Annotated in this window: 52 protein-coding genes and 1 tRNA gene (1 of these 53 only partly in view); 24 read left to right on the top strand and 29 right to left on the bottom strand. The window is 65.1% G+C overall.

Annotation, left to right across the window (positions count from 1 at the left end; genetic code table 11):
- Positions 1-92 precede the first annotated feature (92 nt).
- Positions 93-245 (bottom strand): hypothetical protein, encoded by a 153-nt coding sequence (locus ACFSX5_RS18465; protein ID WP_386835415.1) that lies wholly within the window; start codon positions 243-245, stop codon positions 93-95.
- A 217-nt stretch (positions 246-462) separates the two neighbouring features.
- Positions 463-3357 (bottom strand): excinuclease ABC subunit UvrA, encoded by a 2895-nt coding sequence (gene uvrA / locus ACFSX5_RS18460; protein WP_386835414.1) that lies wholly within the window; start codon positions 3355-3357, stop codon positions 463-465.
- Between the two features lie 455 nt (positions 3358-3812).
- Between uvrA and ssb the strand changes: the two genes are divergently transcribed.
- Complete coding sequence (gene ssb / locus ACFSX5_RS18455) at positions 3813-4316, top strand: single-stranded DNA-binding protein (protein ID WP_386835413.1); 504 nt, start codon at positions 3813-3815, stop codon at positions 4314-4316.
- Positions 4317-4508: 192 nt separating this feature from the next.
- On the opposite strand, the gene ACFSX5_RS18450 is transcribed toward ssb, so the two are convergent.
- From ACFSX5_RS18450 to ACFSX5_RS18430, 5 genes are all read right to left on the bottom strand, one after another.
- The gene (locus tag ACFSX5_RS18450; protein ID WP_386835412.1) at positions 4509-5447 is read right to left on the bottom strand and encodes an IS110 family transposase; all 939 of its coding nucleotides are present in this window, start codon (positions 5445-5447) and stop codon (positions 4509-4511) included.
- A gap of 240 nt (positions 5448-5687) precedes the next feature.
- Positions 5688-6164, bottom strand: a complete 477-nt coding sequence (locus tag ACFSX5_RS18445) for a YccF domain-containing protein (RefSeq protein ID WP_386835411.1) — start codon at positions 6162-6164, stop codon at positions 5688-5690.
- A 134-nt stretch (positions 6165-6298) separates the two neighbouring features.
- Positions 6299-6823, bottom strand: coding sequence for a hypothetical protein (locus tag ACFSX5_RS18440; protein ID WP_386835409.1), 525 nt, complete (start codon positions 6821-6823; stop codon positions 6299-6301).
- 182 nt (positions 6824-7005) lie between these two features.
- Positions 7006-9399 carry an efflux RND transporter permease subunit gene (locus tag ACFSX5_RS18435; RefSeq protein ID WP_386835408.1) on the bottom strand — a complete coding sequence of 798 codons (2394 nt, stop codon included), beginning with the start codon at positions 9397-9399 and terminating at the stop codon, positions 7006-7008.
- A 116-nt stretch (positions 9400-9515) separates the two neighbouring features.
- Positions 9516-10391: an NAD(P)H-binding protein gene (locus ACFSX5_RS18430; protein ID WP_386835407.1), complete on the bottom strand. Its 876-nt coding sequence runs from the start codon at positions 10389-10391 to the stop codon at positions 9516-9518.
- 136 nt (positions 10392-10527) lie between these two features.
- Here ACFSX5_RS18430 and ACFSX5_RS18425 point away from each other — a divergent pair, with 136 nt between their 5' ends.
- Positions 10528-10932 carry a winged helix-turn-helix transcriptional regulator gene (locus ACFSX5_RS18425; protein ID WP_386835406.1) on the top strand — a complete coding sequence of 135 codons (405 nt, stop codon included), beginning with the start codon at positions 10528-10530 and terminating at the stop codon, positions 10930-10932.
- A 9-nt stretch (positions 10933-10941) separates the two neighbouring features.
- Here ACFSX5_RS18425 and ACFSX5_RS18420 read toward each other — a convergent pair whose 3' ends face one another.
- Positions 10942-11505: a TetR/AcrR family transcriptional regulator gene (locus ACFSX5_RS18420; RefSeq protein WP_386835405.1), complete on the bottom strand. Its 564-nt coding sequence runs from the start codon at positions 11503-11505 to the stop codon at positions 10942-10944.
- A 145-nt stretch (positions 11506-11650) separates the two neighbouring features.
- Between ACFSX5_RS18420 and ACFSX5_RS18415 the strand changes: the two genes are divergently transcribed.
- From ACFSX5_RS18415 to ACFSX5_RS18380, 8 genes are all read left to right on the top strand, one after another.
- Complete coding sequence (locus ACFSX5_RS18415; RefSeq protein WP_386835404.1) at positions 11651-12025, top strand: hypothetical protein; 375 nt, start codon at positions 11651-11653, stop codon at positions 12023-12025.
- Between the two features lie 3 nt (positions 12026-12028).
- The gene (locus ACFSX5_RS18410; protein ID WP_386835403.1) at positions 12029-14140 is read left to right on the top strand and encodes a pyrroloquinoline quinone-dependent dehydrogenase; all 2112 of its coding nucleotides are present in this window, start codon (positions 12029-12031) and stop codon (positions 14138-14140) included.
- Between the two features lie 183 nt (positions 14141-14323).
- The gene (locus ACFSX5_RS18405) at positions 14324-15289 is read left to right on the top strand and encodes a phosphotransferase family protein (RefSeq protein ID WP_386835402.1); all 966 of its coding nucleotides are present in this window, start codon (positions 14324-14326) and stop codon (positions 15287-15289) included.
- Between the two features lie 202 nt (positions 15290-15491).
- Positions 15492-18251, top strand: a complete 2760-nt coding sequence (gyrA, locus tag ACFSX5_RS18400; protein ID WP_386835401.1) for a DNA gyrase subunit A — start codon at positions 15492-15494, stop codon at positions 18249-18251.
- A 77-nt stretch (positions 18252-18328) separates the two neighbouring features.
- Positions 18329-18715, top strand: coding sequence for a tautomerase family protein (locus tag ACFSX5_RS18395; RefSeq protein WP_386835400.1), 387 nt, complete (start codon positions 18329-18331; stop codon positions 18713-18715).
- A gap of 62 nt (positions 18716-18777) precedes the next feature.
- The gene (coaD, locus tag ACFSX5_RS18390) at positions 18778-19275 is read left to right on the top strand and encodes a pantetheine-phosphate adenylyltransferase (RefSeq protein ID WP_386835399.1); all 498 of its coding nucleotides are present in this window, start codon (positions 18778-18780) and stop codon (positions 19273-19275) included.
- A complete protein-coding gene (locus ACFSX5_RS18385; RefSeq protein WP_386835398.1) occupies positions 19272-19865 on the top strand; it encodes a peptidylprolyl isomerase in 594 nt (197 codons plus the stop codon). Before coaD ends, ACFSX5_RS18385 begins: the two co-directional genes overlap by 4 nt.
- An 86-nt stretch (positions 19866-19951) precedes the next feature.
- Positions 19952-20464 carry a peptidylprolyl isomerase gene (locus ACFSX5_RS18380; protein ID WP_386835396.1) on the top strand — a complete coding sequence of 171 codons (513 nt, stop codon included), beginning with the start codon at positions 19952-19954 and terminating at the stop codon, positions 20462-20464.
- A gap of 148 nt (positions 20465-20612) precedes the next feature.
- Here the strand turns inward: ACFSX5_RS18380 and uvsE are convergent, their stop codons facing one another.
- A complete protein-coding gene (gene uvsE, locus ACFSX5_RS18375) occupies positions 20613-21644 on the bottom strand; it encodes a UV DNA damage repair endonuclease UvsE (RefSeq protein WP_386835394.1) in 1032 nt (343 codons plus the stop codon).
- Between the two features lie 107 nt (positions 21645-21751).
- On the opposite strand from uvsE, the gene queA reads away from it, so the two are divergent.
- Genes queA through map form a run of 4 tightly spaced genes read left to right on the top strand, consistent with a single transcriptional unit; the run spans position 21752 to position 26417 of the window.
- Positions 21752-22819, top strand: coding sequence for a tRNA preQ1(34) S-adenosylmethionine ribosyltransferase-isomerase QueA (gene queA / locus ACFSX5_RS18370; protein ID WP_386835392.1), 1068 nt, complete (start codon positions 21752-21754; stop codon positions 22817-22819).
- 52 nt (positions 22820-22871) lie between these two features.
- Positions 22872-23999 carry a tRNA guanosine(34) transglycosylase Tgt gene (tgt, locus tag ACFSX5_RS18365; RefSeq protein WP_386835391.1) on the top strand — a complete coding sequence of 376 codons (1128 nt, stop codon included), beginning with the start codon at positions 22872-22874 and terminating at the stop codon, positions 23997-23999.
- 13 nt (positions 24000-24012) lie between these two features.
- Complete coding sequence (gene pgi, locus ACFSX5_RS18360; protein WP_386835389.1) at positions 24013-25662, top strand: glucose-6-phosphate isomerase; 1650 nt, start codon at positions 24013-24015, stop codon at positions 25660-25662.
- Positions 25659-26417, top strand: coding sequence for a type I methionyl aminopeptidase (gene map, locus ACFSX5_RS18355; RefSeq protein ID WP_386835388.1), 759 nt, complete (start codon positions 25659-25661; stop codon positions 26415-26417). The genes pgi and map overlap by 4 nt, the downstream gene beginning before the upstream one ends.
- Here map and ACFSX5_RS18350 read toward each other — a convergent pair.
- The 4 genes from ACFSX5_RS18350 to ACFSX5_RS18335 all read right to left on the bottom strand — a co-directional run bounded on the left by ACFSX5_RS18350 (position 26414) and on the right by ACFSX5_RS18335 (position 28212).
- Positions 26414-26941, bottom strand: a complete 528-nt coding sequence (locus tag ACFSX5_RS18350) for a hypothetical protein (RefSeq protein ID WP_386835387.1) — start codon at positions 26939-26941, stop codon at positions 26414-26416. The two genes, map and ACFSX5_RS18350, sit on opposite strands and share 4 nt — an antisense overlap.
- Positions 26942-27002: 61 nt before the next feature.
- Positions 27003-27161, bottom strand: a complete 159-nt coding sequence (locus ACFSX5_RS18345; protein ID WP_386835385.1) for a hypothetical protein — start codon at positions 27159-27161, stop codon at positions 27003-27005.
- A gap of 117 nt (positions 27162-27278) precedes the next feature.
- Positions 27279-27353 (bottom strand) — tRNA-Lys (locus ACFSX5_RS18340).
- Positions 27354-27429: 76 nt separating this feature from the next.
- Entirely contained in the window at positions 27430-28212 is a 783-nt protein-coding gene (locus ACFSX5_RS18335; RefSeq protein ID WP_386835384.1) for an SPOR domain-containing protein, read from the bottom strand.
- A 134-nt stretch (positions 28213-28346) separates the two neighbouring features.
- On the opposite strand from ACFSX5_RS18335, the gene glmU reads away from it, so the two are divergent.
- Together glmU and glmS are read left to right on the top strand one after the other, a co-directional pair.
- Entirely contained in the window at positions 28347-29699 is a 1353-nt protein-coding gene (gene glmU / locus ACFSX5_RS18330; protein WP_386835382.1) for a bifunctional UDP-N-acetylglucosamine diphosphorylase/glucosamine-1-phosphate N-acetyltransferase GlmU, read from the top strand.
- Position 29700: 1 nt separating this feature from the next.
- The gene (glmS, locus tag ACFSX5_RS18325) at positions 29701-31527 is read left to right on the top strand and encodes a glutamine--fructose-6-phosphate transaminase (isomerizing) (RefSeq protein WP_386835381.1); all 1827 of its coding nucleotides are present in this window, start codon (positions 29701-29703) and stop codon (positions 31525-31527) included.
- 127 nt (positions 31528-31654) lie between these two features.
- Here glmS and ACFSX5_RS18320 read toward each other — a convergent pair whose 3' ends face one another.
- From ACFSX5_RS18320 to metH, 4 genes are all read right to left on the bottom strand, one after another.
- On the bottom strand, positions 31655-32050 hold the full coding sequence (locus tag ACFSX5_RS18320; RefSeq protein WP_386835380.1) for a DUF983 domain-containing protein: 396 nt from the start codon (positions 32048-32050) through the stop codon (positions 31655-31657).
- A 2-nt stretch (positions 32051-32052) separates the two neighbouring features.
- Positions 32053-34338 carry a ribonuclease R gene (gene rnr / locus ACFSX5_RS18315; RefSeq protein WP_386835379.1) on the bottom strand — a complete coding sequence of 762 codons (2286 nt, stop codon included), beginning with the start codon at positions 34336-34338 and terminating at the stop codon, positions 32053-32055.
- Between the two features lie 144 nt (positions 34339-34482).
- On the bottom strand, positions 34483-34833 hold the full coding sequence (locus ACFSX5_RS18310) for a hypothetical protein (protein WP_386835378.1): 351 nt from the start codon (positions 34831-34833) through the stop codon (positions 34483-34485).
- 245 nt (positions 34834-35078) lie between these two features.
- Complete coding sequence (metH, locus tag ACFSX5_RS18305; RefSeq protein ID WP_386835377.1) at positions 35079-38831, bottom strand: methionine synthase; 3753 nt, start codon at positions 38829-38831, stop codon at positions 35079-35081.
- Between the two features lie 247 nt (positions 38832-39078).
- Here metH and ACFSX5_RS18300 point away from each other — a divergent pair, with 247 nt between their 5' ends.
- The 7 genes from ACFSX5_RS18300 to ACFSX5_RS18270 are packed head-to-tail and all read left to right on the top strand — an operon-like array spanning position 39079 to position 46184.
- Positions 39079-40077, top strand: a complete 999-nt coding sequence (locus ACFSX5_RS18300; RefSeq protein WP_386835376.1) for a septal ring lytic transglycosylase RlpA family protein — start codon at positions 39079-39081, stop codon at positions 40075-40077.
- A gap of 27 nt (positions 40078-40104) precedes the next feature.
- Positions 40105-41253: a D-alanyl-D-alanine carboxypeptidase family protein gene (locus ACFSX5_RS18295; RefSeq protein WP_386835374.1), complete on the top strand. Its 1149-nt coding sequence runs from the start codon at positions 40105-40107 to the stop codon at positions 41251-41253.
- Between the two features lie 50 nt (positions 41254-41303).
- Positions 41304-41993 (top strand): dTMP kinase, encoded by a 690-nt coding sequence (tmk, locus tag ACFSX5_RS18290; RefSeq protein ID WP_386835373.1) that lies wholly within the window; start codon positions 41304-41306, stop codon positions 41991-41993.
- A complete protein-coding gene (locus ACFSX5_RS18285; RefSeq protein WP_386835372.1) occupies positions 41990-43015 on the top strand; it encodes an AAA family ATPase in 1026 nt (341 codons plus the stop codon). The genes tmk and ACFSX5_RS18285 overlap by 4 nt, the downstream gene beginning before the upstream one ends.
- Complete coding sequence (gene metG, locus ACFSX5_RS18280) at positions 43012-44562, top strand: methionine--tRNA ligase (protein WP_386835370.1); 1551 nt, start codon at positions 43012-43014, stop codon at positions 44560-44562. Before ACFSX5_RS18285 ends, metG begins: the two co-directional genes overlap by 4 nt.
- A gap of 2 nt (positions 44563-44564) precedes the next feature.
- The gene (locus ACFSX5_RS18275) at positions 44565-45344 is read left to right on the top strand and encodes a TatD family hydrolase (protein WP_386835369.1); all 780 of its coding nucleotides are present in this window, start codon (positions 44565-44567) and stop codon (positions 45342-45344) included.
- Between the two features lie 9 nt (positions 45345-45353).
- Positions 45354-46184 (top strand): MBL fold metallo-hydrolase, encoded by an 831-nt coding sequence (locus ACFSX5_RS18270; protein WP_386835367.1) that lies wholly within the window; start codon positions 45354-45356, stop codon positions 46182-46184.
- 4 nt (positions 46185-46188) lie between these two features.
- Here ACFSX5_RS18270 and ACFSX5_RS18265 read toward each other — a convergent pair whose 3' ends face one another.
- From ACFSX5_RS18265 to fgd, 6 genes are all read right to left on the bottom strand, one after another.
- A complete protein-coding gene (locus ACFSX5_RS18265) occupies positions 46189-47190 on the bottom strand; it encodes a TIGR03842 family LLM class F420-dependent oxidoreductase (protein WP_386835366.1) in 1002 nt (333 codons plus the stop codon).
- Between the two features lie 89 nt (positions 47191-47279).
- Positions 47280-48050 (bottom strand): ABC transporter ATP-binding protein, encoded by a 771-nt coding sequence (locus ACFSX5_RS18260; RefSeq protein WP_386835364.1) that lies wholly within the window; start codon positions 48048-48050, stop codon positions 47280-47282.
- Positions 48047-49066 carry a putative F420-0 ABC transporter permease subunit gene (locus tag ACFSX5_RS18255; protein ID WP_386835362.1) on the bottom strand — a complete coding sequence of 340 codons (1020 nt, stop codon included), beginning with the start codon at positions 49064-49066 and terminating at the stop codon, positions 48047-48049. The genes ACFSX5_RS18260 and ACFSX5_RS18255 overlap by 4 nt, the downstream gene beginning before the upstream one ends.
- Positions 49063-49974 (bottom strand): putative F420-0 ABC transporter substrate-binding protein, encoded by a 912-nt coding sequence (locus ACFSX5_RS18250; RefSeq protein WP_386835686.1) that lies wholly within the window; start codon positions 49972-49974, stop codon positions 49063-49065. Before ACFSX5_RS18250 ends, ACFSX5_RS18255 begins: the two co-directional genes overlap by 4 nt.
- A gap of 26 nt (positions 49975-50000) precedes the next feature.
- Positions 50001-50831 (bottom strand): coenzyme F420-0:L-glutamate ligase, encoded by an 831-nt coding sequence (locus tag ACFSX5_RS18245; RefSeq protein WP_386835361.1) that lies wholly within the window; start codon positions 50829-50831, stop codon positions 50001-50003.
- On the bottom strand, positions 50828-51844 hold the full coding sequence (gene fgd / locus ACFSX5_RS18240) for a glucose-6-phosphate dehydrogenase (coenzyme-F420) (protein WP_386835359.1): 1017 nt from the start codon (positions 51842-51844) through the stop codon (positions 50828-50830). The genes ACFSX5_RS18245 and fgd overlap by 4 nt, the downstream gene beginning before the upstream one ends.
- Before the next feature lie 131 nt (positions 51845-51975).
- On the opposite strand from fgd, the gene ACFSX5_RS18235 reads away from it, so the two are divergent.
- Positions 51976-52188 (top strand): DUF2188 domain-containing protein, encoded by a 213-nt coding sequence (locus ACFSX5_RS18235; protein WP_386835357.1) that lies wholly within the window; start codon positions 51976-51978, stop codon positions 52186-52188.
- Positions 52189-52191: 3 nt separating this feature from the next.
- Here the strand turns inward: ACFSX5_RS18235 and ACFSX5_RS18230 are convergent, their stop codons facing one another.
- The 6 genes in view from ACFSX5_RS18230 to ACFSX5_RS18205 are tightly spaced (at most 48 nt apart) and all read right to left on the bottom strand, a layout consistent with a single transcriptional unit that may run on beyond the window.
- Positions 52192-53007: an inositol monophosphatase family protein gene (locus tag ACFSX5_RS18230; RefSeq protein ID WP_386835355.1), complete on the bottom strand. Its 816-nt coding sequence runs from the start codon at positions 53005-53007 to the stop codon at positions 52192-52194.
- Positions 53004-53831: a glycerophosphodiester phosphodiesterase gene (locus ACFSX5_RS18225; RefSeq protein ID WP_386835353.1), complete on the bottom strand. Its 828-nt coding sequence runs from the start codon at positions 53829-53831 to the stop codon at positions 53004-53006. The genes ACFSX5_RS18230 and ACFSX5_RS18225 overlap by 4 nt, the downstream gene beginning before the upstream one ends.
- A gap of 1 nt (position 53832) precedes the next feature.
- Positions 53833-54867, bottom strand: a complete 1035-nt coding sequence (locus ACFSX5_RS18220) for an ABC transporter ATP-binding protein (RefSeq protein WP_386835351.1) — start codon at positions 54865-54867, stop codon at positions 53833-53835.
- A 48-nt stretch (positions 54868-54915) separates the two neighbouring features.
- The gene (locus tag ACFSX5_RS18215) at positions 54916-55740 is read right to left on the bottom strand and encodes an ABC transporter permease (protein ID WP_386835349.1); all 825 of its coding nucleotides are present in this window, start codon (positions 55738-55740) and stop codon (positions 54916-54918) included.
- A gap of 1 nt (position 55741) precedes the next feature.
- Positions 55742-56593, bottom strand: coding sequence for an ABC transporter permease (locus ACFSX5_RS18210; protein ID WP_386835348.1), 852 nt, complete (start codon positions 56591-56593; stop codon positions 55742-55744).
- Positions 56594-56625: 32 nt separating this feature from the next.
- Positions 56626-56834, bottom strand: the 3' end of a protein-coding gene (locus tag ACFSX5_RS18205) for an extracellular solute-binding protein (protein WP_386835346.1). The gene runs 943 nt beyond the window's last position; 209 of the gene's 1152 nt are visible here — the last part of the coding sequence; the start codon falls outside the window, past its right edge; it ends in the stop codon at positions 56626-56628.

The raw sequence follows: 56834 nt of genomic DNA, 5'->3' as shown, positions 1-56834 counted from the left end.
GCGCCCGTTCAGCTTCGGTTAAGGCGTGCGGCAAAACGAAAGCCGCCGGATGGCGATCCGGCGGCCAGAGGCTCTGCAGACGGAGAGGTAGCTCAGCGGTCGAACAGCGACCGCGTCATCTTGGAAAAGTCGGGGCCGGTAATCCCCAGCATATCGGCCTCACGCGTCGACGGGACGTCCATTTCCCGCAGCGTCTGCTTGACGTCGATCAGGCGCTTGAGGCGCCATACGGCACGCACGAACATGGCTCGGTTTCCCTGGTGCTGGTGACGACGTCGAGACCATGGTCCGATTTGAACCAAGGCGCCATGCCCGCCGCTTCAACAGCATCATGCATGGAGCGCATGGCTATTTCACGGAACCGACACGAATGCGGTTTCTGCGCGGCTGCTGCCGCAGCAGAAATCGCGTTGCGTTCCGTTACCGCCGAGAGCCGAACTGCAGAGATCTGCAGACGATTTGCTACTCGGCGGCACGCGGTGCGTAGTGCGGTCGGCGCTCCATCACTTCCTTGAGGAAGTGACCGGTATGGGAGCGCGCGTTCTCCGCCACCTCTTCCGGCGTGCCGATGGCGACGATCTCGCCGCCGCCGTCACCACCCTCGGGCCCGAGGTCGATGACCCAGTCGGCTGTCTTGATGACTTCGAGGTTGTGCTCGATCACCACCACCGTGTTGCCGCCCTCCACCAGCTCGTGCAGCACCTCGAGGAGCTTCGCCACGTCATGGAAGTGCAGGCCGGTGGTCGGCTCGTCCAGCATGTAGAGCGTGCGACCGGTGGCGCGCTTGGAGAGCTCCTTGGAGAGCTTGACTCGCTGCGCCTCGCCGCCCGAGAGGGTGGTACCCGGCTGGCCGACCTTGATGTAGCCGAGACCCACGCGCTGCAGGGTCAGGAACTTGTCGCGGATGGTCGGCACGGCGGAGAAGAAGTCCACCGCCTCGTCGATGGTCATGTCGAGGATGTCGGAGATCGACTTGCCCTTGAACTGCACTTCCAGGGTTTCGCGGTTGTAGCGCTTGCCCTTGCACACATCGCAGGTGACGTAGACGTCGGGCAGGAAGTGCATCTCAATCTTGAGCACGCCGTCGCCTTCGCACTTCTCGCAGCGGCCGCCCTTGACGTTGAAGCTGAAGCGGCCGGGCCCGTAGCCCCGGGCCTTGGCTTCGGGCAGGCCGGCGAACCACTCGCGCAGCGGCGTGAAGGCACCCGTATAGGTGGCGGGATTCGATCGGGGCGTGCGGCCGATCGGCGACTGGTCGATGTCGATGACCTTGTCGAGAAATTCGAGACCGGTCAGCGCCTCATGCGGGGCAGGGACCACGCGGGCGCCGTTCAGGCGGCGGGCGATCGCCTGATACATGGTGTCGATCATCAGCGTCGACTTGCCGCCGCCGGACACGCCGGTGATGGCAACGAACAGGCCGAGTGGCACGTCGACCGAGACGTTCTTGAGGTTATTGCCGGTGGCGCCCTTCACCGTGAGCGCCTTGCCTTTCTTGGGCTGGCGGCGCTCGGCCGGAACGGGAATGCCCATGCGGCCGGACAGATACTTGCCGGTCAGTGAATCCGGGTGCTCGAGGATCTGCTGCGGGGTGCCCTCGGCGACGATGTGGCCACCATGGACCCCGGCGCCCGGGCCGATATCGACCACGTAGTCGGCGGTGAGGATGGCGTCCTCGTCATGCTCGACCACGATCACGGTGTTGCCGAGGTCGCGCAGCCGGCGCAGTGTGTCGAGCAGGCGGGCATTGTCTCGCTGGTGCAAGCCGATGGACGGCTCGTCCAGCACGTAGAGCACGCCGGTGAGGCCGGAGCCGATCTGCGAGGCGAGGCGGATGCGCTGGGACTCGCCGCCCGATAGCGTGCCGGAGTTGCGCGCCATGGTGAGATAGTCGAGGCCGACGTCGATCAGGAACATCAGGCGCTCGCGGATCTCCTTGAGGATGCGCTCGCCGATCAGCTTCTGGTTCTCGGTAAAGGTCTTCGGCAGCTCCTCGAACCACTGGTAGGCGGCCCGGATGGACTTCTCGGTGACCTGGCCGACATGGAGGCCATCGAGCTTCACGGCCAGCGCTTCGGGCTTCAGCCGGTAGCCGCCACAGGCGACGCAAGGCTTGGCCGACATATAGCGCTCGATCTCCTCGCGCATGCCGGCGCTCTCGGTTTCCCGGTAGCGGCGCTCGAGGTTGCCGATCACGCCCTCGAAGGGCTTGGAGGTCTTGTACTGGCGCAAACCGTCGTCATAGACGAAGTTGATCGCGGTTTTCCCGGTGCCGAAGAGGACCGCGTGCTGCACTTCGAAGGGCAGTTCGTTCCAGGCAGTGCCGGTCGAGGCGCCGAAGTGCTTCGCCACGGCGCTGAGGGTCTGCTGGTAGTAGGGCGCGCTGGTCTTGCTCCAGGGCAGGATGGCGCCGTCGCGGAGCGACATGGTCGGATCGGGCACGACCTGGTCCGGGTCGATCTTCTGCTCGGTGCCGATGCCGTCACACACAGGGCAGGCGCCGAAGGGATTGTTGAACGAGAACAGCCGCGGCTCGATCTCGGGAATGGTGAAGCCCGAAACCGGGCAGGCGAACTTTTCCGAGAAAGTGATCTGGCGGGCGGTCCCGTCCTCGTTCTTCTCGTCGGCGAACTCGATGATGGCGATGCCTTCGGCGAGCTTCAGCGCCGTCTCGAAGCTCTCGGCGAGGCGGCCGGAGATGTCGGGTCCGACCACGACGCGGTCGACCACCACTTCGATGTCGTGCTTGAACTTCTTGTCGAGGGCAGGGGCGTCCTCGATCTCGTGGTACTCGCCGTCGATCTTCACGCGCTGGAAGCCCTTGCGCATGAGGTCGTTGAGCTCGCGCTTGTACTCGCCCTTGCGGCCGCGGGCGATGGGCGCGAGCAGGTAGAGGCGCGTGCCTTCGGGCAGGTCCACGGTCCGGTCGACCATCTGCGACACCGTCTGCGACTCGATCGGCAGGCCGGTGGCGGGAGAATAGGGCACGCCGACGCGGGCGTAGAGCAGGCGCAGATAATCGTAGATCTCGGTGACGGTGCCGACGGTCGAACGCGGATTGCGCGAGGTGGTCTTCTGCTCGATGGAGATGGCCGGCGAGAGGCCCTCGATGTGCTCGACATCGGGCTTCTGCATCATCTCGAGGAACTGGCGCGCATAGGCGGAGAGCGACTCCACATAGCGGCGCTGCCCTTCGGCATAGATGGTGTCGAAGGCGAGGGACGACTTGCCGGAGCCGGATAGGCCCGTCATGACGATCAGCGAGTCACGGGGCAGCTTGAGATCGATGCCTTTGAGATTGTGCTCGCGGGCGCCGCGGACGACGATTTCACGGTTCAAGCTGGACTGGGCAGGCATCATCGGGTCCGCAATTGGCTCTTCGCTCCGATGCCGAGTGAGAAGCACCGCGCGACAGGCGTGTCGTATCGAGTAGGGAAACGCAGAGATAAGCTCCGCGGTCTCCCGGCGCAAGCATGGTACCGGTGCGAACGCGGTTCGTTCCGGTCACAGCCGCGTGCCTGGAACATAGTGCGAACAGACCGGAGTCGGTCAAGAGCCAAGCGGACCGCCATCGCTCTGTCCAAGCACTCGTGCCGAGGACGGCTTCTCACTGCGGCAGTGCTGCTGACAATGCCTGTCAGCAGGGGCAGGACTTGACTGGGCTTGCGTGAGAACATAATGTGAACAAAGGCAAGCGTTGGACCTGTTCAAAAGCCCAGTTTGGCCGCGCCACGGCCAGAAAGACGCTGTAGAACGGATCTGACGGAAGCGCCCCGCCAGATGGCGCGGGCTGAATTGCGAGAGGTGAAGCCATGGCAGGCAGCGTCAACAAGGTGATTTTGGTCGGCAATCTCGGCAACGACCCGGAAGTGCGCAACCTGCCGAGCGGCGGCAAGGTGGTGAACCTGTCGGTTGCCACCTCCGAGCGCTGGAAGGACCGCAACACCGGCGAGCAGCGCGAGAAGACCGAGTGGCACCGTGTGGTGATCTTCTCGGAAGGCCTGGCGCGGGTCGCCGAGCAGTATCTGCGCAAGGGTTCCAAGGTGTATATCGAGGGCCAGTTGCAGACGCGGAAGTGGCAGGACCAGTCCGGTCAGGACAAGTACTCCACCGAAGTGGTGCTGCAGAACTTCAACTCCTCCATGGTGCTGCTCGACGGACGCGGCGAGGGCGCCGGTGAAGGCGGCGGCTATGGTGGTGGCGGCGACGGCGGTTTCCGCGGCGTGCGCGACCAGGGTGGTGGCGGCGGTCGCCGCCCGGCCGCCAATGCCCCGGCCTTCGAGCCCGGCGGCATGGACGACGACATCCCGTTCTGAGGGTTGTTGGAAAGGGCCGCGTTGCGGCCCTTTTCTTTTGGTTCCCCGCCAGGCCTTTGGCGATAGGTGCGGGGTGGGGCTTCGCGCACTCCTCATCCCATCGACCTCATGGTGAGCTTGTCGAACCAAGAGGTCGCGGCCACGGTGCTAACGACCTCGTCCTTCGACAGGCTCAGGATGAGCAACCATTAGCTATGGGGTCCAGGGTTGGCCTCGTTGCAGAACGGTGTTGGCGAAGATGACGAGTTTTCGAGCGCAGGCGACGAGGGCGAGCTTGTGGGGTTTGCCAGCGGCAGTAAGGCGGGCATAGAGCGCCATGAGTTGGCGGTTCCATCGATAGGCGGCAGGCAGGGCCGCGGCGTAGAGAGCCTGCCGGGGGCGGGCACGGCCGCCGGCGATGTGGCGCCGCCCGTGATGCTTGCCGCTGTCGTGGTCGAACGGTGCCAACCCGATCAGGGCAGCGGCCTGTTCACGGCTGATGCTGCCCAGTTCCGGCATGGCGATCAGCAAGGCCAAGGCGGTCGGTATGCCGATGCCGGGGACGGAGAGCAGCAGATCGAGCCGCCGCCCGAGAGCCTTGTCGGCCCGCACCGCCCGTTCCAGCCGGCGCCGTTCGTCGCGCAGGCGGGCCTTGAGTGCGGCAATGTCAGCGGCAACCAGGCTGGCAAGACGGGTATCGTGCAGATGCTCGAGCCGGGTCTTGAGCCGGGCGATGTCCTGGACCAGCTGGTCGATGAAGACCAGATGCTCGTTCAAGGCCGACAGGGCCGGATCAACTGCGGCCCGATTCGTCTCGAACAGGGCGGTGAAGGCGGCGATGACCCGGGCATCCAGCCGGTCGTTCTTGGCGCGCTGCAACCGCATGCGGGCAAACAGGCGTACCTGCAGCGGCTGGTGCAGGATCACCTTGAACCCGGCCTCCCGCAAAGCCGCGACCACGCCACGTTCGTAGCCGCCGCTGGCTTCGATGCCGACCCGATCGACACCGGCCTTGAGCAACCACTCCGCCGCCGCTTGCCATCCGGCCGCGTCATTGTTCACCCGCAGCCATCCCTCGCCGGGCGTCACCGCCAGATCAAGAGCTGCCTTGCCGGTATCGATCCCGGCCACAAATGTGCTAGAATGGCTCATCTTCCTCGTCCCGTCCTTGCAATGCGAACCCTGGGTTCAATCAACCATGCGGGCCCGATGAAGACTGACGGCAACGATCCCGCTCATCCTCAGACAAAGGTGCACACCACCAGTCTGGGTCTACCTCGATCCGATGCCGCCGCCGCGGCCTGGTGTCGAACAGGCCGCGGCACCCCCACATTCGCACATCCCGCTAATACAAGGTCTACGAGATTGCAGCGAACATAGCCCTGGACGCGCTCAGGCGGCAACGCCGCGGTACTTGGCGAACTTCTCCTTAGCTGCTTCCTGACGCGCCAATGTCGCCAGTTCAGCCGTCACGACCCGGCGACCGACCGGCCAGAAAGAAATCCCCGCGAGCTTGAACGCCTGCAGACCAAAGGGGATGCCGATCAAGGTGAGGCAACACAAGACTCCGCCAAGCAGATAGGCCAGGAACAACACCCAGCCGAAGGTGCAAGCCCAGACGACATTGACGATAAAACCGATCGTTCCGGTAACTGCGGTCGTTGCCGATACGCTTTTGCCATCAAGGTCCCGGATATGTACGACTTCACGACCAAATGGCCATGCGGACAACGAGGCCATCTGGAGAGCTGCAATGGTCAAGGGTATGCCGACGATTGACAGTGCGAACACTGCTGCCCCGAGCAGCCAAATCAGGGCGATATACCAACCACCCAAGACAAACCAGATCACATTTCCAGCAAAGCGCATTTCACCCCCTCATTTGCCCTGCTGCGATACTGATCCTGAACTTTGAACAATTGCCAAGATAGTAGTAGTAGTGAGTGCAAAAACGCAAAAGGGCGGCCGCGGCCGCCCTTTGTCTTCGTCGCTCGAGGTGAACCTCAGCGGCTGAACGGGACTTCGGCGTGGAGGCTGTCGCCGCTTTCGACGTAGACGACGTCGAAGGTGACGTCGATCGCGTTGCCGTTGAGATTGATTTGGGCGCTGATGTTGAGGTCCTTGCCTTCTTCATCCTGGTCGCGCTCGCGCAGGTTGAAGATCAGCCCGTTGCCGCGCTTCTGGCCGACGGCGATGCCGGTGAAGGTGGCGTTGGAGGTCATGGCAGCCTCGTAGCGGCGCGAGGCCTCGACATAGGCGATGGTACCGGCGATCGAGAGCTGCGTCCCGGCAAGGGTGCAGCGGCCGTTGTAGTTGACCTTGTCCTGATTGCCCTGGGTCAGGTTGAGGCGGCAGACCACCGTCTCACGGTTGGCGCCGACCAGGACGCCGCGGCCGCGCCACTCGCCGATATAGGATTGAATCAGCGCCACCTCGGCGGGGCCGGCAAAAGCGGGCGCCGCAGAGCCGCCAGCCAACATCAGACCGACAAGCGCGGCAGCCCGCGTCAGGCGTCGGAAAAGGGTCATCGGAAAAGGCCTCCAGTCCAAATCATGCCCCCCGGCAGATCCGTGCCGGAAACCGGTAGCAGAAACCGCGTGTAGCGCCGCCTTCTTCGCCACAATGTGAATGGCAGCAGTGCCTTGCGTCTCTGCAGAATCACTCGCTTCATCTTGTAAGGGGCGGCGATGTTGCGCCGCAAGCAGCAGCCTCACGTGGGAAGCTCCCGCGCGCCATCGGTGCCGCCCTCGCCGGTGGCGGTGTCGCCCGTGGGATCGTCCGGTGTCGGGGCGTGGTCGGCGGTGCGTACGCGGATCTTGCCCAGCGGCGCGAAGAACTTGCCGCCGGCAGCCAGGAGCGCCGGCAGGATGAACAGGTCGCCGATGACCGCGAAGCCCAGGGTGGAGACGAACAGGGTTCCGAACAGCGCCACCTGCGGGAGTTCGGAGAAGGTGACGATGATCACCCCCGAGCACAGGATGATGGTGGTGGCGACGATGGCGCCGCCGATGCGCTCGAGCGTGTGCTTCACCGCCTCGAGATGCGGGCGGCCTTCCTCGCGGCGCGAATGCAGGTAGTGGGAGAGGAAATGAACCGTGTCGTCGACGGCGATGCCAAAGGCGATGGTGAGCGCGATAACGGTGGTCAGTTGCAGTCCGGCACCGGTGAACCAGAGCCAGCCGATGGTGCCGAGCACCGGGAACAGGTTGGGAATGGCCGAGGCCACCGCCACCCGGTAGGACTGGAAGGCGAAGCCGATCAGCGCGATGTTGACCAGCACCGACAGGGTGAGGTCCATCTGCAGCCCCCAGACGATGTCGTCGGTGGCGAAGGTGGTGAGGATGCGGAAACCGCCCACTTCGGCATCGGGGATGCCGGCGGCCGCGAGGTCGGCTTCCAGGTCGCTCACCAGGCGCTTGAGCGCGTCGGACTCGACGATTGTCGGCATGAAGCCGGTGATCAGGGCCTGCGAGCCGTCATCGGTGACGAAGCGCTTGCGCATGAACGGCCCGACAGCCTCGAACACCTCCTCGCGGGTGAACCCGGCATCGGTGTAGTTGGTCATGCTGGCGGCGGAGATGACCTTGTTCTCGCCGAGATAGGATTCGAGCACCTCGTGGACGGTGCGGATCTTCTCGAAGTCCTGCGGGCCGACATTGGGATCCATCTCGACGAGCGGCACCCGGACATAGAGCGGGGCCACCCCGCCGACGCCGCTGTCGATCTGCTCGGCGGCGGTGAGGGCGGTGGAGTCCTTGGCGACGAAATCCTCGAAGGAGAAGTGCGGCTTGATCAGCCCATAGGGGATGAACAGCAGGATGGTGACGACGATGGCCGCGATCGACAGCGGCCGGCCGAAGCGGCTGGCGAGGAACCAGCTCAGCGGCAGGGGCGCGGTCAGCACCAGGCTCGAGCGCTTCGGCGCCTTGAAGCCCATGCGCACTGCGAATTTCAGCAGCAGCGGCAGGAAGGTCATCAGGCAGACGAACAGGAGGAAGGTGCCGATGGCGCCGGCAGCCGAGAACTCGCGCACGCCCTGGCCGGGGGTCAGCGCCAGCGAGGCGAAGCTGACGAAGGTGGTGAGCATGGTCAGCGCCGCGGCGGGGCCGACGAGCTTCACGGTGGCGTCGACGGCCTTGTTGGGCTCCATGCCGTCGCGCCAATAGGCGAGCCAGTTGAAGACGAAGAACATCGACTCCGCGAAGGAGATCACCAGCACCAGGGTGGTGACGATGATGGTGAGGAAGCTGAACGAGCCGAACAGCAGCAGGATCATGCCCATCGACCACATCACGGCGAGGAACGGCGTGGCGGCGACGATCAGTGCGCCCCAGAAGGAGCGAAGGGCGAAGAGGGCGATGATGGCGCCGAGCCCGAAACCCCAGACGGTGAATTTCACCTGGTCGTCGACGGCGGCGTTGAGCATCTCCGAGGTCCAGACCGGCGGGCCGGTGATCTCGATGGAGACGTCGTCGGTCTGGAACGGGGCGATGGTGTCGCGCAGGCTGGCGATCATCGCCTTGGCGCCCTGTTCGCGCACGATTTCCTGATTGGGGAACATGATCAGCACCACGCCGGTGAGGTCCGGGGTGATGAGATTGCGCATCATCGGGTCGTTCTGCTGCAGATCGGTGAGCGCCAGCGCCACCTCGGCGAAGTCCTGCATGCCCTCGGGAACGGCGGGCACGGAGCCGCCGTCTTCGGTCGGCTTGCGCAGGGTGAAGGGCGACATGGTGCCGACGGCGAACTCGTTGAGCTCGAGCTCGAAGGCGAGTTCGCGGATCTGCTCCAGCACCACCGGGTCGGTCAGGCGCGGGGAGCTGACGAGGACGTAGATGTCGTTCTCGAAGGTGCCGAAGGTTTCCGACAGGTGCTCGTAGGCGTCGTAATACTGGCCGGAATGGGCATAGACGCGCAGCAGGTCGCCATCGACATTGGCGCGCGGGATCTGCGTAAAGCAGAGGATGCTGAACAGGAGAACGAGGATCGCCACCAGGCGCGGGAAGCGCAAGGTGGTGAGGCCGATATGTTCGAGGCCGAAGCCGATCGAGCGGTCATGGAGGAAGTGCGCCCACAGGCGCTTGACGATAGACCCCTCAGCCACTCTGCCCCGACTCCCCCGGCGTGCCGACAAATGCCGCGGGTTCTACGGGTTTGTGGGACCTGCGTCCAGTGGTCGCAGGTGCGAAGCCGCCGGACGCGTGGTCGGAGGTGGAGCCCTCAGCCCCTGAGGCGTTCGGCGTTGGCGCGGAGGAAGTCGGCGAGGGACTCGGGTTTGCGGCCGGTGAAGCGCTCGACGGTGTCGGTGACGATGTCGTGGTGACCGGCGGCGGCGTCGAGATCGAAGGCGACCAGCAGTTGCGCCATGAAGGGCGGCAGGCCGGCGGCCTTCATGCCTTCGAGCAGTTGGTCGCCACTGAGCCCAATGCGCTGGATCGGTTTGCCAGAGATCCCGGAGAGGAGCCGGGCGACGTCCTCCAAGGCCACAGGGGCAGGGCCGGTGACGTCGAGGATTTCCTTGGCGGAGGCGGTGAGCAGGGCACCGGCGGCGGTGCGGGCTGCATCGGCGCGGGTGACGTAGTTGCGGCCGCGGCCGCCGGTGGCGTCGAACATCTGGCCGGTGGCGAGGGCAGGGGCGGCGGCGTCGAGGGTGACGTCGGCGTAGATGTGGTTGCGCAGGAAGGTGAAGTCGAGGCCGGAGGCGGCGATGGCGACCTCGGTCCAGTAGTGGTCGGCAATGCCGCCGGCGCTCTCGTTGGGCCGCGGATTGGGGGCGGAAGTATAGACGATGTGCTGGACGCCGGCTTCCTTCGCTGCCGCCACGGCGCGGGCCTGGTGCTCGCGGCGGTTGGGCGCAACGGTGCTGACCAGCAGCATGCGGTCGACGCCAGCCAGGGAAGCGGCGAGATCGGGGGCGTCGAAATCGACACGGCGGACTTCGGCACCCCTGGCAGCGAGCTCAGACAGGGCAGCTGTGTCGCGGGTGCCGGCGATGACGCGGGTGGCGCCGCGGGCGAGCAGCTCCTCGACGGCAATGCGCCCGAGATGCCCACCGGCGCCGGTTACCAGCAGGGTCTGGTTGCTGAAGTCAGTCATGATGTTCTCCTGTCGTGCCACTCTTGCTGCACATGCCGCGAGAGAGTAGGTCTCCAATGGAGAGTGCTACTAGCGACCACCAAGCGGGCGCGAAAGGAGGCACTTTCTCTCTCTCAGGTCACCCGGAGGTAACCCGATGTTCGGACCGAATGATCAGGCCGCAGAGTTCGTGGAGCGCTGGAATGCGGCACCAACCGACACCACCGAAGTCTGCCCGGTCCGCCAGGTGCTCGACAAGGTTGGCGAGAAGTGGAGCGTGCTGCTGGTGATGACGCTGGCGAGCGGCCCCCGTCGCTTCAACGAGTTGCGCCGCCAGGTACCGGACATTTCGCAGAAGATGCTGACCCAGACCCTGCGGGACCTGCAGCGCTTCGGCCTCGTCAGCCGCACGGTGTTCGACACCAACCCGCCATCGGTGGAATACCGGCTAACCGAACTCGGCCAGTCGATGATCGTCCCGCTGGGGCACCTGATCCGCTGGGCGAGCGAGAACTATGGCGAGATCGCCACTGCGCGGGCGGCGTTCGACCGAGCTGCCTGAGCTCGGAGGTCAGCGCGACTCCCTCGTTCTGAGGTCCAGAGCGGCGAGACAAAGGTCGAAAACGGTGGCAGCGGCGGCACGACGTTCGGCGAAGGCCAGGCCGTTCAGGGCACCCGACATCATACGGACGACGATTTCGACCATCTCCACGGTGGCATCACTGCGGATGACTCCGGCGGAGCGTGCCGTCGTGGTCAGTTGTTCGAGGTGGGCGAGGTAGCGGCTGGATAGATTGCGATCGAGATCGGGGTCGCGGCGGATAAGGAAGACGAGTGCGCCCGTCTTGATGAGCTGGTCCAGTATTTCGGCGAGATAGGCTTCGAGCCCGTGGGGGTCACCACCGACGTCGTCGACCAGCGCATCCAGCTTGTCGAGGTTGTTGCGCATGATCGCATGGACCAGGGCGATCCGATTCTCGAAGTTCCGATACAATGTGGCCCGGCCAACACCTGCGGCGACGCAGATTTCCTCGAGCGGGACATCGAGGCCCTTCTCGGCGAAGGCGAGTTCCGCCGCCGCAAGAATGCTCTGGCGCCGTATGGCTGCATCGCGACGCTGAATCCGTTCCTGCAAGAACCATCCGCCTCTTGACTGTAAGCGGACACGAGTGTCCACTTAGTTGTCCGCGTCCAGCGGACTATCCGCCACCTGCCATAGCAGAACCGGGGTCACCCGGCCACGCAGGGACGGATGGAGGTCAAATTGGAGTTCAATAACCATGTCCAGTTCAGCAGCGGGCGGATGGCGCCGCCTGCTTGCACCGCGCATTCTCGCGGTGTTCATCGCCCTTGTGGGCCTCGTCCTCACGGCGGGCGGCATACAACTCGTTACGCTTGGCGGCTCGTTCTACTATGTCGTCACCGGGCTGGCCTGCCTCGCCAGCGCCTGGTTCCTCTTTGTCGGCAGCCGTCTCGGGGTGTGGATCTTTGCGGCCATGCTGGCATGGACGCTGGTCTGGTCCATCTGGGAGGTCGGTTTCGATGGCTGGTCGCTGATGCCGCGGCTCGTCGGCCCCCTGGTGATCGGCCTCTACATGGCCCTGCCGTTCAACTGGCGCCCGTTGCGGGCTGCCTTCGCCCCTAAGGCTGCATAAACGATGAAACTCAAGACACTTAGCGCCGCCCTTGCGGCGACCGTCCTCATGCTGCCGATGGCAAGCATGGCGCAGGAAACCGCACCCGGGCCGACGGACGAACAACTGGCCCCGCCCAATTCCTTGCCGACCAATCCGGAGCTGCAGCCGGGCTCGCCCATCGACGGTCCGGACCAACCCGTCGTGGCGGAAGAACCAGTCGAGACCGAGCCGCCCGCGCGGATCATGAACGTGCCCGGGCCTGCCGACGAATGGCGCTATGCCAGCCAGATCGACGGCAGCAAGTTCGCGCCGTTCGACCAGATCACGCCGGACAATGTCGGCGGCCTTGAGCTGGCCTGGCAGGTGTCGTTCTCTCCGGACGAAACGATCCGTTCGGGCGTGACCGCAGCCCCGATCCAGGTCGGTGACACGCTCTACAGCTGCACCAACAACAACATCATTTTTGCGCTCGACGCCGAGACCGGCGCCGAGAAGTGGCGTTTCAATCCGGAAGCCAATCCCAAGGGCGTGCTGGCCAAGAAGTGCCGCAGCGTCTCCTTCTATGAGGCGTCCGAACCGATCGACGAGTGCCAGACCCGCATCATGGCGGCGACAATCGATGCGCGCCTGTTTGCCGTGAATGCCGAAACCGGCGAGATCTGCAGCAGCTTCGGCGAAGGCGGTTATGTGAACCTCCTGACCGATCTCGGTCCGGTGAAGCCGGGCTTTGCGCTGTCGACCTCGGGACCCATCGTTGCGGGCGGCGTGGTCGTGATCGGCGGCTGGATCTCGGACGGCCAGGAAGTCGGCGAGCCCTCGGGTGTGGTCCGTGCCTTCGATGCGGTCACCGGCGCCTTCGTCTGGGCCTTCGATCCGGGCAATCCCGGCTATACCGGCCGTCCGCCCGAGGGCGAGATCTACGAACGCGGTAGCCCCAATGCCTGGGGCCTGTTCAGCGCGGACGAAGAGAACAATCTGGTGTTCATCCCGACCGGCAACGCTACCCCCGACTACTGGGGCGCACACCGGACGGAGAACTTCGAGGAGTTCACCGATTCTGTCGTGGCGATCGACCTGACCACGGGCGAGATCAAGTGGCACTTCCGCACCGTCAACCACGACATCTGGGACTACGACGTCGGCGCCCAGCCGGTGCTCACCGAGATCGCGAGTGAGGATGGGGAACTTATCCCCGTGGTGCTGCAGGCCACCAAGCGCGGCCAGGTGTTCACGCTGAACCGCCTCACCGGCGAGCCCGTCGACCCCGTGGAACAGCGGCCGGTGCCGCAGGGTGCCGCCGAAGGCGACTACACCGCCGAAACCCAGCCCTATCCGACCCGCATGCCGGCCTTCACCGGTCCGGACCTGACGGAAGCCGACATGTGGGGCATCACGCCTCTCGACCAGCTCTGGTGCCGGATCGAGTTCCGCAAGCTCCGCTACGAAGGCCAGTTCACGCCTCCGTCCGAAGGCGGCAGCCTGCAGTTCCCCGGCTATATCGGTGGGATCAACTGGGGCGCCGTATCGGTGCACCACGACGAGCGGATCATGATTGCCAACTGGACCCGCATGGCCAATCGCGTGGAGCTGATCCCGCGCGAGGAGGCGGACCGTCGCGGCTGGGATGCTGCCGACTGGGAAGGCAACTACACCGTCTCGATGGCGCTGGCCGCCCCGCAGATGGGCACGCCCTTCGCCGTGACCAACCAGCCCTTCATGTCGCCACTCGGTGTGCCGTGTCAGCGTCCACCCTATGGCATGCTGACTGCAGTCGATCTCGACACCTTCGAAGTGCTGTGGGAGCAGCCGGTCGGCACCGCCGCCAATTCCGGTCCGCTCGGCATCAAGTCGGGCCTGACCTGGCAGCTCGGCGCGCCGATGACCGGCGGCACCCTGGTGACCAAAACCGGCGTGGTGTTCTTTGGTGGCTCGCAGGACGGCTATATCCGCGCCGTCGACATGCGGACCGGCGAGGAACTCTGGTCGCATCAGATGCCGAACGGCGCCTCGGCGACGCCGATGAGTTATGTGAGCCCTTCGGGCAAGCAGTACATCGTCATCGCCGCCTCGGGCGCCACCGGCATCTACGGCAATCCGGGCGCCTACCTGCTGGCCTACGCACTGCCCGACTAATCGCCTGATCGACACGGGCGGGGCCGGCGACCACCGGCCCCGCTCCACCGACGGACTTTGCCAGTCACCTGCACCCTGACAAAATCAGGAGCAAGGTTGAGCCGTCGAGCCAGGCCCCCCACAAGTTGCGGTATGAAATCTCATACACGGAACCAATGGGCAGCCCGGGCCACGATATCCGAGATGCTTGGAGAGCCGATCGCGGCGGAGGCAAACCTGCAGGCGCAGCCGTTGACCGGGGGCACCGAGGCCAACGAAGCGGTTCTCTACACCGTTCGCTATCGGGATCCAGCTCAGCGAACACTGCGCGTCGTCGTCAAGAGCCTTAGCGGCCGTCCCGCCCGAGAGGCACAGGTCTACGCCCACTTGGTGCAACCCTATGCCGCCGCGCTGGCTCCGCGGCTACTCGCCGTCAAGCGAGACGGGGACCAATTGTTTCTGGTCATGGAGGCTGTCCGGCCCAACCGGGCCTGGCCCTGGCGGGACAACGCGGCGACCGTCAGGCTTCTGCACGAGCTAGGCCGTTTCCACGCCCGTGTCGAAGGGCGGTCGGTGTCGATGCCTGGTTGGGACTACGATGGTGAGTTGGCGGAGAGCGGGCAGGCCGCCGTTCATTTGCTGGATCAGTGCCGCGCGGCCGAGGAACTCCGGCCGCTGGTTCGGCATCTGACGGTGCTGCGGCGCTTCGCCGAAAATGCCGCTCGCCTGCGGCGGCAACTGCTGGTTGAGGCGCCGTTTCATGGCAGGCCAATCCATGGGGATGTTCACTCCGGCAACGCACTGTTTCGCGGCTCGCTGCCAGGCCGCCCGGTCCTGTTCGACTGGGGGCGCGCGCGCCATGGTTCACCGCTGGAGGACGTCAGTTCAGTGCTGCAGTCCCTGCGGCAATGGGAACCCGAGGCCATGTCGGCCCACGATACGCTCCTGAGGCGCTATCTCTCCGCTTTGGGATTGGACGCTCGGCTGGCGGATGGTGTGCGGAGTGCCTATTGGGTGGCTGCAGCATGCAACCTCCTCAGCGGCGCCCTGACTGTGCATCTCTGGCACGCGTTGGAACACGGCGGCAACGAACAGCAGAAAGCTCAGGCGATTGCGATGGCCCACAACTGCCTCCGCGTCGTACGCCGTGCCCATGCGTGGGCATTCTAGCGCACTATCTTGGTCACGAGGGCGCGCCAGAGGATGATCATCGACCCGCTGCTCGAGGTGACGGAACTCCGTATCGCCAGCAGGACGGTGCCTCGCCAACGAGCCGGCCGCGGCTCTCCACAGCCGAAGCACCCGAAATCCTCGCAATTCGGGGCCGGATCACCTATCTAGGTGGTAGTCAGAACAACGCAGAATCACCCCAGTGACCGATACGCCAGACAATACGGACGGCGGCGCTCTGCCTTCCGATATCGCGCCGATTTCCATCACCGACGAAATGCGCAAGAGCTATCTCGATTACGCCATGAGCGTGATCGTCAGCCGCGCGTTGCCGGATGTGCGCGATGGCCTCAAGCCGGTGCACCGGCGCATCCTCTTCTCGATGAGCGAGAACGGCTATGAGTGGAACCGCCCGTTCCGCAAGTCGGCTCGCGTCGTCGGCGACGTAATCGGTAAGTACCACCCGCATGGCGACGGCGCCGTCTACATGGCCCTGGTGCGCATGGCCCAGGATTTCTCCATGGGGCAGATGCTCGTGGAAGGGCAGGGCAATTTCGGCTCGGTCGACGGCGATATGCCGGCGGCCATGCGCTACACCGAAGTGCGCATGCAGAAGATCACCAACTCCATGTTGGACGATCTCGACAAGGACACGGTCGACTTCAAGCCGAACTATGACGGTTCGGAACGCGAGCCCAGCGTGCTGCCGGCGCGCTTCCCCAACATGCTGGTCAATGGCGGCGGCGGCATCGCCGTGGGCATGGCCACCAACGTGCCGACCCACAACCTCGCCGAGACCATCGACGCCGCGGTGCTGCTGCTCGACAACCCGGATGCGCTGACCGAAGAGCTGATGGAAGTGCTGCCGGGGCCGGATTTCCCCACCGGTGGCATCATCCTGGGCCGTGCCGGCATCCGCTCGGCCTACGAGACCGGCCGCGGCTCGGTGCTGGTGCGCGGCCGCGTCAGCATCGAGGAGGTGCGCAAGGAGCGCGAGGCGATCATCATCACCGAGCTGCCCTACCAGGTGAACAAGGCGGTGCTGGTCGAAAAGATCGCCGAGCTGGTGCGCGACAAGCGCATCGAGGGCATCGCCGACATGCGCGATGAATCCTCGCGCGAGGGCATGCGCGTGGTAATCGAGGTCAAGCGCGACGCGCTGCCCGACGTGGTGCTCAACCAGCTATACCGGTTCACCGCGCTGCAGTCCTCGTTCGGCTGTAACTTCGTGGCGCTCAACGGCGGCAAGCCGGAGCTGATGAGCCTCAAGCAGATCCTCGGTGCCTTCATCGACTTCCGCCAGGAAGTGGTGACCCGCCGCGCCCGGTTCCTGCTCAACAAGGCGCGCGACCGCGCCCATATCCTGGTCGGCCTTGCCGTGGCCGTGGCCAATATCGACGAAGTCATCGCCCTGATCCGCACCGCGCCCGATCCGGCGACGGCGCGCGAGCAGTTGATGACCCGGCGCTGGCCGGCGGCCGACGTCGAGCCGCTGATCAAGCTGATCGACGATCCGCGTCACCGCATCAACGACGACGGCACCTTCAACCTGTCGGACGAGCAGGCGCGCGCCATTCTGGAGCTGCGCCTCGCCCGCCTGACGGCGCTCGGCCGCGACGAAATCGGCGATGAACTCAACGGCCTGGGTGCGGAGATCGAGGACTATCTCGACATCCTGCGCAGCCGCGAGCGCGTCATCGACATCGTCCGCAGCGAGCTCATCGAGATCAAGGAGCAGTTCGGCTCGCCGCGCCGCACCGAGATCAGCGACTCTGCTGCCGACTTCGAGGACGAGGACCTGATCGCCCGCGAGGACATGGTGGTGACCGTGTCGCACGAGGGCTACATCAAGCGCGTGCCGCTCTCGACCTACCGGGCACAGAACCGTGGCGGCAAGGGCCGCTCCGGCATGGCGACGCGCGAGGAAGATTTCGTCTCGCGCCTGTTCGTCGCCAACACCCACACGCCGGTGCTGTTCTTCACCGATCGCGGCATCGCCTACAAGCTGAAGGTATGGCGCCTGCCGCTGGCGGCGGCCAATGCTCGTGGCAAGGCGCTGATCAACATCCTGCCGCTGGAGCAGGGCGAGCGGATCACCACGATCATGCCGCTGCCCGAGGACGAGGCCAGCTGGAGCAATCTCGACATCATGTTCGCGACGACGCGCGGCACCGTGCGCCGCAACTCGCTCGCGGATTTCGTCGAGGTGCGCCAGAACGGCAAGATCGCCATGAAGCTCGACGAGGGTGACCAGATCGTCGGCGTCGAGACCTGCACGACCAACGACGACGTGCTGCTGACCACCGCGCTCGGCCAGGCCATCCGCTTCCCGGTGGAGGACGTGCGCCGCTTCAAGGGTCGCGACTCCATGGGCGTGCGCGGCATCAGCCTGGGCGAGGGCGACAAGGTCATCTCGATGGCGGTGATCAACCACTCCGATGCCACGGCCGAGGAGCGCGCGGCCTACCTCAAGATGAGCCGTGCGGTTCGTGGCGAGGGCGAAGGCGAGGACAACGGTTCGGACGAGGCCGATGTGGTCGCCGGCGAGCTCAGCCAGGAGCGCTACGCCACCATGAGCGCCACCGAGCAGTTCATCCTGACGATCTCGGAGAACGGCTACGGCAAGCGCACCTCGAGCCACGAATACCGGATCACCGGCCGTGGCGGTAAGGGCATCGTCGCCATGGCGGTGAACAAGCGCAATGGCAATCTCGTCGCCAGCTTCCCGGTGGCCGAGGACGACCAGATCATGCTGATCAGCAATGGCGGCCAGACCATCCGGCTGCCGGTGGGCGGCGACAAGCCGATCCGCATCGTCTCACGCGGCTCGCAGGGCGTGATCGTCTTCGACACCGCCGAGGACGAGAAGGTCGTCTCGGTCGAGCACATCAGCGAGCCGGAGGGCGAGGAGCCGCCGGAGATGGACGAAAGCGGCCCGATCACCTCGGGCGGCGGAGAATAAGAAAAGGGGCGCTGCGGCGCCCCTTGTCATTTCCGGCAGGCGGTGGCTTGGTCGCTGTGTCGGGACGGGGGGACATCATGCCATCCACACGCATCGAAACGCGAAGCAGCTGGCTCGGGGAGCGGCGCCGGGACTTCGTCGAGGCCGTCCAGCGGGCGCTGGTGCGCGGCATCCTCATTCCGGAGGATGATCGTTGCGTGCGGTTGATCGAGTTCGATGAAGACGCGATCATCACCCCGCCGCATGCGGGGCCGCGCTATACGGTGATCGAGATCACGCTGTTCACCGGCCGCAGCATCGAGGCCAAGCGCCGGCTCTATGCCGCGCTGGTGGAGGAACTGGCGCCGTTCGGGCTTGAGGCTCGTGACATCAAGATCATCCTGGTAGAGGTGGATCGCGAGAACTGGGGGCTGCGTGGGCTGCCGGGGAGCGAGATCGAGCTGGGGTTCAAGGTCGACGTCTAGCCGGGTTGCGCCGTCCCCATTGGCGTGACAAGAACGTCGGCAAGAATAATGGGGAGTGAGGCATGACGCGGCTCGTCGGCTTTTATCCGGGGTCGTTCGACCCGCTCACCAACGGCCATCTCGATGTCATCGAGCGCGCCTGCAAGCTGGTGGATACGCTGGTGGTGGCGGTGGGAATCAGCGCTACCAAGAAGAACCCGTTGTTCAGCCACGAGGATCGGGTCGCAATCCTGGGACAGGTGCTGCCGGCCATCGGCAAGCGCACCGATACCGAGTTTCGCATCGTCGATTTCTCCGGTCTGATGGTGGCGGCGGCGCGCGAGCATGGCGCCAAGCTGATCATCCGCGGCCTCAGGGACACCACCGACTACAATTACGAGATGCAGATGGTGGGCATGAACGCCCAGATGGCACCGGACCTGCAGACGGTGTTTCTGCCCTCGAGCCCGCCGGTCCGGCATATCTCGGCCACATTGGTGCGGCAGATCGCGGAAATGGGCGGTGACATCTCCGCCTTTGTCCCACCGATCGTGCTCAAGGCTCTCAGCTCCGGAAAATGACCGTGATTACCCGCCGTCTGTTCAACACCCTCGTCGTGGGCGCTGCCGCGCTTGCCGCTTCATCCACCATGGCTAGTGCCCAGGAGGGTAAGCCGCATCTGATCCTGACCCTGCCGCAAGGCGAGGTCGTCATCGAACTGCTGCCGGAAATCGCGCCGCAGCATGTCGAGCGCGTCGTAACCCTGACGGAGCAGGGGGCCTATGATGGCGTGGTGTTCCACCGCGTGATCGAGGGCTTTATGGCGCAGACTGGCGACGTGGCCTTCGGCAAGAGCGGATCGCCCGACTTCAACCTGGCGCGCGCGGGCACCGGTGGCTCCGACCTGCCGGACGTCGAGGCCGAGTTCAACAGCGAGAGCTTCCAGCGCGGTGTGCTCGGCGCGGCTCGCTCGCAGAACCCCAACAGCTTCAACTCCCAGTTCTTCATCACCACCGCCGACGCCAGCTTCCTTGACGGCCAGTACACCGTGTTCGGCAAGGTGCTCTCGGGCATGGAAGCGGTGGACGCGCTGCCCAAGGGCTCGCAGGCCAATAACGGCGCGGTGGAAAATCCCGACGCCATTCAGTCGGCCCGGATAGAGTACCGCTGACTTCCCGCACGGCGGCGCGTTGACTTGCGCCGCCTCACCGATCCCCTTACATCCGCCCGATCTTCCTCAAGCGAAAGACCTCAGCCATGGCCTATGCCGATCCCGAGAACACCCTCGTCATCGAGACCACAAAGGGCCGCGTCGTCATCGAGATGCGCCCGGACCTGGCGCCGAACCATGTCGCGCACATCAAGAAGCTGGCGCGCGAAGGCGCCTATGATGGCGTGGTGTTCCATCGCGTGATCGACGGCTTCATGGCCCAGACGGGCGACGTGAAGTTCGGCAATTCCAACCTGCCGGAGTTCAACCCGGGTCGCGCCGGCACCGGCGGTTCCAAGTACGCCGATCTTGCCCAGGAATTCAGCGCTGAGCCGCATGTCCGCGGCACTGCCTCGATGGCCCGCGCGCAGAACCCGAACAGCGCCAACTCGCAGTTCTTCATCTGCTTCGAAGACGCGCGCTTCCTCGACCGCCAGTACACGGTCTGGGGTAAGGTGATCGAAGGGATGGAGAATGTCGACCAGATCAAGCGCGGCGAGCCCGTGGTCAATCCTGACAAGATGGTGTCGGTGAAGGTCGCGGCGGACATCGCCGAGTAGGTTCAAAGGCCGGCGGTGACGCCGGCCTTTTTTCTTGTCTGTCGCGCAGACCTCATGGTGAGCTTGTCGAACCACGAGGTCGGTAACGCGGTGGCCGCGACCTCCTACTTCGACAGGCTCAGGACGAGGTCTAGCGCAATGCAGCGCTCTACTCTGCCGCCAGCAACCCGGCTTCCTCGGCCTCGAGTTGTGCCTGCGCCGCCACCCCGAGTCCGAAGCGCGCCGCGATGTCGGGGGCATAGCGCACGAGATCGGGCCTCAGCTTGATCAGCGCTAGGTCCTTGACCTTGGCTTCCAGCATCACATCGAAAACCAGACCTTCCGCCTGACGCATGAAGCCGATGAACTCGAAGGGCTGCACGAAGTCGGCGTGGCCGGTCCAGACCGGGGCGGCATTCACGGTCACCGCCTTGCCGGTCTTGCGATCCTTGCGCACCAGCTGGCGGAGTTCGGTTCGCGGCGAGGAGAAGTGCATCTTGGGCCGAACATCGTCCGGCCAGGTGGCGAGGATCGCCTGAAGGGTGGGGCGCAGTTCGGCCTGCTCGGGATTGAAGCACCAGAAATGCTGGTGATCGAAGATCAGCCGCACGCCGGTGTGCTGGTGAATCCACAACACGTCGGCCGCCGAGAAGCGCAGATCGTCATGTTCCAACACCAGCCGGCGCCGCACGGGCTCCGGCAGCGTTGCCCAGGTCTCGACCCAGCGCCGGCGCGCGGCGTCGCGATCGTCGTAGACTCCGCCCACATGGGTGACCACGACAGCTTCCGGACCCAGCCCCATCAGGTCGAGCATCTCGGACTGCGAGGTCAGGTCCCAGATGCTCTTTTTCACCAGCACCGGATCGGGGCTGTTGAGGACGATGAATTGGCTGGGGTGGAAGGAGAGCCGCAAGCCCTGCTCCCGCGCGCGCACGCCGATGGATGCAAGTTCCGCGGCGCTCTCCTGCACCATGCCGTGGAATTCCGGCATGTCCGGGTGGGTGGCGTAGGGTGCCAGGTCCGAGGACATGCGGTACATGGTGATGCGATGCGCGGCCAGGTAGTCGAAGATAGCTTCGAGATAGCCGAGCGACACCTTGAGGTGCGGCTTGCTGGTGGCGCGGCGGGCGTCGTTGCTCTTGAGGTCGGGATTGCCGAGGATCTTGACCGGCACCCCGAGCCGAAGCGGCGAGTTGTCCATGATTGTCTCCGTCGGGCAGGAATGCCGCCGCGCCTTGGGCGTTCCCGCATGGCCGGGTACCGCAGGAGCCAGTTCCTGCCGGGCAGGGGAAGTGCTAACCAGCCGCCATGCGTGTTTCCGAATTCGACTTCGAGCTCCCCGAGAGCCTGATCGCCCTCCACCCGGCCGAGCCGCGTGATTCCGCACGTCTGCTGGTGGTCGATCCGGTCAATGGCCTCTCCGACCGGCATATCCCTGATCTCAAGACACTGCTGCGTCCCGGTGACGTGCTGGTGGTCAACGATACCCGCGTGCTGCCGGCGGAACTGAGCGGCACCCGCGTCCGCGGCGACATCCGCGCCGGTGTGTCGTTCAACCTCCACAAGCGGGTGGACGCCCATACCTGGCGTGCTTTCGCCCGTCCGGCCAAGAAGCTGCACGTTCTGGACGAACTGGAACTCGGTGGCACCCACGGCGAACCGCTCAAGGCGCGTGTCGCCGGCAAGGGCGAGACTGGCGAGGTCACACTCGAATTCGAACTCGGCGGTGCCAAGCTCGATGAGGCCATCAAAGCTCATGGTGCCATGCCGCTGCCGCCCTATATCGGCGCCAAGCGCGGCACCGAAGAGCGCGACAAGACCGACTACCAGACCGTCTATGCCGCCGAGGATGGCGCCGTCGCCGCCCCGACCGCAGGCCTGCACTTCACCGAGCGGCTGCTGCAGGACCTCAGGGACATGGACGTCGCCATCGAGCGGGTGACGCTGCATGTCGGGGCAGGGACATTCCTGCCGATGAAGGTCGACGACACCGAAGACCACGTCATGCACTCGGAATGGGGCGAGATCGACCGGGCGACAGTGGACCGGATCAACGCCCGCCGCGGTGCCGGCGGGCGCGTTGTTGCCGTGGGCACCACCAGCCTGCGGCTGCTCGAAACCGCCTCCCGCGCCACTGGTACGCTCCAGCCCTTCGTCGGGGACACCGACATCTTCATCACCCCGGGCTTTCGCTTCCGCACCGTCGACCTGCTGATGACGAACTTCCACCTGCCCAAGTCGACGCTGTTCATGCTGGTCAGCGCCTTTTCCGGGCTGGAGGTCATGAAGAACGCCTACGCGCATGCGATACGCGAGGGTTACCGGTTCTATTCGTATGGCGACTCCTCGCTGCTGACGCGGGCGGAGCAGGACTAGGGGCGACGGCAGCCCTTGCGCTGCCGGCAGCCGACCCACTACAACCCCGGCCATGAAACAAGTCGCCTTCACCCTTTCCGCCACCGACGGCATGGCGCGTCGTGGACGCATCGACACGCCGCGTGGCGAGATCAACACGCCGGCTTTCATGCCCGTCGGCACCGCCGGCACGGTCAAGGCGATGTATCCCGAGCAGGTGCGGGAAACCGGTGCAGATATCCTGCTCGGCAACACCTACCACCTGATGCTGCGGCCCGGTGCCGAGCGGGTCGCCTCGCTGGGCGGTCTCCATACCTTCATGAACTGGGAGCGCCCGATCCTCACCGACAGCGGCGGCTTCCAGGTGATGTCGCTCGCCAAGCTCCGCAAGCTCACCGAGAAGGGCGTCACCTTCAAGTCGCACATCGACGGTACGGCCTATGAGCTGACGCCGGAGCGCTCGATCGAGATCCAGACGCTGCTCGACAGTGACATCATCATGCAGCTCGACGAGTGCATCGCCCTGCCGGCGGAGCGCAAGGAGATGGAGCGCGCGATGGAGCTGTCGCTGCGCTGGGCGGATCGCTCCAAGACAGCGTTCAACAACCAGCCGAACCGCGCGCTGTTCGGCATCGTCCAGGGTGGCGACGATCCGGAGCTGCGGGCACGGTCGGCAGCGGGACTCAAGTCCATCGGCTTCGACGGCTATGCCGTGGGTGGCCTTGCCGTTGGCGAGCCGCAGGAGGTGATGTTCCGCGTGCTCTCCGACATCACTCCGGAGCTGCCGCAGGATCGCCCCCGCTACCTGATGGGCGTTGGCAAGCCCGACGACATCCTCGGGGGCATCGAGCGCGGCATCGACATGTTCGACTGCGTACACCCCACCCGCGCCGGGCGGCACGGGCATGCCTATACCCGCTTTGGCGTCATCAACCTCAAGAACGCCCGGCACAAGGACGACCATCGCCCGCTCGACGCGGAGTCGCCAAACCCCAACTGCCGCCGCTGGAGCCGCGCCTATCTTCATCATCTCGTCAAGAGCGAGGAGATATTGGCGGCCATGGTGCTTTCGCAGATCAACCTCAGCTATTATCAGGAGCTGACGGCCGGGGCGCGCGTCGCCATCGAGGCAGGCCGGATCAACGATTTTGCGGCAGAGACGCGGGCGGCATGGGCCACCGGTGACCTGCCTGCGCTGTAAGAGGGAAGACGTCATGGCCAAGGGCTCGCGCGACGAGGTGCTCAACCCGCTGACCAAGCACCGCAAGCGGATCAGCGACATCACCATGCGCGAAATGTTCGCGCTCGACCCGAACCGCTTCCAGCGCTTCTCCGCCACCGGCGCCGGGATCCTGCTCGACTATTCGAAGAACCGCATCGACGAAGACGTCATGGAAGCGCTGTTCGAGCTGGCGCGTGCCGCTGGCGTCGAGGAGCGGCGGACGCAGATGTGCGAGGGCGAGCACATCAACATCACCGAGGATCGCGCGGTGATGCACATGGCCCTGCGCTACCAGGGCGACAAGCCCGTCACCGTCGACGGTAAGGACGTGATGCCCGACGTGCGCGGCGTGCTCGCTGCCATCGAGGCCTATTCCAATGGCGTCCGCGACGGCTCCATCCGCACACACACGGGCGAGACCTTCACCGACATCGTCAATATCGGCATCGGCGGCTCGGATCTCGGCCCCGTCATGGTGACGCTGGCGCTCGAGCCCTACACCCGACCCGATCTGCGCGCGCACTACGTGTCCAACGTCGACGGCGCCCACATCCACGACATCCTCAAGCGCCTCGATCCCAAGCGCACGCTGTTCATCGTCGCCTCCAAGACCTTCACCACCGACGAGACCATGACCAACGCCCACTCGGCGCGGAAGTGGCTGGCGGATGCAGTCGGTGAGGAGGCGGTGCCGAGCCATTTCGCGGCAGTCTCGACCAATATCGCCGCCTGCGCCCAGTTCGGCATCCGCGAAGACCGCATTTTCGGCTTCTGGGATTGGGTTGGCGGACGCTATTCGGTGTGGTCGGCCATCGGCCTGCCGGTGGCGCTGGCCGTCGGCTACGACAATTTCGCCGCCTTCCTGCGTGGCGCCGACGCCATGGACCGTCATTTCCTCGAGACCCCGCTCGAGAACAACCTGCCGGTGATCATGGCGCTGCTCGGCGTGTGGTACCGCAACGCCTGGGGGTTCTCGACCCATGCCGTTTTGCCCTACGACCAGCGCCTCAGCCGCTTCCCGGCGTACCTGCAGCAGCAGGACATGGAGTCGAACGGCAAGTCGGTGACGCTTGGCGGCAAGAAGGTCGAGTGGTCCACCGGCCCGATCGTCTGGGGCGAGCCGGGCACCAACGGCCAGCACGCCTTCTACCAGTTGATCCACCAGGGCACCGACGTCATCCCCTGCGATTTCCTGATCGCCGCGCGCCCGCACGAAAACCTGCCGCCGCACCACGACAAGCTGGTCGCCAACGTCCTCGCCCAATCCGAGGCGCTGATGCTGGGCAAGACCAAGGCCGAAGTGGTCGAGGAACTGAAGGCGCAGGGCCTCGGCAAGGACGCGATCAAGGAACTGGCGCCGCACAAGGTGTTCCCCGGCAACCGGCCGTCCAACACGCTGTTCTATCCGCAGCTCACCCCTGAGACGTTGGGCTCGCTGGTGGCGCTCTACGAGCACAAGGTGTTCGTGCAGGGCGTGATCTGGAACGTGAACTCCTATGATCAGTGGGGCGTAGAGCTCGGCAAGCAGCTCGCCAAGGCGCTGCTGCCAAAGGTCCAGGGTGAGGCCAGTGCCGAAGGGCACGACAGCTCTACCCAGGGTCTGGTCGGTTATTATCTCGCCAACAAGGGACCGGTCGCGTGACCATCACCACCGAGGAACAGCTCGAAAAGCTCAAGGCGATCGGCCGCATCTGCGCCATCGTGCGCGATGCCATGTCCGAAGCCATGCGCCCGGGCATGACGACGGCGGAGCTGGACGACCTCGGACGCGTGCTGCTCGAGCAGCATGGCGCGCGCTCGGCGCCGATCCTCACCTATGACTTCCCCGGACACACCTGCATCTCGGTGAACGAGGAGATCGCCCACGGCATCCCCGGTGATCGGGTGCTCGAGGCCGGCGATCTCGTCAATATCGATGTGTCTGCGGAGAAGGACGGGGTCTTTGCCGATACCGGCGCTTCCTTCGTGCTCGGAGGCGGCGACGGCCGGCTCGAAGCGCTTTGCCGCGACGGCAAGAAAGCGATGTGGGCCGGCATTCGTGCGGTGAAGGCTGGGGCGCCCTTCGCCGATATCGGCGACGCCATCGGCAAGGTCGCCAAGAAGGGCGGTTACACCCTGATCCGCAATCTCGCCAGCCACGGTGTCGGCGATAGCCTCCATGACGAGCCGGGCGAGATCCCGACCTGGCCGGATCGGTCCGAGCGTCGGCGCATGGGCAACGGCCTCGTCTTCACCATCGAGCCATTCCTGTCGATGGGCGGCCGCATGGCCGACCAGAAGTCGGAAGACGACGAGTGGACACTGGTGAGCCGTCCCCCGGCGCCTTGCGTGCAGTATGAGCACACAGTGGTGGCAACGCCGCGCGGTGCGGTCGTGGTGACGCTGGCGGCGGCCTAGAGCCAGACCAGCAGGGTCGGTCCGAGCAGGATCGCCGCGACGCCGACTACGAAGCGCAGATTGCCGAGCTGGCGCAGATTACCGACGCTGAGCCAGGTGGAGAGCACGAAGAACCCGGCAAGGGCGATCAGTGCCGGCGCCAGCGCGTTCAGCGCAACCGGGGTGCTTTCGTTGAGCTGCAGGTAGATCATGTGCCCACCGGCAAAGCCGATCAGCGCGGTGATCACCACTGCCACCGCCTTGGCCGCGATCAGCAGCGCACTGTCGATGGTGTGGCTCGCCAGCAGCAGCGCGATGCCACTGGCGGTGACATGGACGGCGGCAAGCGTCGGAAACACGCGACTGTCGACCAGCACCGGCACCAGTTCCGGCGGCGCCTGCAGGGGCAGGGCGCCGATCATCGGCAGGTTGGCGCCGTACTGCGCCAAGAGGAAAATCACGTAGAGCATGACCAGCGTGCCGCCGGCGAACACCAGCGCCGTCGCCACCAAAACCTTCAGCAGGTCGATCGTATCCTGTGACACAGGCCCACGCCCCCGTTCGCCGCTATCCTGCAGCCCTTATGGTCGCGGCGCAGCGATTCTCCTAGCGCAGGCCGCCCCGGACGCTCGTGCGCGGCCGCTGGCCCAGGCCGATGCTGCGGCGCACGCGCACGGGCTTGCGGAACTCTTCGGAGAGTTCGCCGGCATCAGCCCGGTTATCGAGCTCGGCATAGGGATCGGGGTCGTTACAGGTCTGCGGCATGGAACTGGGGCAAGTGGGAAACGCTGCCTATCGGCGATTGCCGGCCATGCCGTCAAGCAAGCGCGGCCGGGCAGCAGCCTTGCGTTTTCCGGGCGGAACCAAGTGTCGCAGAGTGAGTGGTACGCCGGGCGGGGGTCGAACCCGCGACCATTCGATTAAAAGTCGAATGCTCTACCACTGAGCTACCGGCGCCTGTGTCGGACGCCTTGGCGTCGCGGCGGAACATATCTTCTCCAACGCCGGTCGAGTCAACCGCTATAGCGCCGGTTCACTCCACTGCGAGTGGCACGCCGTCATACGGCTGCGGTGTGCAGGCGATCGCCACGCGCTCCAGCCGCTGGCAGAGCGCCGAAGCCTCCGCGAGCTCGGCGATGGGGCCAACCACGATGCGCTGGCGCTCGCCTTCGCCGGCCAAAGCGGGAGAAAGACCGAACAGGACTGGTCCAAGCTTCAGCGTCAGGTCCTGCCAGGTTGCCGCGGCCTCTTCGGCGGTCACCGAAGGACCGATGGCCACGCCGTGAGGACGGTCATTGGGCGGGGGCAGCGCTGCAACCTCGGCCGGCAACGCTGGGAGGGGCTGCGCGTTTTGAGGCACAGACGCCTGGGGCATCGGCCGCTGGCGCACCACCACCGTGCCGCCTTCCGCTGGATACACGGTGGCGGGCTCCTGGCCGATTCCCGCGGTGACGTTGCTGCGATCGATGAGGACGCTGTCCGGCACCGCCTCGAGCAGCTTCGGCATGCTGACTTCGAGCGCTCCGACGCGGCGCAACACGTCGCTGCCCTGCTGTTCGTTGAGGGCAAAGCGGGCGGCGAGCACACTGTTCTCGCGCTTGAGAACCACCGTCTGCTCTCGGAGTTCGGCGACCTGCCCCCGTAATTGCTCCAACGTCGGCCCTTGAAGGCGCGATTTGTGCAGCGATGCGAGTGTGTCCTGCGGCAGTAGAGCGGAAACATTGGCGCCGAGCACGGCCACCGCGCCCATGACGAGCGCAACTATTCCCCACAGCGTCACGTCCGATTGCCGGAACTGCTCGGATGCCTTAGCCAAGATGCTGCTCTCAACGCGGCTCGAATCAAGCCTCTCCGTCGAGACAATGGGGCCTCGGTTAGTGCTTCGCCAACTATGTGCTGCCATAAATTTGTGTATATGCGAGCGCTGTTGCGCACGCCCGGAGGCCATCCATGACCGAACTGTTGTCGATTATTCTTGCGGCGGGCGAGGGCACGCGCATGAAATCGGCAACACCAAAGGTGCTGCACCCCGTTGGGGGCATGCCCATCGTTGGTCATGTGGTCCGAGCCGCGAGGGACGCTGGTTCGACGACGATCGGCCTGGTTACCGGCCCGCGGCACCAGCAAATTCGTGATGCAGTAAGCGCGCTTCATCCCGATGTGGTGCATTTCGAGCAGACCGAAGCAAAAGGTACGGCACATGCCGCCTCTATGGCGCGGGAGCTGTTCGCCGGTGCCACAGGCTATGTCGCAGTCGTATATGGCGACCACCCGCTGCTGCGTGGAGTCAATTTCCGCGCGGTTCTGGACCGGCTGGATGCCGGGCTCGACGTTGCAATTCTCGGATTTGAGCCGCGCGACCCCACAGGCTATGGTCGATTCATCACAGATGGTGATCGGCTCCTGGCCATCCGTGAACACAAGGATGCAACGGAGGCAGAGCGCCGGATCGGCCTGTGCAATGCCTGCATCTTGGCGTTCCGTGCCGAGGTGTTCCGTGACCTGATCGACGAGGTCGGTAATGACAACGCCCAAGGTGAGTATTACCTGACCGATCTGGTCAGCCTCGCGAATGCCGCCGGTAAAAAGGTGGGGTACGGGGTCGCTCCCGAGAATGACGTCATGGGCGTCAACGATCGCAGCCAGCTCGCGCGGGCGGAGGCGTTGTTCCAGCAGACGCGCCGCGAAGACTTCATGAAGGCCGGTGTGACCCTGCGCGATCCGGACAGCGTCTGGTTCTCGTGGGACACCGAAATCGGCCGGGATGTCACCATCTTTCCCAACGTGGTCTTCGGCCCCGGCGTAAAGATCGCCGACAATGTCGAAATCCGCGCCTTCTGCGACATCGAGGATGTGGTGATCGGGGAGGGCGCCAGCATCGGCCCATTCGCCCGCATTCGGGGTGGGGCCGAGCTTGGGCCCAACGTCCATCTCGGCAATTTCGTCGAGGTCAAGAAGTCGAAGATTGGGGCCGGCACAAAGGCGGGCCACCTCAGCTATCTGGGCGATGCGGAGATCGGCGAGAAGACCAATATCGGGGCCGGCACCATTACCTGCAATTATGACGGCGTGAACAAGGACAAGACGGTGATCGGCAGCAACGTCTTCATCGGCTCCAACGCCTCGCTGGTGGCACCGATAACGATCGGCGACGGCGCCTATACGGCGTCCGGCAGCGTCATTACCGACGACGTGCCGGCCGATGCGGTGGCATTCGGTCGTGCCCGCCAGGAAAACAAGCCAGGCTATGCGCCGAAACTGCGCGAGAAGGCACTCGCCAAGAAAGCGGCGAAGGGGAAGTAGGATGTGCGGCATTATCGGTATCGTCGGCTCCGAGCCGGTGGCGGGTCGCCTGGTGGATGCGCTGAAGCGGCTTGAATATCGCGGCTATGACAGCGCCGGTGTCGCCACCCTCGAGGATGGCAGCATCAGCCGGCGGCGGGCCGAGGGCAAGCTCGGCAATCTGGCGCAGAAGCTCGCCTTCGAGCCGCTCGAAGGCCGGATCGGAATTGGCCACACCCGCTGGGCGACCCATGGCGCCCCCACCGAGCGCAATGCCCATCCGCACGCCACCGACCGCGTTGCCATCGTCCACAACGGCATCATCGAGAATTTCCGCGACCTGCTCGCCGATCTCGCCAGGGACGGCTACCAGCCGCAGACCCAGACCGACACCGAATCCGTCGCCCTGTGGGTGACGCGCGAACTCGCCCGTGGCGCCGACCCCGAGCTGGCCGTCGCCCGCACCCTGAAGCAGCTCAAGGGCGCGTTTGCTCTGGCCTTCCTGTTCCGCGATCACGACGGTCTGCTGATTGCGGCCCGGCACGGCGCGCCACTCGCCATCGGCTACGGCACGACCGAGATGTATCTCGGCTCCGACGCCATGGCGCTGGCGCCGTTCACGTCGCGGCTGACCTATCTCGAGGACGGCGACTGGGCCGTGATTACCCGAGATGGCGTCACCATCCGCGACGGGCGTGACGCCATCGTCCAGCGCGAGCAGCAGGTCTCGCAGGCGTCGGCGCTGCTGGTCGACAAGGGCAACCACCGCCACTTCATGGCCAAGGAAATCTACGAGCAGCCCGAGACCATCTCGCACACGCTCAGCCACTATGTGGATATGGGCGCCGAGCGCGTCGCCATTCGCGAGGCGCTGCCGTTCAGCTTCGCCGAGCTGACCCGCCTCACCATGAGCGCCTGCGGCACGGCCTACTATGCCGGCGCCGTCGCCAAATACTGGTTCGAGCGCTACGCGCGGCTACCCGTCGATATCGACGTCGCCTCCGAGTTCCGCTACCGCGAACCGCCGCTGGCGCCCGGTGGGCTGTCGCTGTTCATCTCGCAGTCCGGCGAGACCGCCGACACGCTGGCGGCCCTGCGCTACTGCGCGGGGCAGGGCCAGCATGTCGCGAGCCTCGTCAACACGCTCGAATCCACCATCGCCCGCGAGTCGGGGGTGGTTTTCCCGATCCTGTGCGGGCCGGAAATCGGCGTCGCCTCCACCAAGGCGCTGACGGCGCAACTGACGGCGCTCGCCAGCCTCGCCATCGCCGCCGGCCGCGCCCGCGGCGCCCTGTCGGAAGAACAGGAAACCGAACTGGTCCGCGAGCTGGTGCGCCTGCCGACTGCCGTCTCGCAGGCGCTCGGCACCGAAGCGCAGATCATGGACATCGCCAAGCGCCTGTCCAAGGCCAAGGACGTGCTCTACCTTGGCCGCGGCCCGATGTATCCGATCGCCCTCGAAGGCGCGCTGAAACTCAAGGAAATCAGCTACATCCACGCCGAAGGTTATGCTGCAGGTGAACTGAAGCACGGTCCCATCGCCCTCGTCGACGAGGACATGCCGGTGATCGTCGTCGCCCCGTCGGACGAGCTGGTCGACAAGACCCTCAGCAACATGCAGGAGGTGGCAGCCCGCGGCGGCAACATCATCCTGATCACGGACAAGAAGGGCGCCGAAACCGTCGGCCAGGATGTCGCCGACATTATCCTGATCCCGGAGGTGTCGAGCTTCGTGGCCCCGATCCTCGCCACCATCCCGGTGCAGCTCCTCGCCTACCACACCGCCGTGTTCATGGGCACGGACGTCGACCAGCCGCGCAACCTCGCGAAATCGGTGACGGTGGAGTAGGGGGGCACCGTCAGACGGTAGACCTCATGGTGAGCTTGTCGAACCACGAGGTCGGTAACACCGGGGCCGCGACCTCGTGGTTCGACAGGCTCAGGATGAGGTCTACGGGAGTGCTGTAGAGCGGCCGCTAAGCCCGCTTGCCGGTCCCGAACCCATGCATCCGGTTGGCCCACTGCATGCCCACGATCGCCCCCTTAATCGAGGGCAGAATAGCCAGCGGCAACAGGATCGCCAGCGGCACCATGGTGTAGACATAGATCATCGGGTTGACGTGATGGGTCATCTCGATGTGCAGCATGATGGCGACCAGCAGGTGGCCGACGATCATGATGGCGATATAGGGCGGGAAATCATCTGCGCGGTGCAGGTTGAGCTGCTCGCCGCACACCTCGCACTCCTCTACGACCTTCAGGTAAGACCGGAACAGCTTGCCCTTGCCGCAATGCGGGCACTTGCACAGCGTGCCGCGCCAGATCGCCTGACCGGCGCTGCGTTGTTCGAGGGCGGGGGAGGACTGGGTCATGGCTATCGCTTTCTTCGACCCTTGGGGCCGTAGCTTCTAGATGCGCGCTTTTGTCCGCGCTTGACAGACGACGGATTGACGCGCTCCCCCTCGGACAGCAGCTCGAACCGCATGCTGCCTGCCACGGGAGCCGCCTCCATCAACCGCACGGTGACGCGATCGCCGAGGCCGAACTTCTCGCCGGTTCGGTCGCCAACCAGCGCCTGCATGTCCTCGTGGTAGCGGAAGTAGTCGTCGCCCACGGTCGAGGCGGGGATGAATCCATCGGCACCGGTCTCGAGCAGGCGCACGAACAGACCGGACTTGGTCACGCCCGAGACGCGACCTTCGAACTTGGCACCAATCTTGGTCGACAGGAACTGCGCCAACAGGCGGTCCGAGGTTTCCCGCTCCGCCAGCATCGCCCGGCGCTCCGTCGCCGAGATATGCTGGGCGATGCCCTCGAGCCGCAGCGCTTCCGCTTCGGTGAGACCATCATCGCCGAAGCCCAGCGCCTTGATCAGGGCGCGGTGCACCAGGAGGTCGGCGTAGCGGCGGATCGGCGAGGTGAAGTGGGCATAGCGATCGAGATTGAGGCCGAAATGGCCGTAATTCTCGGGCGCGTAGATTGCCTGCGCCTGTGAGCGCAGCACCATCTCGCTGACCTGCTCGACATTGCCGGCCCGGCGCGCCTGAGCCAGAATGCCGTTGAAGTCCGCCGCCCGTACCGCATCCGACTTCTTCATGCCGATGTCGAGCGAACCGAGGAACTCGCGCAGGGCGGTCAGCTTCTCGCCCGAGGGTTCGTCGTGCACGCGGTACATCACGGGCGAACGCTTCTGTTCCAGCGTTTCGGCCGCGGCGACATTGGCCGCGATCATCATCTCCTCGATCAGCCGGTGCGCCTCCAGCCGCTCGGGCACGAAGATGTCGCGCACCATGCCCTTGTCGTCGAGCAGGATCTTGCGCTCGGGCAGGTCGAGGTCGAGCGGACCACGCTGGTCGCGTGCCTTGGTCATCGCCGCATAGGCAGCCCAGAGCGGCTTCAGGATCGGTTCGAGCAGCGGCCCGGTCTTGTCATCCGGCTTGCCGTCGATGGCATCCTGCGCCTGCTGGTAGCTGAGCTTGGCCGCCGAGCGCATCAGGATGCGATGGAAGCTGTGCGAGCGCTTTTTGCCGTCGGCGCCGAGCACCATGCGCACCGCCATGGCGGCGCGGGGCTCGCCTTCCTTGAGTGAGCACAGCTCGTTGCTGATCCGCTCCGGCAGCATCGGCACCACCCGGTCGGGGAAGTAGACCGAGTTGCCGCGCAGATACGCCTCGCGATCCAGTGCCGTCCCCGGCTGCACATAGGCGGCGACGTCGGCGATCGCGACGGTGACGATGAACCCGCCGGGGTTCTTCTCGTCCGTGTCCGCCTCGGCATGGACGGCGTCGTCGTGGTCCTTGGCGTCGGCCGGGTCGATGGTGATCAGCGGCAGTTCGCGCCAGTCCTCACGGGCCTTGAGGGTCGCTTCCTTCGCTTCGTCCGCCTCGCGGATCACCGAGTTGGGGAAGATGTACGGAATCTCGAGGCTGTGGATGGCGATCATGCTGATCGCCCCCTCCGAGCTCGGATTGCCAATGACGTTGGTGACCCGCGCCCGCGGGATCATCAGTCGCCCGGAGAGCTTGACCTCGACCTCCACCAGATCGCCGTCCTGCGCCTCGCCAAGGTCGCCCATGGGGATGCGCATCTCCTTCTGCTTGCGGTCGATCGGGATCAGCCGCGCGCCATCCTCGTCGCGGCGCACGATGCCGATATGGGCGCGGCGCGGCTTGTCGAGGATCTTCATCGGCTTGGCGGTGTATTCCGGCACCGGGCCGTCGCCGCTCTCGATGCGGGCAAGGATGCGGTCGCCCGGCGCCGGCACCACGCGGGCATTGCGCCCGCCGAGCACGGTGACGCGGGGCTTTTCGCCCTCCTCATCGTTCCACTGTGCCGGGAATGCGTGAAGATTGTCCGGATCCGCATCGGCAGGGATATCGAGCACCGTTACCGAAGGCAGAGCGGCCGTCCGGCGCAGCGCCTTGCGGGTGCGGGTGATCAGGCCATCGCTTTCGAGTTCGGCGAGCATCGCCTTGAACGGGCGACGCATGTCACCGCGAATGCCGAAGACCTTGGCGAGGTCGCGCTTGCCCTTGAGGTCCGGCTCCTGCGCCAGCGCCTCCAGCAATTGCTCGCGCGTGGGCAGCGCGTCGGCGCGCGGGTGCAGCGACCGCTTCGGACCGGAGGTGTTCTTGTTTTTGGTTTTTGTGAGTTTTGCCATCAGGCCTTGCTTGTAGTCGAGTTCGCCCGCCGAAGAAATCGGCAGGTGCCCAACTGAAATCTGTCTGGGATAGGAGGAGTTCCCGCGCATCTCTGCTGCGGGAACACAGGTCATATGGATATCGGTCGGCGCCGATGTAAGGGGTCAGGCCGCGCCGGCAAGATAGAAACGTCGCGCCACCGTGTGGTCGCGCAGCGCCTGCGCCGGCAATCTCCCCGTGAGAGCGTCCACCACTTTGCCCGGTTCGGCGACGGCACTGGCGTCGACTATGACCTTTGCGAACGCCGGCCGCAAACCGAGCCGCACTTCCTCCAGCAGGTTGAACAGCAGGGCGCGAACATCGGTCAGCGCGGCACAGGCGGGGCAGGTGTCCCCATCCTTATGGCCGTGCCCGCTATTTGCCGGCAGCCGTAGCAGGGCGGTCTCCCCATCGAGCGGCAGGAGATTCCCCCGCTCGGTGATCAGCGTGACAGCGATGGGTTCGGTGCGGGTCATGTCGAGTACTTGATGCCGGTGGTCACCTCTCCCCTGAGGGGAGAGGTCGCCGCGAAGCGGCCGGTGAGGGGTTCAGAGTTGCGGTTCCTGCCGAGAGGCTGAACCTCTCACCCTGACCCTCTCCCCTCAGGGGCGAGGGGACGAAGGAGCCGCCCGGCAGGAGATTCACAGGCGTCTCGGTTCCTGCGCCTCCCTCCCCTTGATGGGGAGGGATTGAGGGTGGGGTGGAGCAACGCACACCGCTGCTACTCCGCAGCCACGATCGTCGGTCCGGGGATGTAGTTCAGGATCGAGCCGAGCCAGCGTTCCACCTCTTCCACCGGCATGCCCTTGCGCTGGGCATAGTCGATGACCTGATCCCGCTCCACCTTGGCCACGCCGAAATAGTAGGCGTCGGGGTGGGCGAAATAGAGCCCGGAAACCGACGACCCCGGCCACATGGCAAAACCTTCCGTCAGCCGCACGCCCGCCTGCCGTTCGGCATCGAGCAGGCGGAAGAGCGTAGTCTTCTCGGTGTGGTCGGGCTGGGCCGGGTAGCCCGGGGCAGGGCGGATGCCGCGATAGTTTTCGAGGATCAGTTCCTCCGGGGTCTGCGCCTCGTCGGCGGCATAACCCCAGAACTCCTTGCGCACCCGCTCGTGCATGGCCTCCGCAAAGGCTTCGGCGAAGCGGTCGGCCAAAGCCTTCACCAGGATCGAGGAATAGTCGTCATTCGCCCGCTCGAAGCGCTCGGCGATCGCCACTTCCTCGATACCGGCGGTGACCACGAAGCCGCCGAGATAGTCCGGTTTGCCCGTCTCCATCGGCGCGACGAAGTCGCTCAGTGCCATGTTCGCCTTGCCGTCACGCTTGGAAAGCTGCTGGCGCAGGGTGAACAGGGTGGCCAGTTCCTCCTGTCGCGTTTCGTCGGTGAAGAGGCGGATGTCGTCGCCAACGGCATTGGCCGGCCAGAAGCCGACAACGGCCCGCGGGGCGAACCACTTCTCGGCAATGATCTGTTCGAGCATGCGCTGCGCATCTTCGAACAACTGCCGCGCCGCTTCGCCCTGCTTCTCGTCCTCGAGTATGGCCGGATAGCGTCCCCTCAGCTCCCAGGTCTGGAAGAACGGCGTCCAGTCGATGTAGCGGGCGAGGTATTCGAGCGAGAAGTCGTTGGCGTCGAACACCCGCGTGCCGAAGAAGTTCGGCTTCGGCGGCTCGTAGCCCGCCCAATCGGGCTTGAAGCTGTTGGCGCGGGCGCGATCGAGCGGCAGCCGCTTCTTCTCCGCCTCGGCCCGCTCATGCGCGGCGGCGGCCTTGGCATATTCGGCCCGCACCTGCTCGATGAAAGTGACCTTGGTGTCGGGGGAAAGCAGGTTCGACACCACGCCAACGGCGCGGCTCGCGTCGTTCACATGCACCGCCTGGCCCTGATTGTAGCGCGGGTGGATCTTCACCGCCGTGTGGACGCGGCTGGTGGTCGCCCCGCCGATCAGCAGCGGGATGTCGAACCCTTCGCGCTCCATCTCGGCCGCGACATGCGCCATCTCGTCGAGCGACGGCGTGATCAGCCCGGAGAGACCGATGATGTCGACGTTCTCGCGCCGCGCCGTCTCCAGAATCGTCTGCGCCGGCACCATCACGCCGAGGTCGATGATCTCATAGTTGTTGCAGGCCAGCACGACGCCGACGATGTTCTTGCCGATGTCGTGGACGTCGCCCTTCACCGTCGCCATCAGCACCTTGCCGGCGCTCTGGCGTTGCTCGCCGCCATTGAGGCGCTTCTCCTCCTCCATGAACGGCAGGAGATAGGCCACGGCCTGCTTCATCACCCGGGCGGATTTCACCACCTGCGGCAGGAACATCTTGCCCGAGCCGAACAGGTCGCCGACCACGTTCATGCCGGCCATCAGTGGCCCTTCGATAACGTGCAGCGGCCGCTCCGCCTGCTGGCGGGCTTCCTCGGTGTCCGCCTCGATGAACTCGGTGATGCCGTTGACCAGCGCATGGCTGATGCGCTCGTTGACCGGCTTCTCGCGCCAGCTCAGGTCCTTGGCCTTGCCTTCGCCGCCGGCTTTGCCGCGATAGCGCTCGGCGATTTCCAGCATGCGGTCGGTGGCGTCCGGCCGGCGGTTGAGGATCACGTCCTCGCAGGCCTCGCGCAGTTCCGGATCGATGGACTCATAGACCGCCAACTGCCCGGCGTTGACGATGCCCATGTCCATGCCGTTCTGGATGGCATAATAAAGGAACACCGCGTGCATCGCCTCGCGCACCGGCTCGTTGCCGCGGAACGAGAAGCTGAGGTTCGAGATGCCACCCGAGATATGGACGTGCGGCAGCGTCTCGGTGATCCGCCTGGTCGCCTCGATGAAGTCGACGCCATAGTTGTTGTGCTCCTCGATGCCGGTGGCAATCGCGAACACGTTGGGGTCGAAAATGATGTCCTCGGGCGGCAAGCCGACTTCTTCGGTGAGGAGCTTGTAGGCGCGGGTACAGATCTCGACCTTGCGCTCCATCGTATCGGCCTGGCCCGTCTCGTCGAAGGCCATCACCACCACGGCGGCGCCATAGGCGCGGACCAGCCGCGCGTGGTGCAGGAACGCCTCCTCGCCTTCCTTGAGCGAGATGGAGTTCACCAGCGCCTTGCCCTGGACGCACTTCAGCCCGGCCTCGATCACCTCCCATTTGGAGGAGTCGATCATCAGCGGCACCTTGGCGATGTCCGGTTCAGCAGCCAGCAGGTTGAGGAAGTCGATCATCACCTGCTTGGAGTCGATCAGGCCCTCGTCCATGTTGATGTCGATGATCTGGGCGCCGTTGATCACCTGGTCCCGCGCCACGTCCAGCGCCGCGGCATAGTCGCCGGCAGTTATCAGCTTGCGGAAGCGCGCCGAGCCGGTGACGTTGGTGCGCTCGCCCACGTTCACGAACGGGATGTCGCTGGTCAGCGTGAACGGCTCCAGCCCCGAGAGCCGCAGCAGCCGCTCGGGCTTCGGCACCGCCCGCGGCTTGTGCTTGCCGACCGCCTCGGCCACGGCCCGGATGTGATCCGGCGTCGAGCCGCAGCAGCCGCCGACGATGTTGAGCAGCCCCTCGCGCGCAAAATCCTCCAGCTGCCCGGCCATGGATTCCGGCGTCTGGTCATAGGCGCCCATCTCGTTGGGCAGCCCGGCATTGGGGTAGGCGCAGATAAAGGTGTCCGCCACCGCCGAAAGCTCGGTGATGTGGGCGCGCATCAGGTCGGCGCCAAGGGCGCAGTTGAGCCCGATGGTCAGCGGATTGGCGTGCCGCACCGAGTACCAGAACGCCGTCGGCGTCTGGCCCGAGAGCGTACGCCCGGAGAGGTCCGTGATGGTGCCCGAGATCATGATCGGCACGTCGATGCCGCGCTCGGCGAACAGCCGCTGCGCCGCAAAGATGCCGGCCTTGGTGTTGAGCGTATCGGTGATGGTCTCGAACAGCAGCAGGTCCGCACCGGCATCGACCAGCCCGCGGATCGCCTCGCCATAGGCTTCCACCAGTTCGTCGAAGCTGATGGAGCGATGCCCGGGATTGTTGACGTCCGTCGACATGGACGAGGTCTTGTTGGTCGGCCCCAGCGCCCCCGCCACGAACCTGCGCCGCCCATCCTCGGCCTGGGCTCGCAGTGCCGCGCGCCGCGCCACCACCACCCCCTGGTAGTTGATGTCGTAGACCGCCGATTCCGTGCCGTAATCCGCCTGCGCCACCGAGGTTGCCGAGAAGGTGTTGGTCTCGACGATGTCCGCACCGGCCATAAAGTACTGGTAGTGGATCTCTTCCACCGCATCCGGACGGGTCAGCACCAGCAGGTCGTTATTGCCCTGCAGCGGCCGGTTCCAGTCGCGGAAGCGCTCGCCGCGGAAATCGTCTTCGCCCAGCTTCAGCCGTTGCAGCATGGTACCCATGGCCCCGTCGAGGACAAGGATGCGCTCGCCCATGGCCCTGGCCAGCGCGGCGCGAACTTCGGTCCAGTCGGGGAGGGTAGGGGCTGTCATGCTGCAAACGTCCTGCTTCGCGGTCGCATAAAGATATCTTTATATCCGCACATGTTCAAGGCGGCGGTCGGAAAAGCTCAGGAGCGAGCTTGTGCCGACAATGCGGTCCAAATGCCAGCTGCGGTGCTAACCATTCGTTCGCCTTAACCCCATTGAAACCAGAAAGCTGTTCCTGTGCAGCGGCTTCCATCCCGCTGAGTTATGGTGGAGGCGGATCCAGTATTGCGTATCAAAGAGATTGCCTGCCGTGACAGCATCCTGGCGCCGTGCCGCCCGCCTGCTCGCCCTAGCCGGGCTCCTTGCTCCGATCGTTGCCGCCTGTAGCGCTGGCGGTCTCGGACCCAAAGTCAACCGCGCCGCCTTCGGTTCCGAGTACGGTTCCGCCTCGCCGCGCGTCACCAACAATCCCAATCCGCCCAAGGGTGGCGGCCGCTACCAGGTCGGGAAGCCCTACACGGTCGCCGGCCGCACCTATGTGCCGCAGGAAGACCCGGACTATGTCGCCACCGGCGGCGCGTCCTGGTACGGTGCCGACTTTCACGGCCGCCGCACCGCCAATGGCGAAATCTTCTCCGCCAATGCGATCACCGGTGCCCACCCAACGCTGCCGCTGCCATCCTATGTTCGCGTCACGAACCAGGCGAATGGCCGCTCCATTATCGTCCGCGTGAACGATCGTGGACCCTATATGCCCGGGCGCATCATGGACCTGTCCTACCGGGCGGCGTCCATGCTCGGCTATGTCACCAAGGGCTCCACCAGCATCAAGGCCGAATATGTCGGCCCCGCGCCGCTCGAAGGCGACGACACCCGCATGCTGATGGCGAGCTATAGCGGCCCCGCCGATTTCGACACCGGCGCCGCCTATCGCACTGCGGACAACACCAACAGCCTCGCCGATATCGCCGGCAACTTCTTCGGTGGTCTGTTCTCCTATGCCGACACCACGCCAGTTCAGGCTGGAGCGGGGATCGGTAGCGCCCAGGCCGCCGTCAACGCCATGGCAAGCGGCGACGCTACCCTGGCCAAGTTGAACCTGCCGCTCGGCGTGTTCGCCAGCGCCGACAACGCCGCCAGCGTGGCGCAGCAATTTGCCCTGCTTGGCTCGGTCGACGAAGAACGCGTCGAGATCGATGGCCGCACCGCTACGCAACTCACCATGACGCAACTGAAGCCCGGCGCGACAAGAAGTGATGTCGAGGCTCTGGCCCACTCGCTTGGCCTTGGCGACGGCAGGCTCTATTGATCGTTGAGGACTGAAGGGGAGGCGTCGGTGAAGCGGTTCGGCATTCTGGTTTTGGCTCTGCTGGCGTTCGTCGCCCCGGCGTTCGCCCAGGTTGAGTTCGAGACCCAGGCCAGGTTCGCCGTCCTCACCGACTTCGAATCCGGCACCGTCATTTTCCAGAAGGACGCCGATCAGCCCATGGAGCCGGCCAGCATGGCCAAGCTCATGACGCTTGCCGTCGTCTTCGACGAGATCAAGAACGGGCGGTTGTCGCTCGATGATCAGTTCTACGTTTCGGAAAACGCCTGGCGGACCGGCGGGGCCATGTCCGACGGCTCCACCATGTTCGCCGAACTCAATTCGCAGATCCGCGTCGAAGACCTGATCCGCTCCGTCATCATCCAGTCCGGCAATGATGCTGCCATCGTCCTTGCAGAAGGGATTGCCGGCTCGGAGAGCACCTTCGCGCTGATGATGAACGAGCTGGCGCAGGATATCGGCCTGACCGGCTCGCACTTCACCAACTCCACCGGCCTGCCGGACCCGGACATGTATGTAACCGCGCGGGATCTCGCGACCCTGGCGCGCCACCTGATCCGCGACTACCCCGACTACTACCACTACTTCTCCGAACCCGAGATGGAGTGGAACGGCATCCGCCAGCCCAACCGCAACTCGCTGGTCGAGCAGGGTATCGGCGTCGATGGCCTCAAGACCGGCCACACCGAAGCGTCGGGCTACGGCTCGGTGATCTCGAGCGATGCCGGCGACCGGCGGCTGATCGCCGTTGTTCACGGCCTCACCTCCATGGCGCAGCGCAACGAAGAGGGCCGCAAGCTCATCACCTGGGGTGCAAGGGCCTTCGAGCGCGTTGCCGCCTATCCCGAAGGCACCGTCATCGCCACCGCAGACGTCTATGGCGGCGAAGCGCCCTCCGTCGGGCTGGTCGGGGAGGGGGAGGTGGCGCTCTACCTGCCGCGCGGCTCCCGCCGGTGCCTCAATGCCCAGGTGGTCTATACGGGCCCACTCATGCCCCCTGTGACGCAGGGCGAAGAAGTCGCCGAACTGCGCGTCTTCTGCGAGGACCGTCTGGTGCAGACGGCGCCCCTCTATGCCGCTGAAACAGTCGGGGAGGGCGACATCACCCGCAAGGCCACCGACGCTCTCAAGCAGCTGGCGCTGGGCTGGCTGCCGTAAGGACGCGCGAAGGCACTGTATTCGCCGCCCGAGTCGGGTAAAACGGCGTCATGTCCGAAGCTTCCTCAGCCACGAGCCGCGCCCGTTTCATCACCTTCGAAGGTGGGGAAGGCGTCGGCAAGTCCACCCAGGTTAAGCGCCTGCTGCAGCACCTGCAGCAGAACGGCATCGACGCCGTCCGGACGCGCGAACCGGGCGGTACCGCAAAGGCGGAAGCCATCCGTTCATTCATCCTTCAGGGGCGTTCGGAAAGCTGGGGGGCGGGCGCGGAAGCCGTGCTCTTCGCCTCCGCCCGCCTCGACCATGTCCGCCAGCTCATCGCGCCCAACCTCGCCGCCGGCACCTGGGTGCTGTGCGACCGCTTCCACGATTCCACCCGCGCCTATCAGGGCCTGACCGGCGGTGTCGACGAGCGGCTAATCGGGGAACTCGAGACCCTGGCGCTCGACGGCCATGTCCCCGACCTGACCATCGTTCTCGACATGGACCCGGAGATCGCCTTCCGCCGCGTCGAGCAGCGCCAGCTCGCAGATGGCTTGAAGGTCACCGGCGATCGCTTTGAAAAGGAAGAACTCGACTGGCATCGCACCCTGCGTGATGGCTTCCTCGCCATCGCCAATGCCAACCCCGAACGCTGCGTGGTGCTGGATGCCGATCGCGACGAGGACGAACTCGAGCGGGTGATCTGGGCCACGGTATCGGCGCGTTTCCCTGAAGCTGTGGCAGGCGCCGAGGCGTGACCGATCCCGATGCCATCGACGGCGTACCGGAGCCCGAGCGCCGGCAGCGCGCCCGTGGCCACGACGAGGCGCGGCAGGCCGTGCTCGGCACCCTCGCCGCTGGTCGGCTGCCCGGCGCCATCATGCTCCACGGCCCGCAGGGCATCGGCAAGGCCACCTTCGCCTTCGAGATGGCGGTGGCGCTGCTGACGGCCACCGGCGACGAACCGGAGCACCGCGTCGCCGAACAGGTTGCGGCGCTCTCCCATCCCAATCTGTTCCTGCTGCGCCGCAGCCCCAAGGACAGCAAGGGCTTCTACACCGTCATCCGGGTGGAAGAAGTCCGCCAGGTGCGCGACGGACTGCACCACACCCGCGGCCGCTCCGGTCACCGCGTCGTGGTCATCGACTCCATCGACGACTGCAACCCCTCCGCCGCCAATGCCCTTCTGAAGACGCTGGAGGAGCCGCCGGCGGACACCACCTTCTTCCTGATCTCGCACCGGCCGGGGCAGTTGCTGCCCACCATCCGTTCCCGCTGCCACAACCTGGCACTGCGGCCGATTGCCGACGCCGATGTCGAGGCGGTGCTGCGCGAGCATGACCCCGCCCTCGGGCAGACAGAGTTGCAGCTTGCCGTCACGCTCGCCGGCGGTCGCCCGCGCCGCGCCTTCGAAACGCTGGCTCTGGCACCGGACTCCGCTTTGGGCGGGCTGCAGGCCTGGCTGACTAATCCGTTGTCGCATCCCACCGCCGTTCCCTTGAGCCTTGCCGATGCCTTGGGTGCCAGCTCGCAGGGGCCGGAACTCTCGTTTGCCCGCGAGATGCTGTTCGACTGGCTGGCGGACGAAGCGCGGAACGCTGCCCTGCCGCCGCTCAACCGCGCGCGCCTTGCCTCGGCCACCGAGCTATGGGAGAAGGCGAACGCCCTCTTCGCCGAGGCCGACGAGATCAATCTGGATATGAAACAGACCCTCGCCGCCCTGTTCGATGCGATCAGCCGGCACGTCGCCCTCACTCAGCCCGCCGCCGAGCCACAATGACCCCCAAGCCGTTCTACGTCACCACCGCGATCGCCTATCCCAATGGCGCCCCCCATATCGGGCATGCCTATGAGATGATTGCGACCGACGCCATCGCCCGCTTCCAGCGCTTGGCGGGTCGGGAAACCTACTTCCTCACCGGCACTGACGAGCACGGCATCAAGATGGTGCAGACTGCGACGGCCGCGGGCATCACCCCGCGCGAACTCGCCGACCGCAATGCTGCCGAGTTCCAGCGCCTCGCCGGCGTGCTCAACGTCTCCAACGACGACTTCATCCGCACCACCGAGCCGCGGCACCACCAGGCCTCGCAGGAGATCTGGCGCCGCATGGCCGGCAACAACAATGGCGACATCTTCCAGTCCACCTACAAGGGCTGGTACTCGGTCCGCGACGAGGCCTATTTCGACGAGGACGAGCTCACCGAGCGGGACGGCAAGCGCTTCGCGCCCTCCGGCGCCGAGGTGAACTGGGTCGAGGAGCCAACTTACTTCTTCCGCCTGTCCGCCTATCAGGACCGACTGCTCGAACTCTACGAGACCAATCCCGATTTCATCGCTCCTCGCGAGCGTCGTAACGAGATCATCTCGTTCGTGAAGAGCGGGCTGCAGGACCTGTCGATCTCCCGCACCACCTTCGATTGGGGCATTCCCGTGCCGGATGCCCCCGGCCACGTGATGTATGTGTGGGTGGACGCGCTCACGAACTACATCACCGGCCTCGGCTTCCCTGATGAGCAGAACGAACTCTGGCAGAAGTTCTGGCCGGCGGATCTGCACGTCATCGGCAAGGACATCATCCGCTTCCATACGGTCTACTGGCCGGCCTTCCTGATGAGCGCCGGCCTGCCGGTGCAGCACCGCGTCTTCGCTCACGGCTTCCTGACCGTTGACGGGCAGAAGATGTCGAAGTCGCTCGGCAACGTCATCGATCCGTTCGATCTCGTGGAAGAGTTCGGCGCCGATGCGGTCCGCTACTTCTTCCTGCGTGAGGTCTCCTTCGGACAGGACGGTGACTACAGCCGCGAGAAGCTGACCAATCGCGTCAACGCCGACCTCGCCAACAATCTCGGCAATCTGGCGCAGCGCTCGTTGTCGATGATCAACAAGAACTGCGACGGCAAGGTGCCGCAGTTCGGCCATGCGACGCCTGCCGACGAGCAGCTTGAGCAGGAAGTCGGCGAAGCTATCCAGGCGGCGCAGTCCCTGATGGACCAGCAACTGATCCACGATGCCATCGGGGCCATCATCGGCGCGCTCAGTTCCGCCAACAACTACTTCGCCGCCCAGGAACCCTGGGCGCTGAAGAAGTCTGACCCGGAGCGCATGGCGACGGTGCTCTACCGCACGGCCGACACCGTGCGGCGCCTCGCCATTCCCATGCTGGCCTTCGTTCCGGCTGCCGCCGCCAAGCTGCTCGATCAGCTCGCCGTGCCGGAGGAGGATCGCCTGCTGGCTCTGGCCTTGGTTCGCGACCGGCTGGTGCCCGGCACGGAACTGCCGGCGCCGCAGGGCGTCTTTGCCCGTATCGAGCGCAAAGCCGAATAGCCATGTTGATCGACAGCCACTGCCACCTCGACTTCCCGGAACTGTCCGCCGATCTCGATGGCGTGCTGGCCCGTGCTGCGGCAGCGGGCGTCAGCGGAATGGTGACGATTTCCACACGTGTGGAAAACTTCGCCACCTACACGCGAATCGCAGAACAGCACGGGAACATCTGGTGCTCCGTCGGCACGCATCCCCACAACGCCCACGAAGAACTGCATATCACGACGGATGAGCTTGTTCGACTAAGTGCCCATCCGCGCTGCGTTGCCGTCGGCGAAGCCGGGCTCGACTACTTCTACGACAACGCGCCACGCGACGCGCAGGCAACAGGCCTCCGTCGTCACATCGCGGCGGCGCGGACCACCGGTCTTCCACTGGTTATCCACAGCCGCCAGGCCGATGACGACATGGCCGCCATCCTCGAGGAAGAGGCGGGGCAGGGGGCCTTCCCCTTCCTGCTCCACTGCTTCACCGGTGGTGCCGACCTCGCCCGGCGCGCACTCGCCCTCGGCGGCTACATCTCCTTTTCCGGTATCGTCACCTTCCGCAACGCCAGGGAGATCCAGGAGGTCGCCGCCTTCGTGCCTTCCGACCGCTACCTCGTGGAAACCGACGCTCCCTATCTCGCGCCCATTCCGCATCGCGGCCAGTCGAACGAGCCGAGCTTCGTCATCCACACGGCGCAGAAGCTGGCCGAGATCCGGGGCGTGACGCTGGAGCAGGTCGGCACCGAAACCACCGCCAATTTCGCGCGCCTGTTCAGCAAGACCGGGCTCGCCTGATCCATGCCCATGCCGGACAGGATCGTCGCGACCATTCTCGGCTGCGGCTCGTCCGGTGGCGTGCCGCGCATCGGCAATGTCTGGGGCGCCTGTGATCCGAACAACCCGCGCAACCGGCGCCGGCGCTGTTCGCTGCTGATCGAAGCCTGGAGCGGTGACGAGCCCGAGCCGACGCGCGTTCTCATCGACACCGGACCCGACCTGCGTGAGCAACTGCTCGACGCCCATGTCGATCGTGTCGATGCCGTGGTCTATACCCATGCCCATGCCGACCACATCCACGGCATCGACGATCTGCGGGTGTTGGCACTGCACAATCGCAAGCGTGTCGACGTCTTTTTCGATGCCGAGACCGGCCGGCGGCTCCACCAAGCCTTCGGGTACTGCTTCGTCACCCCGCCCGGTAGCGATTATCCCCCGATCCTCAATGGTTACGAGATCGGCGGTAACGAAACGCTGTCAATTCATGGCCCGGGAGGCACGGTTTCACTGCAGGTGTTCGAGCAGTTGCACGGCAAGATCACCTCGCTCGGCTTCCGCGTCGCGGACTTCGCCTACTCGGTCGATCTGTCTGGATTCCCTGAAGAATCCTTCCCCGCGCTCCGGAATCTGGACCTCTGGATCATCGACGCCCTGCGCCCGACGCCGCACCCCAGCCACCTCAGCCTGCCGGAAACCCTTGACTGGATTGAGAAATTCCAGCCACACCGGGCGATCATCACCGACATGCACATCGACATGGACTACGCCACGCTCGTAGCCGAGTTGCCCGAGCACATCACCCCGGCCTTCGACGGCATGCGCATCGACGTGCTCGCCGGAAAAGTGCTGAACTACTAAGGGCTTAGCGGAACGCCGGGATCACATGCCGCCCATAGCCGGCGATGATCTCCTCCTCGTCGCCGCTGTCCAGATAGATGTTGAACTGCGTCACCCCCGCCGCCTCGAGTTCGCGGATCTTGCCGATATGATCATCCGGATCGCCCAACACGCAGAAGCTTTCCACCACATCGTCGGTGATGAAGTCGAGATACGGGTTATCCGCTTGTCCGTGCTTGGAATAATCGTATCCGCGGCGCTTCTCGATATAGCTCGTCAGGCTCTTCGGCACCCGGTCTGAATCCGAGCCGTACTTCTCGACGATGTCCGCCACATGGTTGCCCACCATGGCCGGAAACCACTTGGTCGCCTCAATCGCACGCCTCTTGTCGCCGAAATAGGCCGGTGCCGCGGCCATCGAGCGGTAGTTCGACATATCCCGTCCAGCCGCCTTGCCGGCCTCGATGCACTGGTCGGTGAACCACTTGCAGAGGCCCGGATCGGCAATCTGCAGCACCACGCCATCGGCATGCTCGCCGGCGGTCTTCAGCGCCAGCGGGCCGTAGGCGGCAATCCAGCTTGGCATTTCATGGCCGACAGCCCAAGGGAACTTCACGGCAGCCGGGATCTCGCCGTAGGTGACTTCTTCGCCCCGCACCATCGCCTGGGTCTTGTGGATGAACTCGGCGACGCGGGCGAGTGTCGCGGGCTTCTTGCCCATCACCCGCATCGAGGAGTCGCCACGGCCCACCGCCAGGTCGAAACGGCCGCCGGATTGCTTGGACAGCGATCCGAAGATGGAAGCCGCCACCGACCAGTCGCGCACGTCGGGGTTTGTAACCAGGGGCCCGAAGCGCATGTGCGTCGTGTGCTCCATGCACATCGCAATGGCCGCGTAGCAGTCGCGCCAAAGAATGTGGGAGTCGTAGAACCAGCAGTAGCTGAAGCCGGCATACTCCGCGGCGCGGACCAGGTAACGGGCTCGCTCGGCTTCAATAAAGCCCTTGAACGTGATGCCGAATTCCATGCTTTTCCCTCCGCCCCAGCCGCCAGAAATTTGACCAGCCGATCAAATTTTTGGGTGCGGCACTGATGATTGTCAATCGGGATTCAGCGTCAGTAGGCAATCAGCGGCTTGCCGGTGACAGGATGCGCTATCACGCTTGCCTCGATACCGTACACGTCGCGCAGCAGGGCAGGTGTCAAGACGTCTTCGGGAGCACCCTCGGCGACTATCCGGCCGTAGTTCATCACCACAAGGCGGTCGCAGTACCCGGCCGCCAGATTCAGGTCGTGAATGGCCATGAGCACTGTCAGTCCGGCGGTCGCGCGGCCACGCAACAGTTCGAGCATGTGCCGTTGTGCACGCATATCGAGGTGGCTGGTGGGCTCGTCCAGGACAAGAAGGCGTGGCTGTTGCGCCAGTGCGCGCGCCAAATGAACGCGTTGCTGCTCGCCGCCGGACAAGGTGTTGAACACGCGGTCGGCGAAAGCACTGAGTTCGACCGCCGCGAGCGCCTGCTCAACGATGGTCTCATCTTTTTCGCTGGGCTCCGCCTGCCACGACGGCTGATGCGGCAGCCGGCCAAGTCCGACGACCTCGCGCACGGTGATGCGGGTCTCCGTCGTGGCAGTCTGCTCGACGAAGGCGCAAATCTTGGCCCGTTCCCGCCGACCCATTGCGAGCAGATCCGCCCCGGCAAAATGCACCTCGCCGCCAACGGTCTCGCCGAGGCCAAGGGCAGCGCGCATCATGGTGGATTTGCCGGCGCCGTTCGGGCCGACAAGGCCGGTGATCTGCCCGGCCGGCGCCGACAACGTCGCCGCGTCCACGATCGTCTGCTCGCCGCCGTGCACGCTCAGCCGCGTGACAACAAGCCCGCTCACGTCATCCTCCGGAAGCGCAACAGCACCAGCAGGAAGGCGGGAGCGCCGATCATCGCCGTGATGATGCCGACCGGCAGCTCGCGAGGATCGAACCCGGTGCGAGCGGCGGTATCGCACCACACCATGAAGATCGCCCCCGTCAACATGCACACCGGCAGCAGCAGGCGGTGCCGGGTACCAACCATCAGGCGCACCACATGCGGCACGATCAGCCCGACGAAGCCGATGGCTCCACCCACTGCCACCAGCACGCCGGTGACAAGGGCGGTCCCTCCAAGCAGCAGCCAGCGCAGCCGCCTGACGTCGACACCAAGCGACGCAGCGGCGGTGTCGCCGAAGGCGAAGGCATCGAGCGCGCCCCCGACCGGCAGCAGCGGCAGTCCAGCCGCCAGCACCACCACGATGGCCAGCAGCGCCTCGGGCCAGGTGACCCCGCCGAGCGAGCCCATCAGCCAGCTCAGGATCTCGCGATAAGAGTCCCCCGTTGCCGTCCAGAAGATCAGAAACGACGTGGCGGCAGCCGCAAGCGCTGAGATGGCGATGCCGGCCAGGATGGCCCGGGTAGGGGTGGCGCCCCCGAGTAGGCCGGTAATGGAGAGCGTCACCACCAACGTGGCCACCGCGCCCAGGAACGCCCCCAGCGGCATCAGCAGGCTGGCGCCCGCGACCATGAACACCACGGCGCCCAGTGCTGCACCGGAGGACAAACCCAGCAGATAAGGGTCGGCGAGCGGATTTCGCGTCAGCGCCTGCATGACCGCGCCGCAAAGCGCCAGACCGGCACCGGTTGCCGCCGCCGCCAGCAGCCGAGGCAGTCGCAGGTCAACGACGATCGCGGTTCGCAGGCGCGACAGGTCGGCCTCGGCAAGGCCCACCCGCGCAGCGACAGCCCGTATCACCTCCGCTGCGGCGATGTCGGCTGGGCCGATGGTCAGGGCAACCATCAAGCTTGCCAGCAACAGCACCACAAGCGCGAATAAGACGGTGCCGATGCCGACACGGCGGCCTCGCCTCATTCCGTGAAATCGAGGCTGGCGAGCTGCTTCGCGAGGTCAGCCACAGCGGGGACGTTCCGCACTCCAGCTTCCGAGGCAGGAAACGGAATGACGAGGTATCGCTCGTTTCGGACCGCGGACATCTGGCTGGTGATCGGGTTCTCCCCGAGAAGCTTCCGCTTCTGCTCTACCGAGTTCCAGGCAGCGTCCACTAGAACGATCACGTCCGGGTCGGCATCGGCGATCGCCTCCCAGCTGGCCGATATCCAGCCGTCGTCGACATCGGCAAAGATGTTGGCCAGCCCGAGACCGTTCATGATCATCGCGGGCGCGTTGCTTCCGGCACCAACGTACGGAGTCTTCGTCCCGGAGGAGTACCAAACTGCGGTCAGGTTTCGTTCATCCACGTTCACGGAAGCGAGTTGAGCCTGTTGATTCGCCACCAACGCCTCGGCCGCGGCGGCTGCGTCCATGATGCCGCCCATCTCGCGAATCTCCGCGAAGACCTGTTCGAAAGAGAGGGCAGGGGGCTTCACACTCCGGCAGGCAGCCGGAGTCACATAGGAGGGGATACCCAGGGCAGCCCAACTCTGGCGCTCGCCCGCGCCATCGCCGACGAAGTTGCTCTCCCAGCCGCCGTAGACAAAGTCCGGATCGGCCTCGAGCACAACCTCCTGCGCCGGAAGCTTGTCGGACAGGACCTGGAGGTCTGCCGCGCTAGAGGCCCAGGGTTCCGGAACCGGTCCATCCTGGAAGGCGACGGCCGCAATCCGATCCTCCAGCCCCAGTGCGAGCAACAGCTCAACCGCATTGGACTTGATCGCCACGACGCGCTGTGGTGCTGCGGAGACGACGACGTCCACGCCACAGTTGTTGACCCTGAGAGGGTAGCTGGTCTGCGCCAGCGCCGGCGTCCCGAGCATCGTCACGGCCAAGGCAGCGCCAAGCCAGGGCCTCACGAGCTGCTCTCCTGCGCCGAACTCTGCCGTCGCTCGGCTTTGATCTCGGCCATCGCCGCCTCATAGCCGAGCCGATAAGCCTCGGCCGAGCCGAAGCGGAACATGTCGTCGTCCACCGCTCGCACTAGGCTGCGCGCTCCGGCAGTCTCGAGGCCGGTGACGAGCCGCGCCATCCCGCGAATGACTGCCACGGGGATGCCGTTGGTCTTGCCCTTTACCAGGTCGGCGGCGCCCGCAAGTTCGTCGGCCAGCACGGCGACCGTGACATGCAGCGGCCGCCCGTTCGCGTCGACGTCGCCACGGAGATCGTCGGTGAGCTGCAGCCCGGCGGCGCCGATAGCGACGTCGGTCTGCCCGACGCGCCACGGCCGCCCGATGGTGTCGGTGATGATGATGCCGACTGCAACGCCGAGTTGCTCCCTAAGCCCGGCGCAAAGCGCACGTGCCGAGCGGTCGGGGTCCTCCGGCAGCCGCAGCGCCACCCCTTCGGGCACGTTGGACATGTCGATGCCCGCCGCCGCCATGATCAGGCCCTGCCGCGTCTCGACGATCTTGGTGGTGCCGCCGAGGTGAACCCGTTCGGCGACGATGCGGACGGTGTCCTCGGAGATCGCCTTCTCGCGCTCGGAGGCCGGCACCTGTCGGCCCTCAGCCTTGGAGACGATCTTGCTGGTAACCACCAGGATGTCCCCGTCGGCGAGCGCGCCTGCTGGATCACCAGCGGCCTGTACTGCCGCGGCCTCGGCGATCAGCGCAACCAGATCGTCCCCCGGCTGGACCTCGGGGATGCCGGTCAGGCCCCAGATGCTCAGCCGCGGGATGGTCATTTCGTTGCCTCCGGCGAAGTCAGTTGCCGCAACCGCGGCAGGATGTGCTCGGCGTAGAGCTTGATAAAGCGGCTCTGGTCCAGGCCCGGTGCGTGGAACACCAGGTGATCGAAGCCATAGTCGATATAGGTCTTGATGGCGGCGACATGCTCGTCGGGGTCGCTCGAGACGATCCAGCGTTTGGCGACGCGCTCGATCGGCAGTTCCGCGGCAAGCCGTTCCATTTCCGCCGGATCCTGCACCGAGTGCTTTTCTTCCGCGGAGAGGGAGAGGGCCGCCCATTCGCGGGTGTCCTCGAGGGCCTTGGCATGATCGGTGTCGAACGAAACCTTCACCTCGATCATCCGCTCGAATGGCCTCTCGGCATGGTCGGATTCCAGCCGCCCGGCGGCGACGTTCGGCAGAAGCTGTTCGGTATAAAGCTCCGCGCCCTTGCCGGAGGTGCAGATGAAGCCATCACCCGCTCGGCCGGCATATTTGGCATTCAGCGGCCCGCCCGCAGCCAGGTAGATCGGCACCATCTCATCTGGCTTGTCGTAGATCGTCGCATTGACGGTGCGGTAGAACTCGCCCTCGAAACTGACGCGCTCCTCGCTCCAGAGCAGCCGGATCAGCTTCACCGCCTCGCGCAGGCGGGCCGAACGTTCTTTCAGCTCCGGCCACTCCATCCCGGTCGAAGGGACTTCGTTGAGCGATTCCCCGGTGCCCACTCCCAGGATGACGCGGCCCGGAAACATAGCGCCCAGGGTGCCGAAGGCATGAGCGACCACGGACGGGTGCAGGCGAAACGTGGGTGTCAGCACCGAAGTGCCGAGAATCACCCGCTCGGTCCGCGCCAGCACAGCCGCCATCCAGGCCGGTGCAAAGGGCGCATGTCCGTCGGTGTGCTTCCAGGGCTGGAAGTGGTCGCTGACCCAGACCGAATCAAACCCGGCAGCCTCCGCCTCTACGGCGAACTGCAGCAGCGCGTTCGGGGCAAACTGCTCCGCCGATGCCTTGTATCCGAACCGCATCCCTACCTCCGCGCCTGCTGAAACATTTTGACCAAGTGGTCAAAGATGTCCAGTGGTGCTCTGAGGGTACTCAACTTGCGGGTGTCGGCAACGTAGATTTGGTCCGCTGCGTTGTGCTGGCGGAGGAGCAAATGAGTTCGAGTCACTTCATCGTCTATCTGCGCGACGCCGTCTGGCAATACACCTATCGCGGTAGCGCGGTTGGCCCGTTCACCAGCCGTGACGAGGCGATCGACGTCGCGATCAAGGCAGCACGCGACAGCCAGGACCCTGAGGCTGAGGTTATCGTGCAGGATCCCGAGACTCGCACCGAGACCGTGTGGCGGCCCGAGGAAAGCAGTTGAGGGTCAGCGGACCGGGTTTTTGGGCGGCACGGACCGTAGGTGCTCGAGCAGATAGGCATGGGTCGCCGGATTGGCGACGATCAAGACCCCCGTGCGTTCGAACACGTCCGGGCCGCGCCCCCACCAGTCCGTGACCAACCCGCCAGCTTCCTCCACCAGAAGAATCCCGGCCGCCGTGTCCACAAACCCGGTTTCTTCGAAATAGCCGGTCAGCCGGCCGCAGGCGACGTAGGCGCAGGAGTTTGCGGCACTGCCGACAACCCGGACCGCACCGATCGGTGCCCGGATCCAGTCCAGCCGCTGGTAGGCACCCCGATGGAGGGACAGATTGGGTGTGGGCAAGCCGGTGCCGATACACATCATGCCGACGTCGGACGAGCTGCTGACGCGCAGCCGCTCCCCGTTGAGGAAGGCTCCGCTCCCCTTCACCGCGGTGAACATCTCATCCGCCACCGGGTTGTACACGAGCCCACAGACCGTCTCATTGCCACGCCGCAGGGCGATGGTGATTGTGTAGTGCTGGCCGAAGATGAAGTTGGTCGTGCCGTCGATCGGGTCCACCAACCACCGGTACTCGCGATCGGATCCTTCTACCGGGGCGAACTCCTCTCCCGTGAGGCTCCAGCTGGGGTTTATGGCGAACAGCCGCTTGCGGATCAGTTGCTCCGAGGCGCGGTCGGCCTCGGATACGAAATCCCCGGGCCCCTTAACCCCGATCTCCAGCTCCCGAAAACGCTTGAAGTGCTCGAGGGTTAAGGCTCCCGCTTCACGCGCTGTGTCAGCCATGATGTCGAGGATTCTGCTGTAATCGGTGCTCATGATGCGAGGGCCGCAAGCAGCCCCTCCGGGTCGTCGGTGGTAATCTGGTCGACCTTCAGCGCAAGCAGCCGGTCCACCTGAGACAGGCTGGCTGGTGTCACTTCGCGGATGGTCCAGGCGTCGACGCGTCGGCCGTCCGCGTGAACTGTTCCGACGATGTCCCGGTCGGCGGCCAGCACGATCTCATGGCTGAGATAGATGAATTCCGCGTCCGGCGCAGTGCGCAGGGCAGTGTCGATGAAACCCTTGAAGTCACCCGTGCTCTGCAGGCGAGCGAGAGAATCCCCGTAGCAGGGATCGTACCCTGTCCGCAGCCCGGGCGTCGTTTCCGCCAACATCCGGACGGCCTCGGCATCGCCGCCGGAGAGGATCATGTGAGCGCTGTGCGGTCCCACGCTCGCCGCAAAAGAAGCGACCGTCTCCGCATCAAGCGCTGCCACATCCTCCTTGAAATCAAGTTGCAGCAGCGCGTGCGGGTCCGGCGGCTCCCGATCGAGCAGCTCGCAGAGGTCCTCCAGCAACATCACCTGGTCGGGTAGGGGGGTGCCCCGATTGTCCCGCAGATGCAATTGCCGCAGGGCTGCCGCTCCGGTTTCCCGGACAGCGCCTCGGCCGGTTGTTTCCTCGTCCAGGGTGAGGTTGTGCAGGATGGCGCAACCGTGGTCGGCATGGATAACGAGGTCCACTTCAACGCTTGCGCCGAGCCGCATCCCCTCGAGAATGCGCGCACCGGTGAACGCGGGATCGGAGATGCGGCGCCGGCCGCGGTGCCATTTCAGCCAAGTGCGGTGGCCGCCCCGATCGATGGAAAGCGGATCGACCATATCAGCTCCGGTAGATGCGGGCGCTGCCGCGATAAGCCGCCAGCTCGCGGGGCGCCAGGTCGAAGCGTTGTCCGTTTCGGAACAGATCCGGATGCGAAACCATGGCCTTCAGGCGGGTACCATCGTCGAGATCCAGATAGACGAGGCCATGGGTGCCGTAGTCGGTAACGCGATGCACCTTGGCGACGCCGTCGTCGGCGGCGACGAGATCCAGCGACTCCGGCCGAACCGCCAGGGTTGCGTCGCCATCGGCCACGGGCAGTGGCACTTGGAAACGTCCACGCGCAAAGGCGCCGCTCTTAACCGTGCCCTCCACCAGGTTCATCGTCCCGATGAAGCCGGCAACGAATGGCGTCTGCGGCTCCCGATACACCACGTCGGGACGGTCGATCTGCTCTGTACGCCCATCCCGCATGACCACGATGCGGTCGGCCATCGACAAGGCTTCGTCCTGCCCGTGGGTCACGAACAGCGTGGTGATGCCGAGGCGCTGCTGGATATCGCGGACCTCCTCGCGCAGTCGTTCGCGCAAGTGTTGGTCGAGGCTCGCAAACGGCTCGTCGAGGAGCAGTATCTTCGGTTCGAGCACCAGGGATCGAGCGAGGGCCACGCGCTGCTGCTGCCCCCCGGACAGTTTGGCGACGTGCCGGTCGCCATAGCCGGCGAGTCCAACCAGTTCCAGGACTCCCTCGACCCGGCGCTTGATCTCGGCCGCGGGTATGCGCCGCAGCTTCAGGCCGAAAGCAAGGTTCTTGAACACGCTCATATGGGTCCACAGCGCGTGGCTCTGGAAGACCATGCCGGTGGGCCGCTTTTCGGGTGGCAGGCGAGTGATGTCCTCGCCGTCGATGGTGATTTGGCCACCCGTTGGTGTTTCGAAGCCGCCGACCATGCGCAGCAGCGTCGACTTACCCGAGCCGGACGGACCCAGAAGGCAGACGAGCTCGCCGTCGGCGACATCGAGGGAGAAGCTGTCGACGGCGCGAACACTGCCCGCGAAGAGCTTGGAGACGTTATTGATCTTGAGGACGGACATACTCAATCCCTGAGGCTGGAACGAGGGGCGCGGCCGTTGGCAGCATCCTCACGCACCGAACCCGCGTGCAAACGAACCGCCACCGATGACTCGGCGGGCGAAGATAAGGGCGATGAAGGACGGTACCCAGAGCATCACGGACAGCACCGCTCCGAACTGAATGACCATCTGGTTGTTGATGAACGAGATCATCAGCACCGGCATGGTGCGGATACCCGGAGCTCCGATCAGCCACGCTCCCTCAGTTTCATAGAACGTGCCGACAAAGCTCAGCAGCACCGCCGCCGCAATGGTCGGCCCGGCCTGGGGCAGGGTGATGGACCAGAAGACCCGCAGTGGTGAAGCTCCGACGTCGCGAGCTGCCTCTTCCATGCGCCGATCGACAGACTGGAACGCCGCCACCGGAATCCAGATCATGAAGAGCAGCGTGCCGACGAGCTGAATAAGCACCACGCCCCAGAACGTGCCGATGAGGTTGAGCTGCAGGAAGATCGCGGCGATGGCGATGAGTAGGCCGAACTTCGGAAACGCATGGCCGGCCAGGAACGAGAAGAACAGCACGGTACGGCCGGGAAAGTCCATGCGGGCGAACGCGTAAGCTGCCGGCAGACAGATGGCGGCCGACAACAGTGTCACCACGGTCGATAGCTGCAGGCTGAGCGTCAGCGCGGACCAGACATCGGGCCGCGACAGCGTCTGGTTCCAGAACCGCAGCCCGAACTGCTGCGGTATCACGCTTGGATACCGCCAGACCTCGGTGAACGCCCAGGTGGCCACGACCACGAGAGGCAGGACGATGGCAGCCGAAAGCAGTACTGCGAAGACGATACCGGTCCAGTCGGTGCGTGGACGGGGCATGGCAAGGGTGCTCATGTCACTTCCCTTGGTTGCGCGCGACCGAGCGCACGTAGAACAGGCCGAACGCGATGCAGAACCCGAACGTAATCACTGCTTGGGTGATGGCGTTGAGCGGATCGTTCACCTCGCGGAAGGTGCGGTTCATGAACGGCCCCATCATCTCCGGCGCCGCCGGACCCAGGAGGTAGGGCAGGGTGAACGACGAGAAGATGCCGAGCACCGCGAATGACACTGCAACCAGCACGGAATTGGAGATTCGCGGCAGGATGATGTGCCAGAACACCTGCAGCTTGTTGGCACCGACGTCGCGGGCGGCTTCTATGGCGTGGTTGCCCACATTGCCCAAGCCGGCCAGCAGAATCAGTACGGTCAGCGGGATGTTGTCCCACACCAATCCGATCACCGGCCCCCAGGGCGTGAGATAGGGTGTGCGGATTTTCGGCAGACCCACGGCGTTCAGCAGGATGTCCACCATGCCGTTCGGCCCAAGCACACGGATGAACGCGTAGGCCAGGATGATCGATGGCACGAACATCGGAAAGATCGCCAGCGCCTGGACATAAGCGGGCAGCCTTCCAGCCGAGAAACGAAGATAAATCGCGATAGGCAGGCAGATGACCAGCAGCAGGATCGCGCACATCAGCGTCGTCCATAGCGTCACCGTCAGGTTGTTGAGGCTGTACTGGTCCGAAAAGAAGAAGACATAGCTGGAAAGGGTAAACTCCATTTCGCCAGCAGCATTGGGTCGCCAGATGGTGCGGCCGATGGCGTTGACGATCGGCCAGATCACCAGCCAGGCGACCAGCAACACTGGCAGGGCGACGAGCAGGAGGCCGTGTGGCCTCCTGTTGTCAGGCGAAGTTTCCATGAGCGGACGGGCCGCTCCGTCAGCCAGGTCCGTCACGAGTTGCGGTCGACGTTCGGAGCCACGTTGCGGTACCAGCCATCATTGATGGCCGCTTCCCACTGGCCACCCGGGAAGGTCGGGATGGTCTGCGGCACGATGTCAGCAAAGCGCTCACGGAGTTCGGGCGAGATGTAGTCCCACGATACGCCTGGGAAGCCGCCGAGCTCGGTCAGGATGGCGCTCTGAATTTCTTCGGAGAGAA

The sequence above is a fragment of the Devosia albogilva genome (genome assembly GCF_042685625.1).
In the GTDB taxonomy this organism is placed as follows: Bacteria; Pseudomonadota; Alphaproteobacteria; order Rhizobiales; family Devosiaceae; genus Devosia; species Devosia albogilva.
Note: the sequence above shows the minus strand (reverse complement) of the source record. Positions and strands in the feature narration are given on the sequence as shown.

Bases quoted from the DNA above. Each gene is read 5' to 3' on its own strand.
- ACFSX5_RS18465 (WP_386835415.1), bottom strand. From the start codon at position 245: ATGTTCGTGCGTGCCGTATGGCGCCTCAAGCGCCTGATCGACGTCAAG.
- uvrA (WP_386835414.1), bottom strand. From the start codon at position 3,357: ATGCCTGCCCAGTCCAGCTTGAACCGTGAAATCGTCGTCCGCGGCGCC.
- ssb (WP_386835413.1), top strand. From the start codon at position 3,813: ATGGCAGGCAGCGTCAACAAGGTGATTTTGGTCGGCAATCTCGGCAAC.
- ACFSX5_RS18450 (WP_386835412.1), bottom strand. From the start codon at position 5,447: ATGAGCCATTCTAGCACATTTGTGGCCGGGATCGATACCGGCAAGGCA.
- ACFSX5_RS18445 (WP_386835411.1), bottom strand. From the start codon at position 6,164: ATGCGCTTTGCTGGAAATGTGATCTGGTTTGTCTTGGGTGGTTGGTAT.
- ACFSX5_RS18440 (WP_386835409.1), bottom strand. From the start codon at position 6,823: ATGACCCTTTTCCGACGCCTGACGCGGGCTGCCGCGCTTGTCGGTCTG.
- ACFSX5_RS18430 (WP_386835407.1), bottom strand. From the start codon at position 10,391: ATGACTGACTTCAGCAACCAGACCCTGCTGGTAACCGGCGCCGGTGGG.
- ACFSX5_RS18425 (WP_386835406.1), top strand. From the start codon at position 10,528: ATGTTCGGACCGAATGATCAGGCCGCAGAGTTCGTGGAGCGCTGGAAT.
- ACFSX5_RS18415 (WP_386835404.1), top strand. From the start codon at position 11,651: ATGTCCAGTTCAGCAGCGGGCGGATGGCGCCGCCTGCTTGCACCGCGC.
- ACFSX5_RS18410 (WP_386835403.1), top strand. From the start codon at position 12,029: ATGAAACTCAAGACACTTAGCGCCGCCCTTGCGGCGACCGTCCTCATG.
- ACFSX5_RS18405 (WP_386835402.1), top strand. From the start codon at position 14,324: ATGCTTGGAGAGCCGATCGCGGCGGAGGCAAACCTGCAGGCGCAGCCG.
- ACFSX5_RS18395 (WP_386835400.1), top strand. From the start codon at position 18,329: ATGCCATCCACACGCATCGAAACGCGAAGCAGCTGGCTCGGGGAGCGG.
- coaD (WP_386835399.1), top strand. From the start codon at position 18,778: ATGACGCGGCTCGTCGGCTTTTATCCGGGGTCGTTCGACCCGCTCACC.
- ACFSX5_RS18385 (WP_386835398.1), top strand. From the start codon at position 19,272: ATGACCGTGATTACCCGCCGTCTGTTCAACACCCTCGTCGTGGGCGCT.
- ACFSX5_RS18380 (WP_386835396.1), top strand. From the start codon at position 19,952: ATGGCCTATGCCGATCCCGAGAACACCCTCGTCATCGAGACCACAAAG.
- uvsE (WP_386835394.1), bottom strand. From the start codon at position 21,644: ATGGACAACTCGCCGCTTCGGCTCGGGGTGCCGGTCAAGATCCTCGGC.
- queA (WP_386835392.1), top strand. From the start codon at position 21,752: ATGCGTGTTTCCGAATTCGACTTCGAGCTCCCCGAGAGCCTGATCGCC.
- tgt (WP_386835391.1), top strand. From the start codon at position 22,872: ATGAAACAAGTCGCCTTCACCCTTTCCGCCACCGACGGCATGGCGCGT.
- pgi (WP_386835389.1), top strand. From the start codon at position 24,013: ATGGCCAAGGGCTCGCGCGACGAGGTGCTCAACCCGCTGACCAAGCAC.
- ACFSX5_RS18345 (WP_386835385.1), bottom strand. From the start codon at position 27,161: ATGCCGCAGACCTGTAACGACCCCGATCCCTATGCCGAGCTCGATAAC.
- glmU (WP_386835382.1), top strand. From the start codon at position 28,347: ATGACCGAACTGTTGTCGATTATTCTTGCGGCGGGCGAGGGCACGCGC.
- glmS (WP_386835381.1), top strand. From the start codon at position 29,701: ATGTGCGGCATTATCGGTATCGTCGGCTCCGAGCCGGTGGCGGGTCGC.
- ACFSX5_RS18320 (WP_386835380.1), bottom strand. From the start codon at position 32,050: ATGACCCAGTCCTCCCCCGCCCTCGAACAACGCAGCGCCGGTCAGGCG.
- rnr (WP_386835379.1), bottom strand. From the start codon at position 34,338: ATGGCAAAACTCACAAAAACCAAAAACAAGAACACCTCCGGTCCGAAG.
- ACFSX5_RS18310 (WP_386835378.1), bottom strand. From the start codon at position 34,833: ATGACCCGCACCGAACCCATCGCTGTCACGCTGATCACCGAGCGGGGG.
- metH (WP_386835377.1), bottom strand. From the start codon at position 38,831: ATGACAGCCCCTACCCTCCCCGACTGGACCGAAGTTCGCGCCGCGCTG.
- tmk (WP_386835373.1), top strand. From the start codon at position 41,304: ATGTCCGAAGCTTCCTCAGCCACGAGCCGCGCCCGTTTCATCACCTTC.
- metG (WP_386835370.1), top strand. From the start codon at position 43,012: ATGACCCCCAAGCCGTTCTACGTCACCACCGCGATCGCCTATCCCAAT.
- ACFSX5_RS18275 (WP_386835369.1), top strand. From the start codon at position 44,565: ATGTTGATCGACAGCCACTGCCACCTCGACTTCCCGGAACTGTCCGCC.
- ACFSX5_RS18270 (WP_386835367.1), top strand. From the start codon at position 45,354: ATGCCGGACAGGATCGTCGCGACCATTCTCGGCTGCGGCTCGTCCGGT.
- ACFSX5_RS18265 (WP_386835366.1), bottom strand. From the start codon at position 47,190: ATGGAATTCGGCATCACGTTCAAGGGCTTTATTGAAGCCGAGCGAGCC.
- ACFSX5_RS18255 (WP_386835362.1), bottom strand. From the start codon at position 49,066: ATGAGGCGAGGCCGCCGTGTCGGCATCGGCACCGTCTTATTCGCGCTT.
- ACFSX5_RS18245 (WP_386835361.1), bottom strand. From the start codon at position 50,831: ATGACCATCCCGCGGCTGAGCATCTGGGGCCTGACCGGCATCCCCGAG.
- fgd (WP_386835359.1), bottom strand. From the start codon at position 51,844: ATGCGGTTCGGATACAAGGCATCGGCGGAGCAGTTTGCCCCGAACGCG.
- ACFSX5_RS18235 (WP_386835357.1), top strand. From the start codon at position 51,976: ATGAGTTCGAGTCACTTCATCGTCTATCTGCGCGACGCCGTCTGGCAA.
- ACFSX5_RS18230 (WP_386835355.1), bottom strand. From the start codon at position 53,007: ATGAGCACCGATTACAGCAGAATCCTCGACATCATGGCTGACACAGCG.
- ACFSX5_RS18225 (WP_386835353.1), bottom strand. From the start codon at position 53,831: ATGGTCGATCCGCTTTCCATCGATCGGGGCGGCCACCGCACTTGGCTG.
- ACFSX5_RS18220 (WP_386835351.1), bottom strand. From the start codon at position 54,867: ATGTCCGTCCTCAAGATCAATAACGTCTCCAAGCTCTTCGCGGGCAGT.
- ACFSX5_RS18215 (WP_386835349.1), bottom strand. From the start codon at position 55,740: ATGAGCACCCTTGCCATGCCCCGTCCACGCACCGACTGGACCGGTATC.
- ACFSX5_RS18210 (WP_386835348.1), bottom strand. From the start codon at position 56,593: ATGGAAACTTCGCCTGACAACAGGAGGCCACACGGCCTCCTGCTCGTC.